Source organism: Sphingomonas populi, assembly GCF_004208535.1.
In the GTDB taxonomy this organism is placed as follows: domain Bacteria; phylum Pseudomonadota; class Alphaproteobacteria; order Sphingomonadales; family Sphingomonadaceae; genus Sphingomonas; species Sphingomonas populi.
Genome location: NZ_SGIS01000013.1, coordinates 53,022 through 108,022, shown reverse-complemented (window position 1 = coordinate 108,022; position 55,001 = coordinate 53,022). Strand labels below are relative to the sequence as shown.

Sequence of the window (55,001 nt, the reverse complement as noted above, 5' to 3'; positions counted from 1 at the left end):
GCCGTGCGATGGCGATGCTGCCGCCAGACCAGCGCGAGGCGGTCGCGCTCGTGCTGGTCGAAGGTCTCGCGTACAAGGAGGCGGCGATGGTGCTGGAGATACCGATGGGTACGCTCACGTCGCGGCTGGTGCGCGGGCGCGAAGCCTTGATGCGAACGCTGGGAGAGGCGGCATGAGCGGCGAAATCGACCCCGAGATGCTGATGGCCTATGCCGATGGCGAACTCGACCCGCTATCGGCCAAGCGGGTCGAGCGTGCCATCGCCGGCGACCCGCAAGCCGCCGCGACGGTGGCGCGGCATCGCGCGTTGCGTGCCACGCTGGCGCGGGCGTTCGATCCAGTCGCGGCGGAACCCGTGCCCAAGCCGCTGCTGGCGGCGGTGGAAACCCCGAAGGTGGTAGACCTCGCCTCGGTGCGAGCCGCGCGGCGGCGCACGCGCGGGTGGAGCGGCTGGCCGGTCGGCGGTGCGATCGCGGCGAGTCTGGCGTTGGGGCTGTTCCTCGGTGGGCAGCTTGACGGCGGCGCGCCGGTGACGAGCCGGGGCGGCGCCCTCATCGCATCGGGCAGCCTCGACCACGCGCTCAACACGCAACTCGCCGCGACTCAGGACAGCGCCGCGACGACGCGCGTGCGCGTCACCTTTCGCGACCGATCGGGCACGATCTGCCGGACGTTCGCGACGCCCGCGCTTGGCGGCATCGCGTGTCGCGACGGGGATGCCTGGGTGTTGCGCGAGACGCGGGGCCGAACCCAGACGGCGGCGACCGAATATCGTCAGGCGGGGTCCGATGACGCAGCGATCATGGCCGATGCGGAAGCCGCCATGTCGGGCGAACCGCTCGACGCCGCCGCAGAGGCGCGCGCGCGGGCAATCGGCTGGCGGTCGCGGTAAGCGGCGCGCGGTCTCAGCGCCGGTCGATCCGGGCCGCGAAGCAGCCGCGCTTGGCGTTGTGCGCGTGGAGATACGCGACCGCCGGGTCGGCGAGCATCCGTGCGATCAGGGGCGCGAGATCCATGCCGTCGATCACGTCGGCATCGGTCATCATGCCTGCTGCGTCGAACGCGCGTACCGAGAGCAGCCGGCGGGCAAGGACATCGGGCACGACATCCTCGAAAACGGCCGGCGCGTCGGCACCCTCGCGCACGAAGATGGCGTGGCGGGATCGGTACGGCGTCGCCACCGGCAGATGCTCGAAGTTGAGCAGCAGCACATCCGCGCCGGGCGCGACATCCTCGAGTGTCACGCGGCAGGGAAAGCCAGGGGTGGCATCGACCCGCATCCGCACCACGCCCCGCTCGGCCAAGGCGGCATCGCTTTGGCCGTAGAAGCCGAGGAATGGCGCGGGATCGAGGCCCCGGATCACGAAGCCGCTCATGCCACGCCCTCGCGCTTGCGCAGCGCCGCCGCGATCAGCGCGTCGGCGACACGATCGCGGGTGGCATCGCGGCCTGCGCGGCCGCCAGCAGCCGCTTGGCGCGGGTGTACATCTCCACGCGTTGCACCGCGAACAGACCGAGCGCGAACACCACAAGGATATCGGTCACCATGCCGAGATTGAGGTGCATCGCCTGCCCCTCGATCCGCGCGCCAGAGCGAACCGCGATCAGCACCAGCAGAAATGCCATGCCGGCGAGCGACGCTTTCTGGTTGAGCTGATGCGTCACGGGATCGACGCTGATCCGCATCGTCTTGCCGCGCTGCCAGCCCAATGCTCCGCCCGCCACCAGCGCGAGCGCGCAATACAGCCAGCCGAACGACGTCGGCGGGAATTCGGCCAGCAGATAGACGGTGATCGCGAGATACACCGCCGGGAAGATCCACAATCGTTCGACCAGCAACGGGCGCGACTGCGCGAGGCGCCGCATTCGGAACCCGACCACCAGCACGAGCGCAACGGCGGCGACGAGATATTGCAGCAACTGGCTGGGCGGAATGGCATGTACCGGCATCGTCAAACCTCGCGAGCGTGGACCGCACGGAGCCATACCCGATGCCGACGAGGTGTACTAGTCGAATACCGCAGTTAAGATCGCTCATTCCACGCCCTCGCGTTTGCGCAGCGCGACCTTGCGGTCGATCCCCCAGGCGTACCCCGCCATCGATCCGTCGGCACGCTGCGCGCGGTGGCAAGGAATGACGATCGAGACCGGGTTGGCGCCGCACGCCGTCCCGGCCGCCCGCACCGCCTGCGGGTGGCCGGTCGCGGCCGCGAGCTCTCGGTAGCTGCGCGTTTCGCCGAGCGGGATGTCGCGCAAAGCCTGCCACACTGCCTCTTGGAAAGCGGTGCCGCGCACGTCGAGCGGCAGGTCCATGTCGCGATCGGGCGATTCGACCGCCGCGACCACGCGCGCGGCGAGATCGGCGAGCGCCGCGCCGCCGGGGACGATCTCCGCCTTGGGGAAGCGCGCGCGCAAGGTCGCCTCGCCCTCGTCGAACGAGACCCGGCACAGCCCCTTGTCGGTGGCGGCGACCAGCATCGGCCCGAGGCTGGTGTCGGCGATGGTCCAGCGGATCACCACCCCCGCACCGCCCTTCGCCCAGGCGCTCGGGCTCATGCCGAGCCGTGGTGCGCCCTGTTCGTAGAAGCGGCTCGGCGCGGAATAGCCAGCCTCGTAGATCGCTTCTGTCACGCTGTCCTCCTCGGTGAGCGCCTGTGCGGCACGGGTGGCGCGCAAGCCGCGCGCATACGCGGCGGGCGTGACGCCGGTCGCGCGCTTGAACAGGCGGTGGAAATGGTGCGGCGCGTAGCCGACCGCCGCCGCCAGCGCGTCGAGGCCGGTCGCAGCGTCGGCCTCGATCAGCGCGATCGCCTGCGCGACGGCGACACGGTCGCGCGCGGCATCGTCGGGCTTGCAGCGCAGGCAGGCGCGATAGCCGGCCGCCTGCGCTTCGGCGCCATCGTGATAGAATGACACGTTCTCGCGCTTGGGGCGCCGCGCCGGGCAGCTCGGCTTGCAATAGATGCGGGTGGTGTGGACCGCGACGACGAAGCGCCCGTCGCGGCGGCGGTCGCGCGCGTCGAAGGCGGTCCAGGCGGCGTCGGTGTCGATCGGGAGAGTCTCGGGCATGGCGCCGGTATAGGCGCGTCGCCCCGCGCATCACATCCCGCCGCTTGCGGTCAAAGCCGGGTTGCGGGTAGCGGGGGGCTTATGCCCGCCCTGCCCCCCATGCCGGTTGCGACCGCCGCCGATGCCGCCTGGCCCGATACTCGCGTCGCCCGGCTGGCGGCGCTGGCGATGGTGCAGGACCTCGAACTCGCGCTGCTGACGCACGACAGCGCGACTCTGGTGCTGGACGACTGGTGCGTTCGCCACGGCCTTGCGCCGGCCGGCACCCAAATCGTCGCGGATCGGCAGCCGGGGGCGGAGCGCCCCGCCCCGCCCGAGGTGCGCGCCGCGCTTCACGTCGGCGCGGACGAGCCGGTGCGATACCGTCTCGTGCATCTGCGCTGCGGCGCGCGCGTGCTGTCGGTGGCGGAGAACTGGTATGTGCCGGCACGGCTGACGCCTGAGATGAACCGCGCGCTCGATTCGACCGACGTGTCATTCGGGCGAATCGTCCGGCCGCTCGGCTTTCATCGCGTGGCACTCGGCTCGCGCATCCTGTGGGCGCCGCTCGGCGAGGATTGGGATATTCACGAACCTGATAGCGCTATCAAAGATCGCTCGACCAAAAGCCTCGCGATCCCGGCGCGGCTAATCGAGAACCGCGCGGTGCTGGTGCTGCCCGATGGTACGCCGTTCTCGCAAGTCATCGAGAACTACACGGCTGCGGTGCTGGGTACGCAACCACCCGCGATACGCCGCTGAATTCATCGCGGACGCGCACAGATTGCCTCGCTGACCGAACCGTGACTATCCACAGGTCTTGACCGCTTCGCCCGGCTTGCGCATTGCGGAACCCGATGCTAACCGCCCGCCAACCCATCGGCAGGCGCGTCTGCGCCAGCCTTGTTATTGCATGGGGCCATCTTCTGTTCGCCCTTACCTGAGGAACCTGATCGCGTGGAGACATCCGGCGGTATTCAAGCCAGTTTAAGCGGTCGCTACGCGACGGCTTTGTTCGAACTGGCACGCGAGACCAAGGCGATCGACACCGTCGAGGCGAGCCTCGCCACGGTGCGCGCCGCGCTCGACCAGTCGGACGATTTCAAGCGCCTGACGCAAAGCCCGCTGGTGTCGCGCAAGGACGCCGCCAACGCGACCGCCGCCGTCGCCGATGAACTCGGCCTCGACGCGACCACCAGGAAGTTCCTCGGCGTGCTCGCCGACAACCGCCGGCTGTCGCAGCTTCCCGCCGTGATCCGCGCCTTCCGCGAACTCGCCGCCAACTTCCGCGGCGAGACGACCGCCGAAGTCGCCTCGGCACACCCGCTGAGCGACGATCAGGTCGATGCGCTCAAGCAGCAGCTCCGCACGCGGGTTGGCCGCGATGTTTCCGTCGATCTCACGGTCGATCCCTCGCTCCTCGGTGGGCTGGTCGTCAGGATCGGCAGCCAAATGATCGATTCGTCGATCAAGACCCGTCTCAATACGCTCGCGCACGCAATGAAAGGCTGACAGCCGAGGCTGTCAGTGGGAAAGGCTGAAAAATGGATATCCGCGCCGCAGAAATCTCGAAGGTCATCAAGGACCAGATCGCCAGCTTCGGCACCGAGGCGGAAGTCTCCGAAACCGGCCAGGTGCTGTCGGTCGGTGACGGCATCGCGCGCATTCACGGGCTCGACAACGTCCAGGCGGGCGAGATGGTCGAATTCTCGAACGGCGTGCAGGGCATGGCGCTCAACCTCGAGGCCGACAACGTCGGCGTCGTGATCTTCGGGTCGGACTCGGAGATCAAGGAAGGTGACGTCGTCAAGCGCACCGGCACGATCGTCGACGTTCCGATCGGCAAGGGCCTGCTCGGGCGCGTCGTCGATGGCCTCGGCAACCCGATCGACGGCAAAGGCCCGATCGTGACCGACCAGCGCAGCCGCGTCGAAGTCAAGGCACCGGGCATCATCCCGCGCACCTCGGTCCACGAGCCGGTGCAGACCGGCCTCAAGGCGATCGACGCGCTCGTTCCCGTCGGCCGTGGCCAGCGCGAGCTCATCATCGGCGATCGTCAGACCGGCAAGTCGGCCGTCGCGATCGACACGTTCATCAACCAGAAGACCGCCAACGCCGGCGATGACGAGAGCAAGAAGCTCTACTGCATCTACGTCGCGGTCGGCCAGAAGCGCTCGACCGTCGCGCAACTCGTCCGCACGCTGACCGAGAATGGCGCGATGGACTATTCGATCGTGGTCGCCGCGACCGCATCGGACCCTGCCCCGCTCCAGTTCCTCGCGCCCTACACCGGCACCGCGATGGGCGAGTATTTCCGCGACAACGGCATGCACGCGCTGATCGTGTTCGACGATCTCTCCAAGCAGGCGGTCGCTTATCGCCAGATGTCGCTGCTGCTGCGCCGCCCGCCGGGCCGCGAAGCCTATCCGGGCGACGTGTTCTATCTCCACAGCCGCCTGCTTGAGCGCGCAGCGAAGATGAACAAGGCCAATGGCTCGGGCTCGCTGACCGCGCTGCCGATCATCGAGACTCAGGCCGGCGACGTGTCGGCCTACATCCCGACCAACGTGATCTCGATCACCGACGGCCAGATCTTCCTCGAAACCGACCTGTTCTTCGCGGGCATCCGCCCGGCGATCAACGTCGGCCTGTCGGTGAGCCGCGTCGGCTCGGCCGCGCAGACCAAGGCGATGAAGAAGGTGTCGGGCTCGATCAAGCTCGAGCTGGCGCAGTATCGCGAGATGGCGGCGTTCGCGCAGTTCGGCTCGGACCTCGATGCCTCGACCCAGAAGCTGCTCAACCGCGGCGCGCGCCTGACCGAGCTGCTCAAGCAGCCGCAGTTCAGCCCGCTGCCGTTCGAGGAGCAGACCGCGTCGATCTTCGCTGGTACGCAAGGCTATCTCGACACGGTGTCGGTCGGCGACGTGGTGCGGTACGAAGCGGCGATGCTTGCCGATCTGCGCGCGAACCATGCCGACGTGCTCGGCCTGATCCGCGACACCAAGGATCTCGGCGACGAGGCCAAGGGCAAGCTCAAGGCTGCACTCGACGCGTTCGCGAAGACGTTTGCGTAAGAAAACATAGCCCTCTCCCCTCCGGGGAGAGGGTTGGGAGAGGGGCAGTCACAAACGTTATGCGTGCGGACAGCCCCTCTCCCCGACCCTCTCCCCAGAGGGGAGAGGGAGAAGAAGGACTAAGATGGCGAGCTTAAAGGCCCTCAAGATCCGCATCGGCTCGGTGAAGTCGACGCAGAAGATCACCAAGGCGATGAAGATGGTCGCCGCCGCCAAGCTGCGCCGTGCGCAGGAAGCGGCGGTCGCCGCACGCCCTTACGCCAGCCGACTGGAGCGCGTGATGGCGAGCCTCGCGTCGAAGGTCACGGTCGGCGAAAGCGGCCCCAAGCTGCTCGCCGGCACCGGCAGCGACCAGGTCCACCTGCTGATCGTCGCGACCTCCGAGCGTGGCCTCGCGGGTGCGTTCAACTCGAACATCGTCCGCGCCGCGCGCCGCAAGGCAGAGGAACTGGAAAAGGCCGGCAAGACCGTCAAGATCTACGTCGCCGGCAAGAAGGGCCGTGTCATCAAGCGCTTCTATCCGACGCAGGTCGTGGTCGATCATGAGATGAGCCACATCAAGACGGTCGCCTTCGCCGACGCCAAGGCGATCACCGACGACGTGATCGCGCGCTACGAAGCGGGCGAGTTCGACGTCGCGCACCTGTTCTACGCGCGCTTCCAGTCGGCGCTGGTACAGGAGCCGATCGGCCGTCAGATCATCCCGGTCGCTTTGCCCGCCAACGACGATGCGGTGGCGAGCGATGGCGGTGCAGCGGTCGAATACGAGCCCGATGAGGAATCGATCCTCGCCGACCTGCTGCCGCGCAACATCGCGATCCAGATCTTCGGCGCACTGCTGGAGAACGCCGCGTCTGAGCAGGGCAGCCGCATGACCGCGATGGAAAACGCCACGCGCAACGCCGGCGACATGATCAAGCGTCTCAGCATCCAGTACAACCGAGCCCGCCAGGCCGCGATCACGACCGAACTGGTGGAAATCATTTCCGGCGCGGAAGCGCTGTAAAAATCGCAAGAAGGTAGGACGAGCAATGGCAACCGCCCCCGATACGATCGCTCCCGTGGCGACCACCAACAACGTAGGCCGCATCAGCCAGGTGATCGGCGCGGTCGTCGACGTTGCGTTCGAGCAGGGCAACCTGCCCGCGATTCTGAACGCGCTCGAGACCAGCAACAACGGCGCCAAGCTGGTGCTCGAAGTCGCGCAGCATCTCGGCGAGAACACCGTCCGCACGATCGCAATGGACGCGACCGAGGGCCTGATGCGCGGCCAGACCGTGACCGACACCGGCAACCAGATTCAGGTGCCGGTCGGCCCCGCCACGCTCGGCCGCATCCTCAACGTGATCGGTGAGCCGATCGACGAGCGCGGCCCGGTCAACACCGATCTGCGCGCACCGATCCATGCCAAGGCGCCGCTGTTTGTCGATCAGTCGACCGAGAATGCGATCCTCGTCACCGGCATCAAGGTGATCGATCTGCTCGCGCCTTACGCCAAGGGCGGCAAGATCGGCCTGTTCGGCGGCGCCGGCGTCGGCAAGACCGTGCTGATCCAGGAACTCATCAACAACATCGCCAAGGGCCACGGCGGCACCTCGGTGTTCGCCGGCGTCGGCGAGCGCACCCGCGAGGGCAACGATCTCTATCACGAGTTCCTCGACGCCAACGTCATCGCCAAGGATGCCGACGGCAACGCGATCTCGGAAGGCTCGAAGGTCGCGCTGGTATACGGCCAGATGAACGAGCCGCCCGGCGCGCGCGCCCGCGTCGCGCTGTCGGGTCTGACCATCGCCGAATATTTCCGCGACGTCGAAGGCCAGGACGTTTTGTTCTTCGTCGACAACATCTTCCGCTTCACCCAAGCGGGCGCGGAAGTGTCGGCTTTGCTCGGCCGTATCCCGTCGGCGGTGGGCTATCAGCCGACGCTGTCGACCGACATGGGCGCACTGCAGGAGCGCATCACTTCGACCAACAAGGGTTCGATCACCTCGGTGCAGGCCGTGTACGTGCCGGCCGACGATTTGACCGATCCGGCGCCGGCGACGTCGTTCGCCCACTTGGACGCGACGACCGTGCTCAACCGCGCGATCTCGGAACTCGGTATCTACCCGGCGGTCGATCCGCTCGATTCGACCAGCCGCGTTCTCGAACCGCGCGTCGTCGGCCAGGAGCATTATGATACCGCGCGTGCGGTTCAGTCGACGCTCCAGAAGTACAAGTCGCTGCAGGACATCATCGCGATCCTCGGCATGGACGAGCTTTCCGAAGAGGATAAGCTGACCGTGTCGCGTGCGCGCAAAATCCAGCGCTTCCTGTCGCAGCCGTTCCACGTCGCCGAGGTCTTCACCGGCATTCCGGGCAAGTTCGTCCAGATCGAGGACACGGTGAAGTCGTTCAAGGCAGTCGTCGAAGGTGAGTATGATCACCTGCCGGAAGCCGCTTTCTACATGGTCGGCGGCATCGAGGAAGCGATCGCCAAGGCCGAGAAGATGGCGCAGGAGGCGTAAAGCCACCTCTACTCCCTCCCGCTCGCGGGAGAGGCTGGGGGAGGGCCTGTGGGCAAGGTTCTTCCGACTGACACGCCCTCCCCCGACCCCTCCCGCGAGCGGGAGGGGAGTAGGAAACCAAAATGCTGCACTTCGAACTCGTCACGCCTGAAAAGCTCGTCCGCTCGGAAGAGGTCTATATGGTCGTCGTGCCCGGCACCGAGGGCGATTTCGGCGTGCTCGAGGGCCATGCGCCGGTGATGTCGACGATCCGCGACGGCGCTCTCCAGATCTACCGCACCGAAAAGGGCGACCCCGAGCTGCTCACGATCGAGGGCGGTTTCGCCGAGGTCAATGCGAGCGGGCTGACCGTATTGGCCGAGCGCGCCGCCTGATCTCCTCGCTGCGGTACTTTACCGGGCGTTAACCACGCTCTGCGACACGGCCGGTCATGGATATTGTCCCCGGCCCGCCCACACTATCCTTTGCCCGCGACTATACCGCGCGGTTTCCGCGCGCCGCGTGGGTGGCGCTTGGCGCCCTCGCCTGCGCGGCCGTGTTGCTCCGCTTCGGCCTTTTCGGCGACCCGATCGCCGGAGTGGATGAGCAATTCTACCTGCTCGTCGGCGATCGGATGTGGCACGGCGAACTGCCGTATCTCGACATTTGGGACCGCAAGCCGGTCGGCCTGTTCGTGCTGTTCGCGGCAATCCGCCTGCTACCTGGCAATGGCGTACTGGCGGCGCAGTTGGTCGCCACCGCTTTCGCCGCCGCGACCGCGCTGCTGATAGCCGTGTTCACGCGGAAGCGGGTTGGCTGGATACCGGCGACAATGGCCGGCATCTTCTATCTCGCCGCGCTGAACACTTTATGGGGTGACACCACCCAGACGCCGGTCTTCTACGATCTGTTCGTCATGGCGGCGGCGTGTCTGACCGTGCGCGCCGCTGGAACGATGGATGATCGCGCATTCGAGCTGGACCGATCGTAACCCGGCGATGGAGCGCTTGCTCGCGGCGACGCTTGCGCGCGACTATCATCCGATCGCGCAACTGCCGCACCGCGTCTACACGGGCGGCCACGATCGCCTCGTGATCTGGCGTCGCGACCCCGAAGCGCACGCCCGGTCGCACATGGGCTTAGGAAATTATCAAACCCTCGCCTCTATCCCCCGTGCTCATGGATGAGGGATCACGCGGAATGAGTGCTTTTGGGCGGCGACCGGGAACAACCGGAACGGGCACGCGCCCCGCCTTCGGCGTTGCGCGACCGATGCAGGGCGCGCCACGTCCGGCATCCGACGCCGACACCTATGCCGAGCAATTCCCGCCATTGGTCGACCTGCCGATGCCCGGTGAGATCGACGGGATGGCGATGGGCGTCATGCCCGGCGCCTCGCACGATGCGATGCAGCGGCTTGCCGAGCGGCAGGCCGCGTCGGGCGAGGCCGGCAACAGCCGGGTTGAGGGGTTCGAGGCGTCGATCCACAAGATCAAGGAGCAGGTGCTGCCGCGTCTGCTCGAACGCGTCGATCCCGAAGCTGCCGCGACGCTCGACAAGGACGAGCTTGCCGAGGAATTCCGCCCGATCATCGGCGAGGTGCTCGCCGAGCTGAAGCTGACGCTCAACCGCCGCGAGCAGTTCGCACTGGAGAAGGTGCTGGTCGACGAGTTGCTCGGGCTCGGGCCGCTCGAGGAATTGCTGTCCGATCCGAACGTCACCGACATCATGGTCAACGGCCCCAACCAGACCTTCGTCGAACGCAAGGGCAAGCTCGAACTCGCGCAAATCCAGTTCCGCGACGAGGAACATCTGTTCCAGATCGCGCAGCGAATCTGCAACTCGGTCGGCCGCCGCGTTGACCAGACCACGCCGCTCGCCGACGCGCGCTTGAAAGATGGCTCCCGCGTCAACGTGATCGTGCCGCCGCTCTCGCTGCGCGGCACCGCGATCTCGATTCGTAAGTTCTCCGACAAGCCGATCACGCTCGACATGATGGCGGGGTTCGGTTCGATGAGCGTCAAGATGGCGACCGCGCTCAAGATCGCGGGGGCGTGCCGGTTCAACGTCGTCATCTCGGGCGGCACCGGCTCCGGCAAGACGACGATGCTCAACGCGCTGTCGAAGATGATCGACCCCGGCGAGCGCGTGCTGACGATCGAGGACGCCGCCGAACTGCGCTTGCAGCAGCCGCACTGGCTGCCGCTCGAAACACGGCCGGCCAACCTCGAAGGTCAGGGCGAGATCAGCATCCGCGATCTCGTCAAGAACTCGCTGCGTATGCGGCCGGACCGCATCATTCTCGGCGAAATCCGCGGCGCTGAATGTTTCGATCTGCTCGCCGCGATGAACACCGGGCACGATGGCTCGATGTGTACGCTCCACTCCAACTCCCCGCGCGAATGCCTCGGGCGTATGGAGAACATGGTGATGATGGGCGACATCAAGATGCCCAAGGAAGCGATCAGCCGCCAGATCGCCGATTCGGTCGACATGATCGTGCAGGTGAAGCGCCTGCGCGACGGTTCGCGCCGGGTCACCAACATCACCGAGGTGATCGGCATGGAAGGCCCGGTGATCGTCACGCAGGAGCTGTTCAAGTTCGAATATCTGGAGGAGAGCGCCGACGGCAAGATCGTCGGCGAATATCGCTCGATGGGGCTGCGGCCGTATACGCTGGAAAAAGCGCGGCAGTTCGGGTTCGATCAGGCGTATCTGGAGGCGTGTCTGTAAGGGCGAAGTAGGGACAAGCCCTATACCGTCGCCCCGGCGCAGGCCGGGGCCGCTGCGCGTCGGGGCGCCTGCTTCTCCAAATGACACAACTGCCCCGGCCTTCGCCGGGGCGACGCGTTTTTATTCGCCGAGTTTGTCGATCTTCTCGACGAGCTTGCCCAGTTCCGCCTTCAGCGCGGCGATTTCCTCGTCCTTGCTGAGCGGGGTGGCATCCTCCGCCGGTTTGGCGGGCGCGGCGCCGACTGCGCCGGGCTTGAACGCCTGAGTCGCCGCTTCGAACATCGCCATGTTCTGCTTGGCGAGTTCGGCGAACGGCGAGTTGGCGAACGCGCCCTCGACCGCCGACTTGAACTGGAGCTGGTTGCGGCGGAAGCTGTCCATCGACGCTTCGAGATAGCCCGGCACCATCGCCTGCATCGAATCGCCGTACATCGAGATCAACTGACGCAGGAAGTTGACCGGAAGCATCGTCTCGCCGCGCGACTCCTCCTCCATGATGATCTGCGTGAGGATGTTATGCGTGATGTCCTCGTCGCTCTTGGCGTCGACCACCTTGAAGTCGCGCCCCTCGCGCGTCATCGCAGCGAGATGTTCGAGCGTGATGTACGACGAGGTTTCGGTATTATAGAGCCGGCGGTTGGCGTATTTCTTGATGATCGCCGGGCCATCGCCCGCAGTATGCTTTTTCATGAAGAAAGGCCCTGACCCCCAGTGGTTGTCTCACGTCTAACACCTTTTGATGCCGCATCGCAACACGGTCCACGACCACTGCCGTTATTCCTTGAAATGCTGCAAAGCGAGACTGCGGAATCACCCGAACGTCGCACCGCAGCACTTGCCGGGTTGCGCGCGTTTCAGGAGGCGCCGCGTGGGCGACCGCGCAAACTTGCGCCAATACGGTTCCGCAAAGGCCGGGTGCGGCTGCGCGATTACGGCGTGAAGGGCGAGACGGGGCGGCCGGTGATTGTGGTGCCGTCGCTCATCAACGGGCCAAACATCCTTGATCTCACCCCCGACGTATCGCTGCTGCGCTGGCTGGCCGGCACCGGCGTTCGCCCGCTGCTGGTCGATTGGGGCAATCCGCCGCCGCGCGACCGCGGCATGGACCTGGCCGGGCATGTCGAGCAGCTCCTGCTGCCGCTGATCGCCAAGGTGGCCGAGCGGCTCGGCGAGCCGCCGGTGCTGGCGGGCTATTGCCTTGGCGGAACGATGGCGCTCGGCGCGGCCTGCGCCGCGAAGGTGGCGGGGCTGGCGCTGATCGCGGCGCCGTGGCGATTCGCCGGGTTCGGTCTCGGCCGTGCCGACATCGGATCACTGTGGGCCACCGCCAAGCCGAGTTGCGAAGCCATGGGTCTGGTGCCGGTCGAAGTGTTGCAAAGCGGCTTCTGGCGGCTCGATCCGGCCAAGACGATCGCGAAATACGAGGCGTTCGCGCGAATGCAGCCGGGCAGCCCCGCGTGGAAAGCCTTCATCGCGGTGGAGGATTGGGCGAACGGCGGCGCGCCCCTGCCCTATGGTGCCGGGCGGCAGTTGATGGAGGATTTCATCGCGCGCGACCTGCCCGGCAGCGGCGCGTGGCGAGTCGCCGGCGCCGTCGCCGGCCCGGCGCGGCTGGATTGCCCCGCGATCGACTTCGTCTCGCGTCACGACCGGATCGTGCCCGCCGCCAGCGCAGCCGATCTGCCCGACCGGCGCGATGTCGTCGCCGGGCATGTCGGCATGATCGTCGGCAGCCGCCGCCGCGTCGAGCTGTGGGAGCCGCTTGCGGACTGGCTAAGCGCCCTGCCGCGCCCTAGATAACCGCACACAGACATTCCACCTGTCGGAGACACACCAGACATGACCGATATCGTCATCACCGCCGCAAAGCGCACTCCCGTCGGCAGCTTCCTCGGCGCCTTTGCTGGCGTGCCCGCGCATGAGCTCGGCCGTCAGGCGATCGTCGCCGCGCTCGCGCAGGCGGGCGTGTCGGGCGAGGAGGTGTCGGAGGTGATTCTCGGGCAGGTGCTGACTGCGGCGCAGGGCCAGAACCCCGCGCGGCAGGCGTCGATGGCGGCGGGCGTGCCCAAGGAGGTTCCGGCCTGGGGCGTCAATCAGGTGTGCGGCTCGGGGCTGCGCGCGGTCGCGCTCGCGGCACAGGCGATCGCGACCGGCGATGCCAGCATCGTCGTTGCGGGCGGGCAGGAATCGATGTCGATGTCGGCGCACGCGCAGGCGCTGCGCGCGGGTCAGAAGATGGGAGACCTCGCGCTGATCGACACGATGATCAAGGACGGGCTGACCGACGCGTTCAACCACTATCACATGGGCATCACTGCCGAGAACGTCGCCGAGCAATATCAGGTGACGCGTGGCGAGCAGGACGCGTTCGCGGTGCGCTCGCAGAATCTGGCCGAGGCCGCGCGCGGCAGCGGCCGCTTCAAGGACGAGATCGTGCCGGTCACGATCAAGGGCCGCAAAGGCGACACGATCGTCGATGCCGATGAATATATCCGCGCCGGCGCGACGATCGAATCGGTGTCGGGCCTGCGCCCCGCCTTCAAGAAGGACGGCACCGTCACTGCCGCGAACGCCTCTGGCCTCAACGACGGCGCCGCCGCGCTGGTGCTGATGAGCCGTGAGGAAGCAGAGAAGCGCGGAAGCCCGATCCTCGCGCGCATCGTGAGTTGGGCCTCGGCTGGTGTCGATCCGTCTGTCATGGGCATCGGCCCCGTCCCCGCCACGCGCCGCGCGCTGGAGAAGGCTGGCTGGACGATCGCCGATCTCGACCTGATCGAAGCGAACGAAGCGTTCGCCGCGCAGGCGCTGTCGGTCGGCAAGGAACTCGGCTGGGACGCCGAGAAGGTCAACGTCAACGGCGGCGCAATCGCGATCGGCCATCCGATCGGCGCGAGCGGCGCGCGCGTGCTGACCACCCTTCTCTACGAGATGGCGAAGCGCGACGCGAAGAAGGGTCTGGCGACGTTGTGCATCGGCGGCGGCATGGGCATCGCCATGTGCGTCGAGCGCTGATGTGAGCTTAGGGTAGCGGCGCGAGGCGCGTCCGCTACCCGACCCACACCCGGTCGAACCGCTTGCCCAGCCCGGTGAGCAGTTCGTACTGCGACATGCCCGACAACGCCGCCGCCTCCGGCAGCGCATAGTCGATCGCGACCCAGTCGCCCTCGGCAAGATCGGGCGCGGCATCGACCGCGATGGCGGTGAGGTCCATCGAGACTCGGCCCAGCACCGGCAGGCGCGCATCGCCGTGACGCGCCGCGCCACGCTGCGAGAAGCCGCGCCAATAGCCGTCGGCATAGCCCAGGTTGAGGATCGCCACTTCGGTCGGGCGTTCGGCGGTGAACAAGGCGTTATAGCCGATTACGTCGCCGGGCTGGAGGCGGCGGCGCTGGAGGATTTGTGCCTCGGGCGTCACCACTTGCCGCACTGTACCGGCAAGCTCGGCGCGCGGCACGCCGCCGTAGAGCGCGAGGCCGGGCCGGACCAGATCGAACGCATAGTCCCGGCCTATGCCGATCGCGGCGGAATTGGCGAGGCTCATCCGCTTGGCGGAATGGTGGCCCTTGAGCGCGGTGAACGCGGCGAGCTGGCGCGCGTTGAGCGGCGAATCCTCGTCGGCGCTGGCGAGGTGGCTCATCAGCGTGCCGATCTCCAGCCCGTCGAGCGTGCTATCCGACACCGCAGCGGCCGAGACGCCGAGCCGGCTCATGCCGGTATCGACCATCACGTCGCACCGCCCGCCGCCGGCGGCGCGCCAGCGCGCGACCTGTAGCTCGGTATTCAGCACCGGCCACGCGAAGCCCTCGCGCGCGGCGGCCATGTCTTCCTCGCGAACGCCGTGCAGGACCGCGACCGGCAGGCCGAGCGGGGCGAGTGCCTCGGCTTCGGCCCAGGTGGCGACGAAAAAGTCGTGGCAGCCGGCGTGCGCGAGGCGACGGGCGACCTCGACCGCGCCGAGGCCATAGCCATCGGCCTTGATCGCCGCACCGCAGGCGGCGGGTCCGCTCAGCGCGGCGAGTGCGCGCCAGTTGGTGACGAGCGCGGCGCTATCTAGCCGCAAACGATGGGGTGCGTTCATGCTTCCCGATTAGCGCCGTGACGCCAGCGGTGCCAGTGTTGCGCGGTCACGTCCGGCGCGAAGATGATCAGGGGCGGCGACCGCCGCCGCCGCCACGATGGCCACCGCCACCGTGCCAATTGCCACCACTGGGTCGGCCACCGCCGTTGCCATGCCACGCTCCGCCGCCCGGTTGACCGCCGCCGTTACCCTGCCAGTTGCCGCCGCCGGGGCGGCCTGCGCCTTGCGGGGTGCCGCCGGGGCGGCCACCGTTGCCATGCCAATCGCCGCCGCGCGGGCGTCCGCCCTGCCAGGTGTTACCGCCACGCTGGCCGCCGAAATCGCGCCACATCGGGCGAATGTCGCGGTGTGCGTTGTTCCAATGCTGCGAGCGACCGCGCCAGTAATTTTGTTGAGCGCCGTTCCAGCGGTAGCGGCGGTTGTCGCGGCCATAGACGTAATAGCCAGTGCCCGGATAATAATAGTCGCCGTACCAGCCCCAATAGGGATCGCCGCTAAAGCCGCCGTAATAGGGGTCCCACCCGGCGCTGGCATAGCCGATACCGCCACCGCCATAGCCGTACCCGTCATCGACGCAGGCCGAGAGGCCAAAGGCTGCAGTGAGGCCGAGACCGGCGATCAAGAGTTTTCTGGGGATCATGCTGCGTACTCCGACAGGATGCGGAGCCGCAATCTGGCGCGTCGCATCGTGTAGAACAAACGATGAAGCGCGGCTGCGGTTCCGTTTTCGACCCATCGCAGACACATGCCGATCGGTCCCGCCGGCGCGCCGGCGGGGCCGTGGCCGATCAATGTCCCTCGAACGCCATCAGCGAATCGACCGCCAGCCCGTCGGCGCGGAGCGCATCGGCGCCGCCGAGATCGGGCAGGTCGAGCAGGAACTGCGCCTGCTCCACCACCGCGCCGGCCTTGCGCAGCAGCCGCACTGCCGCGCGGGCGGTGCCGCCGGTGGCGATCAGATCGTCGACGAGCAGCACGCGCTGGCCGGGCACGAGCGCATCCTCGTGCATCGCGATCCGATCGGTGCCGTATTCGAGCGCGTAATCCTCGGCGATCGTCACGCCGGGCAGCTTGCCGTCCTTGCGGATCAACAGCACGCCCGCGCCGAGCGGAGCCGCCATTGCAGCCGCGAAGATGAAGCCGCGCGCCTCGATCCCGGCAACGAGATCGACCGGGCCGACCGTGGCCGCCGCCATGCGGGCGATCGCGTCGGCGAAACCCTTGGCATCGAGCAGCAGCGTCGTGATGTCGCGGAACTGGATGCCGGGCTTGGGGAAATCGGGAATGGTGCGGATCAGCGCCTTCAAATCGTCGTTGCGCTGATCCTGGCGGGCCTCGGTCTCGACTGCGATCATTCTCAATGTTTCATGTTGCGCCAGACATTCTGATACGCGCCGTATGCGAGGAAACAGAACACCAGCAGGAACCCGAGCACGGCAAAGCCGGCGCCGTGGCGGGTATCGAGATTGGGTTCGGCTGTCCACGTCAGAAACGCCGCGACGTCCTTCGCCATCTGGTCGACGGTCGGCTTGGTGCCGTCGAGATACTGGACCTGCCCGTCCTGCGTCAGCGGCGGCGGCATCGCGATGTTGAGGTTGGCGAAATACTGGTTGTAGTGAAGCCCGTTCGGCGTCTTCGCGTCGGGGAACTTGGTCAGCAGATCGGCGGGCTGGGTCACATAGCCGTGCCCGACCAGCGAATAGACGTAATCCGGCCCTTCGTGGCGCGCCTTGGTCATCAGCGACAGATCGGGCGGAACCGCATTGTTGTTGGCGGCGCGCGCCGCCACGTCGTTGGCGAACACCAGCGGGAAGTGATCCGACGGCAGGTTCTTGCGCGTCGCGACTTCACCCGTGTCGGGATTGATGCTCGGCTGTTCGATCTGCCAGCCAGTGGCGAGCGCCTTGACCTGACCGTCGTCATAGCCGAGCTGCTTCAGGTCGCGGAACGAGACGAGCCGGATCGAATGGCACGCCGCGCACACTTCCTTGTACACTTGGAAGCCACGCTGGAGCTGGCGCACGTCGTATTTGCCGAACAGCCCCTCGGAGGGGAGCTCGGCGCTGAGCAACGGGTGGTGCGCGTGCACATAATGCTCGGCGGTCGGCGCGGGCGGATCGGTGACGACCCCCACCACCGACCAGAGCAGCGACCAGGCGAGCACGGCGACGATGCCAGCGCCGATGAAACCGGAAATCCAGCGGATCATGGTCGTGTCCCCTTATTCGGCCGCGAGCACGGAACCGCTGACGGCGGACTCCGCCGGGCTGGTGCCGCCATGCTTCGCCAGCACCGCCTCGGTGATCGAATTGGGCAGCGGGCGCGGACGCTCCATCCGCGAGACGATCGGCAGAATGACGAGGAAGTGCGCGAAATAATATGCTGCCGCGATCTGGCTGATGATCACATAAGCCGGCTCGGCGGGCGATCCGCCACAATAGCCGAGTACCAGCACGTCGGCGACCAGCACCCAGAAGAAGATGCGGTACAGCGGCCGGTAATTGGTCGAGCGGACCGGCGAACTGTCCAGCCACGGCAGGAAGAACAGCAGCACGATCGACCCGAACATCGCCAGCACGCCCCACAATTTCGCGGGCAGGATGAAGTCCGAGGTGAACGCGCGCAGGATCGCGTAGAAAGGCCAGAAATACCATTCGGGCACGATATGCGCGGGCGTCGCCAGCGGGTTGGCGGGAATGTAATTGTCCGGGTGGCCGAGATAGTTCGGCGCGAAGAAGATCAGGAACGCGAACAGCACCAGGAAGACGCCCAGCCCGAACCCGTCCTTGGCGGTGTAGTACGGATGGAACGGCACGGTATCCTGCTCGCCCTTCACGTCGACGCCGGTCGGGTTGTTAGAGCCCGGAATGTGCAGCGCCCAGATGTGCAGCACGATGACCGCAGCGATCACGAACGGCAGCAGATAGTGCAGCGAGAAGAAGCGGTTGAGCGCGGCATCGTCAGGCGCATAGCCGCCGAGCAGCCACACGCGGATCGTGTCGCCGACGATCGGTATCGCCGAGAAGAAGCCGGTGATGACCTGCGCGCCCCAGAAGCTCATCTGCCCCCACGGCAGCACATAGCCCATGAACGCGGTCGCCATCATCAGCAGGAAGATGACGACGCCGAGCAGCCACACCATCTCGCGCGGCGCCTTGTACGATCCGTAATAAAGGCCCCGGAAAATGTGGATGTAGACGACGATGAAGAACATCGACGCGCCGTTGGCGTGGGCATAGCGCAGGAACCAGCCGGCGTTGACGTCACGCATGATGTGCTCGACCGAATCGAACGCGACCCCGCCGTTCGCGGCATAATGCATCGCCAGCACGATGCCGGTGACGATCTGCGCGGCGAGCGCGGCGCCGGCGAGCACGCCGAAGTTCCAGAAATAGTTGAGGTTGCGCGGCACCGGATAGCCGGCGCCGACCGCGCTGTAGACGAGGCGCGGCAACGGCAGCCGTTCGTCGACCCACTTGGTCAGCGCGAATTTCGGTTCGTAATGTTTCGCCCAGGGAAAGCTCATCTCTGTGACATCCTCAACCGACGGTTACCGTCGTGTCCGACGAAAAAGTGTACGGCGGCACGGCCAGGTTCTTTGGCGCGGGGCCTTTGCGGATGCGCGCGGCGGTATCGTATTGCGACCCGTGGCACGGGCAGAAATAGCCGCCGAACTGGCCGCGATTCTCGCCTTCGTGGATGCCGAGCGGGATGCAGCCGAGATGGGTGCAGACGCCGAGCGTGATGAGCCAGTTTTCCTTGCCGGGCTTGGTCCGCTGCGCCAGCGTCTGCGGGTCGCGCAGCTCGCCGAGCGGCACGGCATCGGCCTCGGTGATTTCCTTCGGCGTCAGGTGGCGCACGAACAGAGGCTGTTTGCGGAACGACGTGACGATGCCCTGCCCGGCTTCGATCTTGGAAAGGTCGACCTCGGTGGTGGACAGCGCCAGCACGTCGGCGGACGGACTCATCTGATTGATGAGCGGCAGCACGACGATCGCGCCGCCAACGCCCGCCCAGGCGACCGCCGCGATATTGATGAAATCGCGCCGGCGCGGATCATCGACCGCCTCGTGGAAGGGTGCCGGATCCTCTCCAGGTGGCACGGCATTATCGACTGTTGCCATTTCTCTGCCCTTGTCTTCGCCGTGTCGACGATGGGATTTTCCTGAGGCGACGATGACGATATCGCCGCCCTGACCTTCTCCGTCCCCACGGGAAGCCTCGACCTGATAGACGGAGGCAGCGGGCTTTGCCAACAGCATTTTACCTCTGGTAACGCAGCTTCATGCGCATCGCCCTTCACCAACCCGAAATCGCCGGCAATGTCGGCACGATCCTGCGCATGGCCGCGTGCTTCGGCGTCGCGGTCGATCTGATCGAGCCGATGGGCTTCGCGTTCAGCGACCGTGCGCTCGCGCGCGCCGGCATGGACTATGCGCGCGCCGCCGAGGTGCGGCGCCATATCGACTGGGCGGCGTTCGAAGCGGGCGTAACCGGGCGGCTGGTGTTGCTGACCACAAGCGGCGGTGTCCGGCTCGACGCCGCGACGTTCCGCAGCGGCGATATCCTGCTGTTCGGCTCCGAAGGCAGCGGCGTGCCGGCGGCGGTGCATGATCGGGCCGATCTGCGCGTGCGAATCCCGCTCGCGGCCGGGATGCGCTCGCTCAATCTCGCGGTCGCGTGCGGGATCGCACTCGGCGAGGCGTTGCGCCAGACCGGCGGCTGGCCCGCCGACGTCTCGACTTAACCGCCGGAGGGAGGCAAAGGGCGCGACCATGCAGCCACTCGACGAACAGCAATCCGCCGCCCGCACCTGGTTCGAGCATCTGCGCGACCTGATCTGCGCCGAATTCGAGGCGATCGAGGCCGAGGCGGGATCGGACGCGCGCTTCGTCTATACGCCGTGGGACCGTACCGATCCGTCGGGCGAGCCGGGTGGCGGCGGCGTGCGCGGGGTGATGAAGGGCAAGGTTTTCGAGAAGGTCGGCGTCAACGTCTCGACCGTCGGCGGCATGCTCGACGGCGATTTCGGCAAAACCATCCACGGCGCGGGGGAAGACCCGCGCTTCTGCGCGACCGGCATCAGCCTCGTCGCGCACATGGCCAATCCGCATGTTCCCGCCGTTCATATGAACACGCGGATGCTGACGACGACGAAGCGCTGGTTCGGTGGCGGCGCCGATCTCAACCCGCCGCTCCCGATCGCGGAGGACACCGCCGATTTCCATGCCGTGCTGCAAGCGGCATGCGACGCGCACGATCCGGCGCATTATCCGCGCTTCAAGCAATGGGCGGACGACTATTTCTACATCCCGCACCGGCAGGTTCATCGCGGCGTCGGCGGGATTTTCTACGATCATCTCGAAGGCGATTTCGCGCGCGATTTTGCGTTCACGCAGGATGTCGGCCGCGCCTTCCTCGACATCTATCCCCGAATCGTGCGGCGGCGAATGGATACCGCCTTCACCGCCGCCCATGTGGCGCAGCAGCGCGCATGGCGCGGGCGCTATGCCGAGTTCAACCTCGTCTATGATCGCGGCACGTTATTTGGCCTCAAGACCGGCGGCAACATTGATGCGATCCTGATGAGCCTGCCGCCGGTCGCGACATGGGACTGATCGGCGTCCGCGCCGACGAGGTGGCGACGATCGTCACCACGCTGGAGATGCGCGCGCGGCCCGAGCTGGCGCCAGTGCCCGACGCGCCGCTGCGGCTGGTCGCGCTGGAGCGCCCTGCCCCCGATCGCTACCGCGCGCTGTTCCGCCGCGTCGGCGCGCCGTGGCTGTGGTTCTCGCGGCTGGTGATGGACGAGGCCGCGCTGACCGCGATCCTCCACGATCCCGGCGTGGCGATCTTCGCGGCGGTCGATGACGGCGGGCGCGACGCCGGCATGCTCGAACTCGATTTTCGCAGCCCGCGCGAATGCGAGCTGTCGTATTTCGGGCTGGTGCCCGATCTTGCCGGTCAGGGTCTCGGGCGCTGGTTGATGGCGGAGGCGCTGCGGCGCGCGTGGGCGCCGGGGATCGAGCGGGTGTGGGTCCACACCTGCACGCTCGACCATCCCGCCGCGCTCAGCTTCTATCGCCGGTCTGGCTTCACCGCGATCCGGCGCACGATCGAGACGTTCGCTGACCCACGGCTGATCGGCGCGCTGCCGCCCGACGCCGCGCCGCAGATCCCGTGCCTCAAGCCTCGCGGTTAAGCACCAAAGCCTCGCGGTAGAGCGCGACGCGCACCAGCACCGTCGCGATCAGCGCCGCCGTCAGCGCCGCCGAAGCCGCGCCGTCGAGCAACGCCGCCGTCACCGGGTTCGCCAACGGCGCGCCACCCAGCGCATGCCCCGCCGCCACAAACGGCCACGCGGCAAGCTGGCCGCCGAACAGCAGCAGGCCGGCGACGCCCATCATCACCATGCCGTTGCCGCGTGTCAGCCGCGCGCTGCGCTGGAGCGCGGGGATCGCGCCGATCGGCTGTTCGGCAGCGATCACCGCGCCGGTCAACAGCAGCCGCCCGAACAGGTACATCGCCGGCAGCACCATCACGAAACCGATCACCGGCACCAGAAACAGCCCGACCGGCAGCGACACGATCAGCGCCGCGAGCAGATAGCGCGGAAACAGCCGCAGCGACCCCGCCAGCGCCGCGCCGAGCGGCGGGCGGTTCGTGCCGAGATACAGCGACAGCATCACGAGACTGCCGAACAAGGTCAGCATTTCCGCGCCGAACAGCCACGGGCCGTTAGCGCTGAACCAAGTGGTGAACGCCTCAACCCAGACGCGCACTGCGGCCTCGCTGGTGTCGCCCTCGGGCAGAGCGGGCATCTGCGGCACCAGTAACAGCGCCGCGAATTGCGGCAGGAACACGAACAGCCCCGCCACGCGCAGCAGCAGATCCCAGTCGGTCTTCCACATGGACCACGCGGTTTGGAACGCGCGGGCAATATTCAATTTCATATCGGGCTTTTCATACGAGTTCGACGATCGTCTCGCGCACGTCGCGCACCGCGAGGAACAGGCGTGCGGTGAACACCGTCGCCAATGTGGTGAAGCCGGTCTGGACGAGCGCGACGAGCGTCGTTGTGATGACGGTGGCGAGGGTGGCATTGTCGTTGCCGAGGGTGAGCAGGCCGAGGATCGCGCCGAACACCGTCTTGGTGGCGAGTCCTGCGACCTGCGAAACGATGATGTAGAGCAGCACGAGGCCGACCAATTTGAGCGTCATGCCGCGCGTCAGCGCGAGCGAGCGGATCAGCGCGGAGACACCGCGCCGCTCGCCGACCAGTGCCGCGTTGACGAGGAGCAGGCGTGCAAGCAGCACCAGCCCGACAATCGCGACGACCACGCCGTAGACCAGGATGAACACCGCCGGTTCGAGGCCCATCGTTGGCACCGACCCCGCCGGCGTCGCGTCGGACATGATCCCGCTCATCGCGAAAACGACGAAGATCGGTGCGACGGCCAGCACCAGCACCGCCATCTCGATCAGCGAGATCAGCACCGCGACCGGCAACCGCTCAGCCCCGGTGCGAACCGCAGTCTTCCAGCCGCCAGCCTTCAGCACGAGCGCGGTCAGCGCGAGATGCCCCCAGATCGTAACGATACCGAGCGCCACCGCCGCCAAGGCAAGCGCGATGTTGCGCACGCTTGGCTGGCGTCCGATCAGCGGCATCAGATTGCTCATCAGACCGATCGGCACGAACAGAAGCAGCAGCGCGATCGGGATCACGTCCGCGCGGCGTTCTCCGACGAACTCGGATGTCCTGTCCCAAACGGCTTCAAGATTGACCATTGGTGCCCCCGATCCGCGACGCGCGTGAACCCGCGTTAGCCCAACGCGGCGGGCCTTGCCACTGATCCCGTCCAATCTTGCGCTCGGGCGCGCATCGGCGCAATCGAACGCGCGTATGAACGATCCCAACCCAATCGAATGGCGCGTCGAGCCAGAGCAAATCGGCTATGAGGATGCCCTCGCCATCATGGAAGCGCGCGCCGCCGCCGTCGCTGCGGGCGAGGCGCGCGAACTGGTGTGGCTGCTCGAACATCCGCCGGTCTATACCGGCGGCACCAGCGCCGACCCGGCCGAACTGCTCGATCCGCGCTTTCCGGTGGTGAAGACCGGGCGCGGCGGGCGCTTCACCTATCATGGCCCCGGCCAGCGCGTCGGCTATCTGGTGCTCGATCTCAACGTGCGCGGGCGCGACATCCGCCATTTCATCTGCTCGCTCGAAGGCTGGCTGATCGATGCGCTGGGCACGCTCGGCATCACCGCTTTCCGCGCGCCGGGCCGGATCGGCATCTGGACTCGCGACGGCGGCGAGGAGGCCAAGATCGGCGCGATCGGGGTGCGCGTGCGGCGCTGGGTGACGCTGCACGGCTTCGCGGTGAACCTCGCGCCCGACCTCGGCCATTTCGCGGGCATCGTGCCGTGCGGCATCGCCGAATATCCCGTCACCAGCGCGCAGGCGCTTGGCCGTCCGAGCGATTTCGCGCGCTTCGATGCTGCGCTGAACGACGCTTTTCCGCCGTTTTTGGAGCGTTTGCGCCGCGGCGCGGAAAACTGTGCTTGAGGGCAAGTACGTATCAGACTAATGTCCCCCTCGATGCGGGTAAATAAGGTCAACCAGACCACCTAAATCGATTTCTAGGGAGCTTTTCCATGCGTACTATCCTTTCCAAGATCGCTGCTGTTTCGCTCGTCGCAGCCGCTGCCGTTTCGCTGTCGGCTTGCGGCAAGACCGAAGCACCCGTCGACAACACCACCGTCACGGATCTGAACTCGACCGAGAGCACCGACACGATGTCGGACAACATGACCGCAGTCGACGGCACGATGGCCGACAACGGCGCGATGATGTCGAACGAATCGTCGAACGCGATGTAATCACCCGTAAAACGGTGATGCCAGAGGGGCCGCCCGGATCGTCCGGGCGGCCCTTTTGATTCGCGCACCGCTTCGCGCCCAATTCGACGGACGTTGGCCGCATGCTTAAAAAAGCATTTGGGCTGAAACGCAAAACGCCGTAATCATCACGCCGCGAGTGCCATTCAGTGAGAAAAAGATGAAATTGTCCCGTGCGTTATGCGGATGTGCTGCCCTGTATGCAGCGGCGCTTTCTCTGCCTGCCCAGGCGCAGTTCTTTTTCACTCCGCATGACATGACCGCCCCGCCCGTCACCGGCAGCGAACCGCGCTACGCGGCCGATTTCCCCGGCGCGACACCACTCGAAGTGCGATCGGCGCTGGTCTGGCAGATGCGCGCGGCGCTCAACGTGGCCGCGCTGCAATGCCAGTTCGAGCCGACCCTGATGTCCGTGCCCAATTACAACGCAATCCTGTTCAACCATAAGGACGAGATCAAGAAGTCCTATGACGCGGTGAGCAAATATTTCATCCGCACCAACAAGACGCTCCGCGCCGGACAGAACGCACTCGACCATTTCGACACGCGCAATTATTCGAGCTTCACCACGGTCAATGCGCAATATGGCTTCTGCCAGACCGCCGCGCGGGTCGCGCTCCGCGCCGCGATCGCGCCACGCGGACAGTTCGGCAAGATCGCGCTCGAAGAGACCGCCACGCTGCGCAACGCGCTGGTCTATTGGGGCGAAGAACGCTTCCCGCGCCATCCCTCGGTCGTCGCCATGTCGCGCGTGCCCAACCTCGATCCGCGATGCTGGGGCAAAAGGGGCGAATGGGTCGAGAAGACATGCGGCCCGATGGATACCGCCCTCGCCAGCAACACGGTTCGCTGATCGGTTACGCGCCCCGTTCGTCCTGCGGTCTCCGGCGGGGCGAGCGGTGAAGCGGCTCAATTACCGCAACATCGCCCAGGTCGGCGCGTGGTCGCTGGCCTTTTCACGGCCACGATAGTCCTTGTCGACGCCGGCATCGGCGAGCCGGTCGGCGGCGATCGGCGAGAGCAGCAGATGGTCGATGCGGAAGCCAGCGTCGCGCGGCCATGCCCCCGCCTGATAATCCCAGAAGGTCCACACGCCGCCCTTGGGGTGCCGCGTGCGCAGCGCATCGGTCCAGCCCTGTGCGACCAACGCGCGGAAACCGGCGCGGCTTTCGGGCTGCATCAGCGCGTCGCTCGCCATCGCCCGCACGGAATAGGTGTCGTCGTCGTTGGGGATGACGTTGTAATCACCCGCCAGCACCACCGCGCGCTCCTCGGCGAGCAGCGCACGCGCGCGCGCCGCGAGCCGGTCGATCCAGCGGAGCTTATAGTCGAACTTGGGGCCGGGCAGCGGATTGCCGTTGGGCAGATAGAGCGAGGCGATCACCACGCCCCCAAAATCCGTGGCCACTTCGGCTTCGAGATAGCGGCTGTGGTCATCCTCGGTCTCGCCCGCGAGGCCCCGCTGGCGCTCGACCGGGTCCGCGCCTTTGGCCAGTACCGCGACGCCGTTCCAGCTCTTCTGGCCGTGCCACACGGCGCCGTAGCCGGCGGCGCGGATGTCGGCGATCGGGAAGGTCTCGTCGCTCGCCTTCAACTCTTGAAGGCAGACCACATCCGGTTGCTGCTCATCGAGATATTCGAGCAAGCGCGGCAGGCGCGCCTTGATGCCGTTGACGTTGTAAGTGACGATCTTCACGGGTGCGGGCGCGTCAGATCGAGAAGCTGGCGCCGCAGCCGCAGCCCGATGCCGCCTGCGGGTTGGTCACGCGGAAGGCAGCACCACCGAGTTCCTCGACATAATCGACCGCCGCGCCGCGCACGAGATCGAGGCTGACCGAATCGACCACCAGCCGAACGTCGCCATTCTCGGCAATGGTGTCGTCGCTTTCGACCGCGTCGGCGAAACCGAACTTGTACTGGAAGCCCGAACAGCCGCCGCCATCGACCGACAGCCGCAGGATCGCGGGCTTGCCCTGTTTGGCGGCGATCGCCGCGACGCGGGCGGCGGCGGAATCGGTCAGGGCGATTTCGGGAGCGAGTGTGGCCATGCGCTTCAGATAAGCGGTGGCCGGGCCATCGGCAACCGCCCGCGACCGCAAAGCAAAGGGCGCCGGTCTCGCGACCGACGCCCTTTGCGAAATCAAAAGCAGGCTGGTCGCCTCAGTCGGCGGACTCATCCGCAGCGGAGCCGACACCGACCGGGATGGTCTTGATCGAACGGTCCTGCGCGGCGAGCAGATAATCGGCGTTCTGGAGGAACGGCACCGGATTGACCGCATGGCCATCGATGCGGACTTCATAATGGAGATGCGGGCCGGTCGAGCGCCCGGTCGAGCCGATCAGCGCGATCAACTGGCCGCGATGGACGCGGGTGTTGGCGGGGACGAGGATCTTCGAGAGGTGGCCGTAGCGGGTCTGGATGCCCTTGCCATGATCGATCTCGACCATGTTGCCGTAGCCGCCGGCGCGCTCGGCGCGATCGACATAGCCATCGGCGGTGGCATAGACCGGCGTGCCGATCGGGCCGGGGATATCGACGCCGGCGTGCATCGCGGCGGTGCCGCGGAACGGATCGGAGCGGATACCGAAATTGCTGGTGTAGGCGAGATGTTCGACCGGCTGGACCGAGGGGATGGCGATCAGGCCATGATCGAGCGTGTCGAGCTTCTTCCAGGTCTGGAACAGCGAGCGGAACTGGACGTCGGCGCGCATGTCGGCAGCGGCATCGGCGCTATCGGCCGCGCGGGCGACGCCGCAGGCGGAGAAGCACATCGCAACGCCGGCGACACCCGCCAGCATCGTGAACGCCTTATCTGCGACAGCCTTCCGGGTGGAGAAGAAAGATCGGAGGCGCGCCATGCAATGCGCGCCAGACATGGTGGTAAATGTGTTCATCTGTCCCCAGCGACCGTTATGCGTATGCCTGAAGACGACGGCACCCGCCCCTTGTGTCCGGCTCGCAGCCCCTCCACGTCCCGGACGCACAATACCTGCCCTGCTTTGTCATGCAGGGGCAAGCGCCTGATAGTAATCGCGCGTCAGACCGGCTGCTTGGCGCGCCGAGTCGTTGAACGGTGGTTTTAGTTCCCCGCGAAAATGGCGTGAAAGCAGATTCTTCCAGTATTTTTGCGGCGCGATGCCGAGCGCGGTGCAACCGGATTCGAACCATTTGGTTCCCATCGCCACATGCCGAATCTCATCGCTGAGGATTCGGCGCAGAATCGCGGCGGTGGCGCTATCGCCGGCGGCATCGGCACGCGCGATCATGGCGGGCGTGACATCGAGCCCGCGCGCTTCCAGCACCATCGGCACGATCGCGAGCCGCGCGAGCGGATCGGCGGCGGTTTCGATCGCGGCTTCCCACAAACCATCATGCGCGGGGAGCGCGCCGTAGCGGCTGCCGAGCACGCGCAGCCGGCGGTCGACCAGCGCGAAGTGCATCGCTTCGTCGGCGCCGACCGCGAGCCAGTCGGTGGTGAAGTCGGGCGCGAACCCGGCACCGAACCGACCGGCCATATCGAAGGCGAGGTCGATCGCGACGAACTCGATATGCGCGAGCGCGTGCAGCAACGCGATTCGCCCGTGCAGCGAACCCTTGCCGCGCCGCGGCATCTGGTTGGGGGCGCGCAGCTCGGGCTCGGCCGGGCGCGCCGGGCGGTCGGGCATCGCGCTGCCATCGGCGGCCGCGAAATCGCCACGCCGCCAGCCACGCGCGGCGGCGCGGGCGCGCTTCACCTTGGTCGCGGGATCGGCGGTTTCCAGCACCGCTCGAATCGCGACCGAGACACTCGGCAGCGTCACCCCAGCGCCTTGGCCGCCGCCAGCACCTGATCGGCATGACCAGCGACGCGGACCTTGCGCCACGCCTGCGCGAGCGTGCCGTCGGCCGCGAACAGGAAGGTCGCGCGTTCGACGCCCATGTAGGTGCGGCCGTACATGCTCTTTTCGACCCAAACGCCAAACGCCTCCATCACGGCATGCGCCTCGTCGCTGGCGAGCGGCACGGTGAGATCATATTTGGCGGTGAACTTGGCGTGCTTGGCAGGCGTGTCGGGCGAGACGCCGAGCAGGTCTACGCCGGCCGCGCGGAACTCCGGGTAGAGCGCGCTGAAATCCTGCGCTTCGCGGGTACAGCCGGTGGTGTCGTCCTTGGGGTAGAAATACAGCACGAACGGCGCGCCGACCTTGTCGCGCAGCCGAAGGGGCGCGCCATCCGCGCCGGCCAGTTCGAGATCGGGAAGCGGATCACCCTGTTCAATCGCCATCATCATCTCCTGTCGCCACGCTGGCGAGACATGCGGCGACCTCCTGCCGGGTCGCAGCGAAGCTGGCAACCACCGCCTCCCAGTCGGCCATGCCGAGCGCACGCGCGATCAGCGCCTGCGTCGGCGGAGGTGGAATCTCAGCATCGGGCGCGACCAGCCGCAGCGTGATGAGCAGGCGGGTGAGGAACTGTTCCGCCGCGATCAGCCCGGCCGGGGCCACCCCCTGCCCTACCAGCGCGGCGATGGCGCGGCCAAGATCGGTATCGAAGCCGGTTCGCCGGGTGAGTTGCAGGGTGTGGACCGCGAATTCGAGATCGACCAGTCCGCCGGCCAGCAATTTGGCGTCGAGCGGGCCGCTCGGCGGCTTATGCTTCGCCATCTCGGCGCGCATGCCCGCCGCTTCTGCCGCCACGTCGCGCTCGGGCCGCTCGCCGCGCAGCACCGCGTCGATCACCGTCGTCACGTCGGCGCGCGCTTGCGCCGAGCCGAACACAGGCCGCGCGCGGGTGAGCGCCATATGCTCCCACGTCCATGCGCTTTCGCGCTGATAGCGCGCGAAGCCGTCGAGCGAGACGCTGAGCGGCCCCTGCGTGCCCGAGGGGCGCAGCCGCGTATCGATCTCATAGAGTGGCCCGAACGCGGTCGCCGCCGACAGCGCGCCGGTCACGCGTTGCGCGAGGCGATTGTAATAGAGCACCGCGCCGAGCGGCTTGGCGCCATCGGATTCGGCGCGGTAATCGCCCGTGAAGAGATAGACGAGATCGAGATCGGAGGCGTGGGTGAGCACGCCGCCGCCGAGCCGACCGAAGGCGAGGATCACCAGCTCGCTTGCCGGCACGACGCCATGCGCCGCGACGAATTCGGCGATCGTCGCCGCCGCGAGCACCTCGATCGCGGCTTCGGCGACGCGCGCATAGCCCGCGCCGACCTCCAGCGGATCACTCACGCCCGCGACGATCTGCGTACCGAGCGCGAACCGCTTCTCGCCGACGATGCGGCGGACGTGATCGAGCCGCGCCTGATAGTCGCTGCCACCGCGCATCTCGGCGGCGAGTGCGGCGACGTCGCCGACCGGGCCGAGCGCGCTGGCGTCGATCAGCCCGTCGATCAACTCGGGCCGCCGCGCGAGCGACTCCGCCAACGTCGCGGCGTGGCTGAGGATCAGCGCGAGCAGCCGCGCGAGCGCCGGGCGCGCCTCCAGCAAGCGGAAGAAGTTGATCGCGCTCGACAGATGCGCGAGCGTCGCATCGAGCCGGACGATCGCGACGCCGGGATCGGGCGCGCGGCCGAGCGCTTCGATCAGACCGGGTAGAACCGCCTCCAGCGCCGAGCGCGCCGCCTCGCTGCGCAGCGCCGGGTAGGTGCCCGCGCGCCACTGGCCAATCGCACGCGCCGCCGCCACCGGATCGGCGAACCCCGCCGCCGTCAGTTGCGCGGCGAGATGCTCGGCATCGAACGACATCGTATCGCCCTCGGCCGAATCGAGCGCATCGTAGGTGGCGCCAACCCGCGCGACATGCGGGCGCAGCAGATCGAGCAACGCCGCGCCGTCGCCGAGGCCGTGCAGGTGCGCGAGCGACTCCAGCGCGGCGCCGTTCGGCAGGAAATGCGTCTGGCGGTCCTCGACCATCTGGACGCGGTGCTCGATGGTGCGCAGCACTGTGTACGCCTCGGTCAGTGCGGCGGCTTCGCCCGGATCGACCCAGCCCGCGTCCGCCAGCGCCGCCAGCGCATCACGCGTCGCCGGCGTGCGCAGCGCCGCATCGCGGCCGCCGTGGATCAGTTGGTGGATCTGCGCGAAGAATTCGATCTCGCGGATGCCACCGCGCCCGCGCTTGAGATCATAGCCCGGCCCGAACGCCTGCCCCCGCGCATGATGATCGCGGATGCGGCGCGAGATGCCGCGAATCTCGCCGATCGTGCCGAAATCGAGCGCGCGCCGCCAGATGAACGGCTGGATCGCGCCGAGGAAGCGTTCGCCCAGCGCGATGTCCCCCGCCGCCGCGCGCGCACGGATGAAGGCAGCGCGCTCCCACGGCAGCGCGAGCGATTCGTAATAGGAGATCGCGGCATCGACCGACAGCGCGATCGGCGTCGCCTCGGGCGAGGGACGCAGCCGCAGATCAACGCGCAGCACATAGCCGTCGCCGTCGCGGGTCTGGAGCAGGTCGACAACCCGGCGCGCGATCCGTACCGCCGCCTCGCCGACATCCTCGCGCGGGCGGCAGGGCAGCGTGGCGGGGTCGAAAATCAGGATCGGATCGATATCCGAGGAGTAATTGAGTTCGCGGCTGCCCTGCTTGCCGAGCGCGATCGCGGCGAAGCCGCGCGGCTCGGCATCGGGGGTGCGCTCGGCGATGGCGGCGCGGATCGCGGCATCGAGCGCGTGGTCCGCGAAGTCGCTGAGCGCGTGCGTCACGCCGGTCAGATCATAGGCGCCCGCCAGATCGGCGACCGCGACGATCAGCGCGAGCCGCCGCCGTTCGCGCCGCAACCGCGTCGCGGTCGGCAGCGCGATGTCTGCCACCGCGACCGCGTCGAGCGACGGCAGCGTGCCCTGCGCGAAACTACCGGCAAGATCGGGTTCGCGCTGGAGCGACAGCGCCAGATACGGCGCATTTGCACGCGCGCGGCCAAGCGCATCGATGATGTCGGAGGTTTTAGGCGTGTGCTGCATAGTACCAAATCAGGTCATGCAGTTGTTTCGTAACCGAAAGCAACAAATCCGATGGTGATTTGTTCTATCTTTATGTCGATCAAGTCAAACCCAACTACGGAGGCTGCGATGCCCGCGCGCTATGCGATCCCGGTGCCGCGCCGCAGCGACGCGATCAGCGGGGCGCTCCAGTGCGCGTTCGAAGCGCCCGCCGACGATGGCGACATGATCATGCTGCTGCGGAAAATCGACCAAGCCGATCAGGCGCCGCGCCGCGCCTGAAGGGTCAGGCGTCGCGGTCGCGGCTGAGCTCGTCGACTTCGCCCATGATCGTGTCGAGCGCGGTCATGCCCGGTTCGTTGCTGTGGGTGCGACGTGACGGCAAGGTATTGTCGCTCATCAGCGCCTCCAGCGCGACCCGGCCGCGCGCAACGCGGCTCTTGATCGTGCCGACCGCGACGCCGCAAATCTCTGCGGCTTCCTCATAAGCGAACCCGCCCGCACCGACCAGAATCAACGCTTCACGCTGCGGCTGCGGCAGATGCAGCAACGCGCGCTGCATGTCCCCCAGTTCGACATGCCGATCCTGACTCGCCGGCGCGGCGAGAATCCGGTCGGCGACGAGATCGTCCCACTCACCCTTGAAGCGCGCACGGCGCATCTGCGAAAGGTAGAGGTTGCGCAGGATGATGAAGGTCCAGGCGCGCATGTTGGTGCCGGCCTGAAAGCGCAGGCGCGCGGCCCATGCCTTCATCAAGGTTTCCTGCACGAGATCGTCGGCGAGGTCGCGACTGCCCGAAAGCGAGCGGCCGAACGCGCGCAGATGCGGGATCACCTGGGCAAGCTGCGCCTTGAAGTCCTTGTCGGAAAGCGCGACGTGCTCCACCGCGGCGGGGGCTTCCTCGTCATCGGTATCGCGAGCGTCTGTCATCAACATCCGTTTCCATTCCCGGTACACAACATGGTGATGGGGGTGTGCAAAGTCCATCCACTGTCCAAGACCCGATCCGTGGGAGCGAGCCTTTAACGGCCGCCCCATAGCAGAACGGCAGCGAACAATACGATGATGAGTATCAGGGAGATACCAAGAACATAGCGCGTGACATGGGGGGTCGCCCCGCCGCGTGCCTCGGTGCCACTGATCTCGGTGGGGTCTTCGTCCTGGGCCATACGGGTTTCAACCGACGAGAACCGTTTTGGCTCCGTACCGGTTGGAACCCGCATAAAAAAATCAGGCCGGAACGGTCGCGGAATCGAAGAACAAGGCCTGGCTGATCGCCGCCTTCACCGTGGACCGCTGGAACGGCTTGGTGATGAGGAAGGTCGGCTCGGGCCGCTCGCCGGTCAGCAGACGCTCGGGGAAGGCGGTGATGAAGATCACCGGAACGGCGAATTCGGCGAGGATGTCCTTTACGGCATCGATGCCCGAACTGTCGTCGGCGAGCTGGATGTCGGCGAGCACGAGGCCGGGACGATCCTCCATCGCCAGCGCGACGGCTTCGTCGCGCGTCACGGCGACGCCAGTCACGTCATGGCCGAGATCGCGCACGATCGTCTCGATATCCATCGCGATGATCGGCTCGTCCTCGATGATGAGGACGCGGCTGCGCGTCTGCTTCTCAATTTCGGTGAGCGCTTCGGCAACGAGGGATTCGACTTCGTTGGCATCGACGTCGATCAGATAGGCCGCATCCTCGGGGGTGAAGCCTTCCATCGCGGTGAGCAGCAGCGCCTGACGCGACAAGGGCGTCATCCGCGCCAGGCGGGCACGGGCGATCGCCTCGGCATCAGCTTGCGGATCGACACTCGCCTCATCGGCGATCTCGTCGTAATTCGCCGAGCTCCAGATCGCCTGGAACATGCGGTACAGCCCGAGCCGCGGATCGACATCGCGCGGAAACTCGGCCGGCGCGGCGACGATCGCCTCGAGCGTGGCGCGGACATAGCGGTCACCCTGCGTCTGGCTGCCGGTCAGTGCGCGCCCATAACGCCGGAGGAAAGGAAGATGGGGTGCGAGCTGTTGTCCTAGCGACATGACTGTCGTTGTCCTCCGTGAGATAACGCCGTCCCTTCTGGAAGCGCGGGGTCGGCAATGCAACGCGAAACGGCCGGAAACGTCGCTCCGGCTTTTTCGCGCCGCATGTGGAACAATCAAAGCGCTCTTTGGTTTCATTGCCGCGACACGACGTGTAACAACCACCGCTTCCAACCGGAAAACCGGTTGGCCATGTTTTTCGAAATCCCGGCGCTGCCGGAATGCCAAAGGGGACGACATTGCGTTCGGGCGACGAGTCTTCAAAAAAGCCGCCGGCCGCGCGTGCGAAGGTACAAAGCAAGGATCGCGACATGGGCGCGGCCCTTCGCACCGTTTATGAAAAGACGGTCGAAGAGGCGATACCGCCCGAGATGCTCGATCTTCTAGGCAAGCTCGACTGACGTCATGACCCTGGAAGCCGGCGCGTCCGCGGCCAGTCCGACGGAGCAGCGCAGCCTCGCAGCGCGTCTGCCGACGGGCGCCAAAGTCTTTTTGATCCTCAGCGCGGCGTTGCTGCCGCTCGCGATCATTGCCGTCTTCGCATCGCTGCGCACCACGCAGATCGCCGACGACAGCACGCGTGCGGCGTTGCGAATCGCATCGGCGGAAAGCGCGCGCAAGATCGGCATCGAACTGATCGGCGATATGACCGCACTCCGCGTCGCGCTCGGCGCGCTCGATACCGACGCCGCCGACGCGCCGAGTTGCGCGCGCGCGCAAGGGGTGTTCGCACCGCAAGCCGCGAGCGGGTCGCGCTTCGCGATCTCGGACGCGAACGGCCGCCCGATCTGCGGGGCGGCGCTCCCCGCCGACATCGCCGTAACGCCGTCCGCCGCCGAGCCGATCGCCGCCCGCGTGATTCCCGGCCGCGGCGTGACGCTCGCGATCAAGGGCACCAGCGGCCGCACGCACGCCCAAGCCTTCTTCCCCGCCGCATTCCTCGCGCGTACCGCCAAGCCGAGCGCCTTCGCGCCCGATTACGAGGCCCAGATCCTCGGCGGCAACAAAGCGTTGACGCTGTTCGACCTGCCGCCGCGCGAAGCGCTTGAACGGCGCGGCACGCTGCGGATTGATCTCGGCATCGGCGGCCTCACCTTGCAGACGCGCGCGCGCAGTGCGCCGATCACCTCGCCGGTGCTGATCGCGATGCTGCTGCCGATCGTGATGTGGGCCGCCGCCGCCGGCATCGCGTGGCTGGTGGTCGATCGGCTGCTGATCCGTCCGCTACGCAGCCTGCGCGCCAGCGTCGCCTCGTTCACGCCGGGCGAGGAGATCAACCCCGACGCGGTCAGGCTGCTGCCCGCGCAGGAGATTCGCGAACTCGGCGACACGTTCCGCGCGATCAGCCGCACCGTCGCCGAGCACGAGGCGGGGCTTGCCGAAGGGCTGGTGCGGCAGACCAAGCTGACGCGCGAAGTGCATCACCGCGTCAAGAACAACCTTCAGGTCATCTCCAGCCTCATCAACTTCCATGCTCGCGGCGCGCGCAGTGCCGAAGCGACCGCCGCTTATGCCTCGATCCAGCGCCGCGTCGATGCGCTGGCGGTGGTGCATCGCCACCATTTCGCCGAGCTGGAAGTCAATCGCGGCCTGTCGCTGCGCTCGGTGATCGGCGAGCTCGCCTCGAACATCCGCGCGACCGCGCCCGAGGGATCGGCCAAGCTCAGCATCGCGATCGAGATCGCGCCGGTGCTGGCGACGCAGGATATCGCGATCGCGGTGTCCTTCCTCGTCACCGAGATCGTCGAACTGTCGATGACGTCGAACGCGGCGGCGCCGATCCGAATCTCGGTGCGCGACGGCGAGACGCCCGACCGTGCGATCCTGCGGGTGGTGTCGCCCGGACTGATCGATAGCGACGACCTGCAGATTCTGGTCGCCGAGCGCTACGGCAGGGTGATGGAAGGGCTGTCGCGGCAATTGCGGTCGAAACTCCACTATGACCCGTTCGTCGGCGCCTATGAGATCGTGATCGCGATCACCGGCCACGACTGAGCGGTTTGCGAAGAGCGCGCGGAAAGCGGCTTTAAAGAATCACTTTTTTTATCGCTGTGACCGGAACCCGATTGGACAAGCGACGTTCTACACTTCGGATAGCGACTTTATGCCCCCCCGCTTTCGCTATCCAAGACACGGGTCTGGAAGCGCCACCCTCCCCCCCCCGGGTTGCGCTTTCAGACCCACAGTCGTTTTGGGCCATGGCTTTTCCGACATCGATAGCGCGCTGGCCAAATCGTTCTTCCCACGGAACGGACGGTGCCGCCGATCATTATCCGAACGGAAGGCGTTTTCTTCCACAGTTCAGGAGATACACAGATGCGTAAGCTCGTCGGATTGGCGCTGGTCGCCGGTGCATTGCTCGTCAGCGCGTGCAACACGGTCGAAGGCGCAGGCAAGGATGTCAGCTCGGCGGGCGACGCCGTCGCCAAGACCGCGCACGATACGAAATAAGATTCGCCAGTACGCCCGGACGGTTCCGCGATCGAGCATCGGCGGAACCGGTCCGGGATCGGCATACCCTACGTATAAGCGGGCTCAGAAGCCCTCGGGCAAATCGATCTGCCCGACGCATTCGCGATACCGCGAAACAGCGTAACGATCGGTCATCCCCGCGATGAAATCGGCGATGTGGCGGCTGCGCCACGGCTCTTCCGCCGGTAGCCGGGTCGCCCATTCCGCCGGCATCAGGTCCGGCGCGTCGCGATAGGCGGCGAACAGCGCGGCGACGATCGTCTCGGCCGCGTCCGCCGCTTCGAGCTGGCGCGGGTGATAATAGAGATTGGCGTACATGAAGCGTTTGAGGTCGCGTTCCTCCTCGCGCAGCCGAGGCGAGAACGCCGCGAGGGAGCGCCCGGCCGCGCGGACATCGTCGGCGCTCTCGATGCGATGTTCGGCGACGAGCCGCTGAGTCTCGGCGATCAGATCGTTGACCATCACGCCGATCTGGCTGCGGATCAGCTCGCCGGTCAGCCGCGCCGGCGCGACATCTTCGAACCGCGCGCAGGCCCCCGCCCAGTTGCGCGCGACCAGCGGCACCTCGAGCAATTGATCGAGCGTGAGCAACCCGGCCCGCAGACCGTCATCGATATCGTGATTGTCATAAGCGATATCGTCGGCGATCGCGGCGACCTGCGCCTCCAGCGACGACCAGTGCGTCAGATCGAGCGGAAACATCGCATCGGCTTCGCTGAGCGCCCAGCCCGCTCTGGTGATCGGCCCGTTATGCTTGGCCAGCCCTTCCAGCGTTTCCCACGACAGATTGAGGCCCCGCCAGCGCGGATAGGGGCTGTCGATCCACATCAGCGCGCGCAACGTGTTGCCGTTATGGTCGAACCCGCCCGCCTCGGCGAGCGCGGCACTCAACGCCTTTTCGCCGGCATGGCCGAACGGCGGATGGCCGATATCGTGCGCGAGCGCGAGCGCCTCGGTAAGATCCTCGTTGAGACCGAGCACCCGCGCGATCGTCCGGGCGATCTGCGCCACTTCGAGGCTGTGGGTCAGCCGCACGCGAAAATGATCGCCGTCGGGCGCCATGAACACCTGGGTCTTGTGGCGTAGCCGACGGAAGCTGATCGAGTGGATGATGCGGTCGCGGTCGCGCTGGAACGCGTCACGCGGGCCGCGCAAATCGCCGCCCGGCTCGGCATGGAGCCGGCCACGGCTGGCGGCCGGATCGGACGCGAGGAAAGCGAGCGGTTGCGCCCCGGCGCGCGTGGTCATTTGGCGGGCAGCTTGCTGATCTTCTGGCCCGCTTCGCTGGTGAAGAGAAAGCCCGACAGGCCCTCCTTGGCGAGCTTGTTGACGTACGCCTGCGCCTCTGCCTCCGACGCGAACGGCCCGGTCAGGATGCGGTTGGTCGCGCGCAGCGGAGTCGACCAGCCCTGCCGGCCCTTGAACACCGCCGGCTGGTCGGCGCGCAGCTTGTTCCACTGTTTGGGCAAATCCCGCTCGTTGGCGCCGCCCGACACCTGCACCCAGACCCGCGACGGTTCGAGGAACTTGGGGTCTTTCTTCTTCGCCTCGGCGAGCTTTTTGGCCTCCGCCGCCTTTTTCGCGTCGGCGGCTTTCTTGGCGTCGGCGAGCTTCTTCGCGTCCGCCGCCTTCTTGGTCTCGGCGGCGAGCTTCGCCGCAGCGGCCTTGGCGTCGGCTTTCTTCTTCGCTTCGGCCTTTTCGTCGATCAGCGGCGTTTCGGGCTTCTTGCGCACCGGCTCGACCCTGGCCACCTCGACCGGCGCGACCCTGACGGGTTCGGTGGCGACGATCGGCGCGGGCGCGGGCGTCACGACTGGCGCGACACCGAGTTCGGCGCCGGGCACCCCGACCTTGGCGATGATGCCGGACAGGATCGCATCCTCGCCTTGCGCCCTGACGGCGTTGGCCGGGGCTGCGGGGATCGGCGCTGGCGGGATCGGCGTCGTGGGCGTTGGCTGGACAGCGGCGGGAGCGGGCGTGGTCATGACCGGCGCGCTCGCGACCGGGGCCGGCTCGTAGCGCGTCGGCGCGGTTTCGACGCGCGTCGTTGCCTCGGCGGGCGGCGTCGCTGGCGCATATGTCGGCGCGGGGGTGCGCGACGGCACTGTCACGCTCGGGAGCGGCTGGGGTTGGAGCGGTGCGAGCGGCATCACACGGCCACCCGTCGGTTGAACCGGTTGATAGGATTGCGTTTGGGGCGCGCGCATCGGCAGGGCTGTGACCGCGCGGGTTTCGGTGGCCGTTGCGGTCGGGTTCGCGGTCGCGGTCGCAGCGGCGGACGCGCGGTTGGCCTGTGCGACTGCGGTGTTGCCCGGCGTATAGCCATTCCGCGCGTACGTATTCTGCGTGTAGGTGTTCGGCCGGTACGGGCTCGGCGTATACGGGGTGGGCGTGTACGGGCGCGGCGTCGGCAGCGGCTGGACGTAATAGCCATTTTGCGCAGGCGCGGTGCCGCGCACCGCCGTGCCCGGATCGACATAGGCGGGCGGCGCGGGCAGCGCCAGCGCCACGGGTGGCGCAGCGGCCTGCACCGCGAGTTGGACCGGCTCGCGGCGGCCGCGCTTGCGCTTGACCGGCTTGAGCTGTTTGGCCTCTTCGACGCGCGCCGGCTTCTCGCGCGCCTTGGCGGCGGCGGCGAGTTCGACCGCATCGGGGTCCGGGCCGAGCGGCGGCAGCGCGGGGACGAGGCGCGCGTCGGCGATCCGCACCGGCGACGGTCGGATTTCCCCGAAATGCACCGCGAAGGCGCGATCGACCGGCGACAGCGCGGCGAGCCGATCGAAGAACGGTTGCAGCCCTTGCGACAGGCCGGCGGGCATCATCGTCGTCGCGATCTTCTCGGCATCGGCCTTCTCGCCGCTCATCGCGAGGATGAAGGCACGCGCGCGCCACGCGCCACGATCGCTCTTGCGCAGCAGCGGATCGAGCAGGGCGAGCGCCTCGTCACGCTTGCCCGAGATGCCGAGCGACAGCGCGTAGCGGCGGGTCGTCTCGTCGTTCGGGCCGTTCTTGAGCGCGAGACGGTAATCGCGCTGCGCCCGCTCCTGCTCGCCGATCAGATCGAACGCGAGGCCGCGATCGGCGGCGAAAGTGCTTACGCGACCGCCATAGCCTTCGGCTTCGGAGAAGCGGCGCAGGGCTTCGCCGGGCCGCTCAGCCTGCACCAGCAGCACGCCCAGCCCGGCTTTGATGCGGGCGTTACGCGGATCGATCCGTTCGGCGCGCGCGAAGAAGCTGGCGGCGGCGGTGGCATCGTCGAGCTTGAGCGTAAGTTCGCCGGCGCGGATCAGCGCATTGAGATCCTGCGGGTTCGCCGCAAGCGCGCGCACCTGATCGGCGAGCGCATCGGCGTCGCCCGGCGCGGGCAGCGGCTGGATGAATTGCGCGGCGAGCGGCGAGGTTGACGCAAGCGCGACCGCCAGCGCGAGGGAACGGAAGGGTCGCTTACCGGCGATGCCTGAACTCATTTTCACGCGAATTGCACCATCTGCTCCGTTCGTCCCGAGCGACGTCGAGGGACATGCCCCAAGCGCTATGCCCGGTGTCTCGACTTCGCTCGACACGAACAGCTAGCAAAGCGCAATCGGAAAGGAGCCGCACCTAAACGCAAATGCGGCTGAACAGGAGCTGTATTGCGACGATCCGGTATGCGCGAACGACGCGGCACGCCCCTTGGGGCGCGCCGCGCGTCAGATCACTGGTTGTTCTGGCGGTGCAGGAAGCGCGGGATTTCGACGGCGTCCTTGTCGGCGCCGTCCTCTTCGCGCGCGGCGCCGCGCGACACGCTCGACATGCGCTCAAACAGGGTGCCGCCGAGCTTCACGCGTGGCGCCGGCGGGGTCGGTTCGGTCGCGGCGACCTCGGGCGCGTTGCCCGATGACAGCCAGCGGCGGCGGCCCGGAGCGTCCGCAGGCTCGACCGCGTCGTCGCCGAACACCTTCGGCGCGGCGGGGGCCGGCGCGGGTGCAGGCGTCGGCGGGACTTGCGTGTCGCTGCCGAGGATCAGTTCGTCGGCTTCAGCCGGCTCGGGTTCGGGCGCCGGTGCTTCGGCGCGCGGTGCCGGCTCTGCGGGCGCGGGCGCGGGCTCGGGTGCGGCGGCAGCCTGCTCGGACGCGCGGGTCGAGCCGAAGCTGAACGAACGCGACGACGGCACGGGCGGCGCGGTCTGCGCCTCGGCCTCGATGCCGGTCGCGACGACCGACACGCGGATCTTGCCTTCGAGATCGGGGTTGAACGCCGAACCCCAGATGATGTTGGCGTCTTCGTCGACCAGTTCGCGGATATGGTTCGCGGCCTCGTCGACTTCGAGCAGGCGCATGTCGTCGCCGCCGGTGATCGAGACGATCACGCCCTTGGCGCCCTTCATGCTGACGCCGTCGAGCAAAGGATTGGCGATTGCCTTCGACGCGGCTTCGATGGCGCGGTTGTCGCCCTCGGCCTCGCCGGTGCCCATCATCGCCTTGCCCATCTCCTGCATCACCGAACGCACGTCGGCGAAGTCGAGGTTGATGAGGCCGGGCATGACCATCAGATCGGTGATGCCGCGCACGCCCTGCTGGAGCACTTCGTCGGCCATCTCGAACGCCTGCTTGAACGTGGTGTTCGCGTTGGCGACGAGGAACAGATTCTGGTTGGGGATGACGATCAGCGTATCGACGTACTTCTGGAGTTCCTCGATGCCCGCATCGGCGGCCTTGGCGCGGCGGCTGCCCTCGAACGAGAACGGCTTGGTGACGACGCCGACCGTTAGGATGCCCATGTCGCGCGCCGCCTTGGCGATGACGGGGGCAGCGCCGGTGCCGGTGCCGCCACCCATGCCCGCGGCGATGAAGCACATGTGCGCGCCCTGGAGCATCTTGGCGACCTGGTCGATCGTCTCCTCGGCGGCGGCACGGCCGATCTCAGGCCGCGAACCCGCGCCGAGACCCTGCGTGATCTTCGCGCCGAGCTGAATCTTGGTTTCCGCGTTCGACTGTTTCAGCGCCTGCGAATCCGTGTTGGCGACGAAGAAGTCGACGCCCTGCACATCGGCACGCATCATGTTGGCGATGGCATTGCCACCCGCCCCGCCGACGCCGATCACGGCGATCCGCGGCGTCAGTTCATCCACTTCGGGCGCAAGAAATTCGATACTCATTTTACGGTCTCCTGCGCGCCTCCCCACAACACTCGGCACGCTATACGCTTAACTATCCTGCACCATCGAATGCTGCGGTTCCAGCCCCGAATGCTGCGCGGCGTCGCAATTCTTTAATAATTCGCCCGCGCCGCCGCCATCATCCGGCGGAAGATCGCGAACCCCTTGGGCCGATGCACCGTCTGGTGCCCGCGCGGCAACGCGCGCAGGTCGATCGGATCGGACGCGGCATAGAAAGCGAGGCCCGCGAGCGTCGCGAACGCCGGCCCGGAATGCGCCTCGGGCAACGCCGACAGGCCACGCGGGCGACCGACTCTAACCGAGCGGCCAAGCGCCGCCTGCGCATAATCGGCGATTCCGTTCAGTTCCGCCCCACCGCCGGTCAGCACGACCTGCCGCCCGACCGGACCTTCGAACTTCAACTCGACCAGCGCCTTGCGGACTTCGCCGATGAGATGGTCGAGCCGCTGGCGGATCACGCCGATAAGCTGCGCGCGGGTGATGCGCGCGCCGTCGCCCTGCCCGTCCTCGGCCGAGATCGGCGCGACGTCGATCATCTCGTGATTGTCGCGCGGCGATGCGTTGGCCGAGCCGTGGACACACTTCATCCGCTCGGCGTGGGTGCGGCGCGTGCCGAACGCGGAGGCGATATCGTCGGTGATGTCGGCGGCACCGATCGGGATCGAGGTCAGCCCGACCAGCATCCCGCCCGCGAACAAAGAGACGTTGGTGATACCAGCGCCCAGCTCGACCAACGCGACGCCAAGCTCGCGCTCTTCTTCAGACAGGCAGGCGAGGCCCGTCGCGACCGGCGAGGCGATGATCGACTTCACTTCGAGATGCGCGTTGGCGACGCACAACCCGAGGTTGCGCACCGGCGAACCATCCGCCGCGACGACATGGATATGCACGCCAAGCCGGTCGGCATGAAGCCCGAGCGGACGCTTGACGCCGGTCAGCCCGTCGAGCGTGTAGAGCGCTGGCTGTGCATGGAGCACGATCCGCCCGGCAGGATCGATCGAATCGCGGCCCGCTTGCAACAACGCATCGATATCGGCCTGCTCGACCCGGTGGCCGCCCAGCTCGAACTCGACCGAGGCGACATCGGAGACGAGCCCGCCCGCCGAGAAGCTGACCCAGACGTTCTCGATATTGGTGCCGGCGATCCGCTCGGCCTGCTCGACCGCCTCGCGCACCGCCGCCTCGGTCGCGGCAGCGTCGGCGATATAGCCGCGCTTGACGCCACGGCTCTCGCGCTGGCCGGTGCCAAGCACGATCAGCTCGCCGCCATCGCCTTTCTGCGCGATCATCGCCGAGACCTTCGACGAGCCGATATCGAGGGCGGTAATCAGTCCTTCCGGTGCGATCTTCGCCATACGCTGTACCCCTGCTTGCCCAACTAGCCTTGCGCCAACGGTAGTGCGGTCGTCTTCGCTTCGGTAGCATTCGTTTTCGGCTTGGCCGGCTGTGCGATGGCGGGCGTCGGCAGCGCGCCGCCGGCGGTGTCGCCAGGCTTGCGCGCGACCAGCCGCGCCGGATCGCGCATGTCGAAGCCGACCCAGCCCTTGCCGAGCAGCGGCTGTACACCATCCATCTGCGCGAACTTGACCAGCGCGCGCGCGGCAGCATCGTCGCCCTCGGGCAGTTCCAGCGTCTCGCCGCTGTCGAAGGTCAGGTTCCAGCGCCGGTTGCCGACCCAGGTCGCCGCCTTGACCTGCGGGCGCAGCGCGGGCGCGGCGGCGAGCAGGTGATCGTAGGATTGCTGCTGCTCATTGGCGTGATTGCCGACCACCAACGGCAGATCGGGCATCTGATCGGGCTGGACCGGCTCGAGAAACGTGCCGTTCGCGGCGATCAGCGCGAGCTGGCCGTTGTTCTGCCAGATCGCGGCGGGGGTGCGCTCGACGATCTGGACTAGCAATGTATCGGGCAACCGGCGCGAGACATGCGCGTCCTCGATCCAGCCGCTATGCGCGACGAGGCGCTCGCGGGTCTTTTCGAGATCGACCAACGGCATTGCCAGCGAGGGCTGTTCGAGCGCGATCTTGTAGATCGTGTTCTGGTCCATGCGCGCAAGGCCGGTGATCTGGACATTGTTGACGCGGAACCCCGCCTCGCCGATCCCCTCGCCCACCGCCGTGCCGACCGCACCGGGGATGCCCATCCACACGCCCATCGCCAGCACGCCGCCGCACACGATGCCGACGATCGTCCACGTCGCGATGCGGGTGAGCGTTGCCTCGCTGACCGGCAGCGCCGCGATCATCCGGTCGATGACCGAGACCTTCTGCGCCTTGCGACGCTTCTGCTGGACCGGGCGGCGCGGGGTGCCGCGCTTGATCGTCTTGCTGGTCATGGCGCGGCGCCTGCCCCCACGCCTTCCAGCGCTTCGTCGACGATCGCCTGAACGAGATCGGCATAGCTCATGCCGAGGTGGCGCGCCTGTTCGGGGACGAGGCTGAGCGGCGTCATGCCGGGCTGGGTGTTGACTTCGAGCAGGAACAGCCCGTCGATGCCACGCTCGTCATCCCACCGGAAATCGGAGCGCGACGCGCCCTTGCAGCCGAGCAGGCGATGCGCGTCGAGGGCGATGCGTTTGCAGGCATCGGCGACGTCGTCGGGGATCTGCGCGGGGCAGATGTGTTCGGTCAGGCCCTCGGTGTATTTCGCGTCGAAATCATACCAGCCGTTCTTGGGCTTCAACTCGGTGACGCCGAGCGCCTGCCCGCCCAGCACCGCCGTGGTCAGTTCGCGACCACGGATGTACGGCTCGGCGAGCAACTCGTCGAATTCGGTCCACGGGCCGGCGACGTCGCGGCCGATCGGGTTGCCGTAATTGCCCTCCGCCGTGACGATCGCCACGCCGACCGACGAGCCCTCGTTGACCGGCTTGAGCACATAGGGGCGCGGCAGCGGATCGGCGTCGTAGAGCGTCTCGGACTTGACGATCCGGCCGCCGGGCATCGGGATGCCGGCGGGGACGAGCAGCAATTTGGTGAGTTGCTTGTCGATCGCGATCACCGAGGTGGCGAGGCCGCTATGCGTGTAGGTGAGGCCCATCAGATCGAGCAGGCCCTGCACGCTGCCGTCTTCGCCCGGGGTGCCGTGGAGCGCGTTGAAGACGACATCGGGCTTTGCGGCGGCGAGCTTCGCCGCCACGTCGCGGTCCATGTCGATGCGCGTGACGCGGTGGCCGCGCGATTCAAGCGCGTCGGCGACGCCGGTGCCGGACATGAGGGAAACCTCACGCTCGGCCGACCAGCCGCCCATAAGCACGGCGATGTGAAGAGACTTGCTCATAGCCCTCTCCCCTCCGGGGAGAGGGTTGGAAGAGGGGCAGTCGCGGGCGCAGCGCTGCTGGACTGCCCCTCTCCCCGGAGGGGAGAGGGAGATTTGATACCCACCCGCTGTATCTCCCATTCCAGCGTCACGCCCGAATGCGCTTTCACCCGTTCGATCACGTCGTCTCCCAAGGCTTCGATATCGCTGCTCGTCGCTTCACCAAGGTTGAGCAGGAAGTTGCAATGTTTCTCGCTGACCTGCGCGTCGCCACGGGTGAGACCGCGACAGCCGGCAGCATCGATCAGCGCCCAGGCCTTGTGGCCATGGGGGTTCTTGAAGGTCGAGCCGCCGGTCTTCGAGCGCAGCGGCTGCGAGGCCTCGCGCGCGGCGGCGATGCGGAGCATCTCGCCCTGGATCACGGCGGTTTGCTCAGGGTAGCCACGGAAGGTTGCGCTCACCACGATCGCGCCTTCGGGCAGCGCACTGTGGCGATAGGTGTAGCCGAGATCGCCGAGCGCCAGCGTGACGCGCTCGCCCGAGCGCAGCACGACGTCGCAGTCGACGAGGATGTCCTTGACCTCACGGCCATAAGCGCCGCCGTTCATCCGCACGAACCCGCCGACCGTGCCGGGGATCGAACGCAGGAATTCGATACCCCCGATGCCGGCGTCGCGCGCCTTGGAGGAAACGAGGATGCCCGACGCGCCGCCGCCGCACCGCAAGGCCGTCGCATCGACCTGCTCGACAGTCGCGAACGCCTTGCCGAGCCGCACCACCACGCCGGGCCAGCCGCCGTCGCGCACGATCAGGTTCGAGCCGAGGCCGAGCGCCATCACCGGCACCGACGGGTCGAGGTTGGCGAGGAAGGCAGCGAGATCGGCGGCGTCCTGCGGTTCGAACAGCCAATCGGCCGGCCCGCCGGTCTTGAACCAGACGAGCGGCGCGAGCGGCGCGCCGGGGGTGAGACGGCCGCGCGTTTCGGGGAGGACGGGAGCGACAGTCACGACGAGACCATCCCCCATCCGTTCGTCCCGAGCGAAGTCGAGGGACATGCCCCTCGCGGCGCGCTTTGTGCCTCGACTTCGCTCGGCACGAACGGGTGATGGGGCATCGCGGGGATGGCCGCACACACACCCGTTCCCCCGCGCACGCGGGGGTCCAGAGCCGCGAACGCTGCGCTGCTTGGCTCTGGGCTCCCGCTTTCGCGGGAGAACAAGACCGCGCGCGACATCACAGCCACACGTTCCACACCCGCGCCCACGCCTTCATCGCCTCAAGGTTCGCCTCGGCGATGTCGCGACTGGCCTGTTCCAGCGTCGCGCGCGTGTCCGCGATCGACGCCTTCTGCGCGTCGAGCATCTGCTGCTGAAGCTTGATCGCGTCGGCGAAGGCGTCACTCATGCGCGGGCCGCCTCGATCGCCGGGGCGAGACCCGCCGCCCATTTGGTGATGTCGCCCGCACCGAGGCACACCACCATATCGCCCGGCTGCACCACGCCGGCGAGCGTCGCGGCGAGCGCGTCGGCATCGGCGATCGTCGCGGCGGAGCGGTGGCCACGACGCTTCAGGCCCTCCACCAACGCCTCGGCATCGACACCCTCGACCGGCGCTTCGCCAGCCGCATAGACCGGCGTCACATAGACCATGTCAGCGTCGTTGAACGCGCCCTGGAACTCCTCCATCAGCGCGCCGAGCCGCGAATAGCGATGCGGCTGCACCACCGCGATGACGCGATTCTCGACACCCTCGCGCGCCGCCGCCAGCACCGCGCGGATTTCGACCGGGTGGTGGCCGTAATCGTCGATCACGGTCACACCGCCGGTCTCGCCGACCTTGGTGAAGCGCCGCTTGACGCCGTGGAACTTGGCGAAACCCTGCTGGATCGTCGCGTCGTCGATGCCCAGTTCGAGCGCCACGCCGATCGCGGCGAGCGCGTTCTGGACGTTGTGGCGCCCCGGCATCGGCAGTTCGATCCCCTCGATCGAGCGGGTCGTGCCGTCGCGCTGGCGCACGATCGTCTCGAAGCGGTTGCCGCCGGGGATCGGCACGACGTTGACGCCGCGCACATCGGCCTGGGTCGAGAAGCCGTAGGTGACGATGCGCCGGTCGCGCACGCGCGGCAGGATGCCCTGCACCTCGGGGTGATCGAGGCACAGCAAGGCCGCGCCGTAGAACGGCACGTTCTCGACGAACTCGACGAACGCGTCCTTGACCCGGTCGAACGAGCCATAATGATCGAGATGCTCGGGATCGATGTTGGTGACCACCGCGATCGTGCCGTCGAGGCGCAGGAAGCTGCCGTCGCTCTCGTCGGCTTCGACCACCATCCAGTCGCTCGCGCCCAAACGCGCGTTCGAGCCGTAGCTGTTGATGATGCCCCCGTTGATGACGGTCGGATCGACCCCACCGGCATCGAGCAACGCCGCGACCATCGAGGTGGTGGTGGTCTTGCCGTGCGTGCCGGCGACCGCGACGGTCGATTTCAGTCGCATCAGTTCGGCGAGCATTTCGGCCCGGCGCACCACCGGCACGCGGTTGGCGAGCGCCGCCTCGACTTCCGGGTTGCCGCGCTTGATCGCGGTCGAGGTGACGATCACCGCCGCATCGCCGAGATTCTCGGCCTTGTGGCCGATCGCAACGGGGATGCCCTTGGCGCGCAAGCCCTCGACGACATAGCTCTCGGCCACGTCGGAACCCTGCACGTTGTAGCCGAGGTTCTTCATCACCTCGGCGATGCCGGACATGCCGATGCCGCCGATGCCGACGAAATGGATCGTGCCGATGTCGGTCGCGACGCCCCTCATGCGAACGCCGCCTTGTCGCGGAACGCGGCGGGGAGCGGCACACCGATCGGCAGGTCGCCCTTGGTCTCGCCGAGGCTCTCGACCAGATCGGCGAGGTCGCGCGCGGCATCGGGACGGCCGCAACCGCGCGCGCGCACCGCAGCGTTCTGGAGCGCTGCCGGATCGAGCCCGAGCCGCTGCATCTGCTTGGCGAGTTCGACTGGCGTGAACGCGCGCTGGTCGATCGTGCGTGCGCCGCCGGCCAGAGTCATCTCGCGCGCGTTGACGGTCTGGTGGTCGTCGGTCGCGCTCGGCAGCGGCACGAGGATGGCGGGGCGGCCCGCGCAGGTCAGTTCCGACAAAGTCGAGGCGCCCGCCCGCGCGATCACCAGATGCGACCACGCCAGATGCTCGGGCAAATCGGGCAGATACGTCGCGAGATCGGCAGCGATGTCGAGTTCCTTATATTTGGCGCGGCACGCCTCGATATCCTCAACGCGCGCCTGATGCGTCACCTGCAAGCGACGGCGGAACGCGACCGGGAGCATCGCCAGCCCCTCGGGCACGACCTTGCTCAGCACGCTCGCGCCCTGGCTGCCGCCGGTCACCAGCACGCGGAAGATGCCGTCCTCCTCCAGCAACGGATAGGGTTTGGCGCGGATCGCGATCACCGAATCGCGCACCGGATTGCCGACGAGATGGGTCTTGTCGTTGAGACTCGGCTTGAGCCGCTCGACCTTGGCGTAGGAGGTGGCGATCGCATCGACCTTGCCCGCCACCAGCCGGTTGACGCGGCCGAGCACGGCGTTCTGCTCGTGGATCGCGGTCGGGATCTTCTGGTTGAACGCTGCCAGCAGCGCGGGCAGCGCCGGATAGCCGCCGAAGCCGATCACCGCCGCCGGGCGGAAGGTCTTGTACAGCTCGATCGCCATCGCGCGACCGCGCCACATCTCACGCGCGGCGCGGTAATAGCCGAGCGGACCACCGCTGAGCCGGCCAGCCGGCAGGATATGCGTCTGGATGCCCTCGAACAGATCGGGGAAGCGCACGCCGCGCTCGTCGCTGACCAAGGCGACATAATGGCCGCGCCGGATCAACTCGGCGGCGAGCGCCGCTGCCGGGACCATGTGGCCGCCCGTCCCGCCGGCGGCGAGGACGAAGTGACGGGGTTTGCTCATACGCCGCTCCATTTGGCGATATAGGGGGATCGCAACACGAACGGATTGCGCCGGGTGAACGCCAGCAGCAAGCCCATTCCCGCCGACAGTGCGACGAGCGACGATCCGCCGTAGCTGATGAACGGCAAGGTCATGCCCTTCGACGGCGCGAGGCCGGTGTTGACCGCCATCGAGATCAACGCCTGCACGCCGAACTGCGTGGCAAGGCCAGCGGCGGCGAACAGGCGGAATTCGTCGAGTTCGTCGAGCAGTTTGACGAACACGCGCACCACGATCGCGAAGAACAGCAAAGCGATGATCATGCACGCGATCAGCCCGAATTCCTCGCCGATCACCGAGAAGATATAGTCGGTATGCCCCTCGGGCAGCCGGAACTTCATCGTTCCGCCGGCCGGGCCAGTTCCGCGCCAGCCGCCGTGGGTGATCGTCGCGTGCGCGGCGTTGGTCTGGAAATGGTCCTGCGCGCCCTCCCCTTCGGCATCGGGAAACAGGAAAGCGTTGATGCGCTTCTGCGCGGTGGAATAGAAGAAATAGGCCGAAACGAGGCCTGCCGGCGCGAGCGCGATCAGCCCGAGGATCACCTTGGTCGATGTGCCCGAGATCATCAGCAGCGCGAACCATACCGAGATGAACACGATCGTCTGGCCGAAATCGGGCTGGAGCATCAGCAGCACGCCGACCAAAGCGGTGAACGCGCCGGTGATGAACACCACCGGCAGCGCATCATCCTGCGCGCGCATCGACAGCACCCACGCCACCGTAACGATGAAGAACGGCTTGAGGAACTCTGAGGGCTGGAGCAGCGACACGCCGAGGTTAAGCCAGCGCGTCGCGCCGTTCTTCGACACGCCGACGAACGGCACCGCCGCCAGCGCGATCAGGAACGCGACCGCACCGAACAGCGCCAGCCGCCGCGCCACCGCGACCGGCAGCATCGAGATCAACAGCATCACCGGGATCGACACGCTCACCCATGCAAGCTGCCACCACAGATAATAGAGCGGTGCGATATGGTGTTTCTCGTCCGAATAGCGCGACGCCGCCGAGGGCGAGGCCGAACCGACCGCGATCACCCCGACGCCGATCAGCAGCAGCACGAGCAGCAGCAGCACCCGGTCGATGTCCCAGAACCACATGCCCAGCCACGACCGGTCCGATCGACCGCCGCTGCCCTGCATCCGCTTCCACAAGGAGGTCTTCTTCTCGCTCACCTGAGCGCCTCGACGGCGGCGCGAAAGACATCGCCGCGCTGTTCGAAGTCGCGGAACTGGTCGAATGACGCGCAGGCGGGGGAGAGCAGCACGGTATCGCCGGGCTGTGCCTGCGCGGCGGCGCTGGCGACGGCGGCGGCGAGCGTGCCGGCCTCTTCGACCGGCATCGTGTCGCGCAGGAGTGCGGCGAACACGGGTCCGGCCTCGCCGATCGTATAGGCGCGCGCGACATGGCCGAAGTGCGGGCGGCAGGCGTCGAGATCGGCGCCCTTGGCCTTGCCGCCGACGATCCAATGGATGCGATCGAACGCAGCGAGCGCTGGCGCGGTGCTTTCGGGGTTGGTGGCCTTGCTGTCGTTGACGAAGGTGACGCCGGCGTGGGTGGCGACCCGCTCCATGCGGTGCGGGAGGCCGGTGAAGGTCTCCATCGCAGCAAGAATGAAGTCAGTCTTCAGGCCAAGCTCGAAACACGCAGCATAGGCGGCAGCGGCGTTTTCGGCATTATGCGGGCCTTGCAGGGAAGGCCATTTGCCTTGCAGATTTGTGCCCCATCCTATTGCGGGCAAATGCCAGCTTCCCGGTCCGTTCTTCCACTCCATTGAAGGTACGGATGCGATCGGATCATCGCGGCGCATCACACCAACGTGGTCGTGGGATTGCATATGAAAGAGGCGAAATTTCGAGGCGGCATAGCCCGCGAACCCATCGTAACGGTCGAGATGGTCAGGGGTGATGTTGAGCAGCACCGCGACATCGCAATCGAGGGTGTAGGTCAGATCGATCTGGTAGCTCGACAGTTCGAGCACGTACACGCCACCTTCTGGCAGCGGTTCCTGCGCCAGAATGGGCAGGCCGATGTTGCCGCCCATCAGGCTCGGCACGCCCGCCGTCTGTAGGATGTGGTGGATCAGCGCGGTGGTGGTCGATTTGCCGTTGGTGCCGGTGATGCCGACGACCTTGTGGGCCGGCAGCGTCGCGCGCGCCTGCGCGAACAGCTCGATGTCGCCGAGGATCGGCACGCCAGCCGCGCGTGCCTTCGCGGCGACGGGGTGACGGTTAAGCGGCACGCCCGGCGACACGATCAGGCCGTCGAACCCGGTGAGGTCGATCGATTCAGGATCGGCAAACGACAAAAGGCCTCTCCCCTCCGGGGAGAGGGTTGGGAGAGGGGCAGTCACGGGCGACACCGCTTCGGACAGCCCCTCTCCCCGACCCTCTCCCCGGAGGGGAGAGGGAGAAAGAGCGTCCCGCTTCGCCGCATCGCTATCCCACGCGACCACCTCAGCCCCACCCGCCAGCAGAGCGCGCACGGTCGCCGCGCCGGACCTTGCCAGCCCCAGCACCGCGAAGCGTTTGCCGCGCCAGGCGGGGCTTGCGATCACCTGAGCTTGAGCGTCGAAAGGCCGGCCAGCGCCAGCACCAGCGCGACGATCCAGAAGCGCACCACAACCGTCGACTCCGCCCAGCCGAGCTGCTCGAAATGATGGTGGATCGGCGCCATGCGGAACACGCGCTTGCCGGTGCGCTTGTACCAGAACACCTGGATGATGACCGACAGCGCCTCGACCACGAACAGCCCGCCGATGATGCCAAGCACGATCTCGTGATGCGCCGTCACCGCGATCGCGCCGAGTGCGCCACCGAGCGCGAGGCTGCCGGTGTCGCCCATGAACACCGCCGCCGGCGGCGCGTTGAACCACAGGAACGCCAGTCCGGCCCCGACGATACCGCCGCAGAAGATCGCCAGTTCGCCCGCGCCGAACACATGCGGGATGCCTAGATAGGTCGCGAATTTGGCGTTACCCGCGAGATACGCGATCAGCATGAACGCCACCGCCGCGATGATGACCGGCATGGTGGCGAGGCCGTCGAGCCCGTCGGTCAGGTTCACCGCATTGCCGAACGCGACGATCGTGAACGCGGCGAACAGGATGTAGAAATAGCCGAGATCGATCGAAATGCCGGTAATGAACGGCAGGTACAGATGCGTGCCGTTCTGATGGACGATCATCGCGCTCGCCGCGATGGCGATGGCGAATTCGCCGAACAGCCGCACCCGGCCCGACACGCCCGCCGTGCTCGCCTTGCGCACCTTGTCGTAATCGTCGAGGAAACCGATCGCGCCGAAGCCAAGCGTCACGAACGTGCAGGCCCAGACGAACGGATTCGACAGGTCCATCCACAGCAGCACCGAGACGACGAGGCTGGTGAGGATCATCAGCCCGCCCATCGTCGGCGTGCCGCGCTTGGCGAAATGCGATTGCGGGCCATCGAGCCGGATCGGCTGGCCCTTCCCCTGCCGCACGCGCAGCCAGCCGATGAAGCGCGGGCCGATCAGCAGCCCGAGGAACAGCGCCGTCGCCACCGCCGCGCCGGTGCGGAAGCTGAGGTAGCGGAACAGATTCCAACCGCCGTGGAAGTGGAACAGCTCGGCGATGAAATAGAACATTTACCCAATCCCGCTCCGCAAGGCCGCGACCACCGCCGACAACCCCACGCCGTTCGAACCCTTGATGAGAACCGCGTCGCCCGGCGCAAGCAGCGCCCGGAGGCGCTCGCGCGCGGCTGCGGCGTCGGGCACATGGACGAAATCGCCCTGCCCCTCAAGCGCGTTCGAAAGCGCGCGCATGGATTCACCGACCAATATGCCCGTCTCGACGCCTGCGCCGCGGATCGGCCCGGCGAGCGCGGCGTGATAGGCGTCGCTATCCGCGCCAAGCTCGCGCATCTCGCCGAGCACGACGACTTTGCGCGTAGCGTCCTGCTGCCCCAGCACCGCCAGCGTGGCGCGCATCGACGAGGGATTGGCGTTGTAGCTTTCGTCGATCACCAGCGCTTCGCCCGCACCGACGGGAACGGTAAAGCGCGCACCGCGCCCGGCCAGCCCCTCCATCTCGGCAAGCGCGAGGCCGGCGAGCGCGAGGTCGCCGCCCGCCGCGCGCACCGCCGCCAGCACCGCGAGCGTGTTCGATACCCAATGCGCGCCGGGCTGGCTGATCGTGTAATTGAGTTCGCTGTCGCCGAGCCGCGCGGTGACGAAGGTGCCGCCCGATGCGACGGGCATGGCCTCGATCGCGCGGACATCGGCGCCCGCGCCCGAGCCGAAGGTGACGATGTGGGCGGCGTAAGGCGCGGCGGCGGCGATCAGCCGGTCGCGGTGCGGGCTGTCGAAGGGGATGATCGCGGTGCCGCCGGGTTCGAGGCCCTGGAAGATCTCGCCCTTGGCATCGGCAATCGCGGCCTCGCCCGAGAAGAAGGCGGTGTGCGCGGGGGCGATCGCCGTCACCAAAGCGATATGCGGGCGGACGATGCGGGTGAGCGCGGCGAGTTCGCCCGCGTGGTTCATGCCCATTTCGAACACGCCGAAGCGGCTTTCCGCCGGCATCCGCGCGAGGCTTAACGGCACGCCGGTATGGTTGTTGTAGCTTTTGACCGAGCGGTGCGCCTGCCCGCGCGCGCCGCGATCGAGCGCGGCGAACAGCGCCTCCTTGGTGCCGGTCTTGCCGACCGAGCCGGTGACGCCGATGATCTTCGCGTGCGTGCGGGCACGCGATGCGCGGGCGAGCGCTTCGAGCGCGGTGGTCGTATCGGCGACGCGGACGTGGGGGTGCTGGGTGTCCGTGCTGACGATCGCGCCGGCGGCGCCTTGCGCGAAGCACTGGTCGAGAAAGCGATGGCCGTCGGTTGCCTCGCCCTTCAACGCGATGAACAGGTCGCCGGGGCCGACCTCGCGCGAATCGAACGCGACGCCCGAGACGGTGAAGTCGGCGGAAGGCGTGCCGCCGGTCGCGGCGGCTATTTCGGCTGAGGTCCAGAGACTCACTTCTCCCCTCCCACTTCTGGGAGGGGTCGGGGGAGGGCCTGTTCAGAGGAAGCGCGTTTTGACATGCCCTCCCCTAACCCCTCCCGCGAGCGGGAGGGGGATTTTGTTGCGTGTTGAGCCAGCCTCACGCCGTCATCTCGCGCGCGACGCTGACGTCGTCGAACGGCAGGACGAGATCGCCGACGATCTGGCCTTGCTCGTGGCCCTTGCCGGCGATCAGCACGATATCCTGCGGCCCCGCGCCAGCGATGGCCGCGCCGATCGCCTCGCGCCGCGACCCGATCTCGATCGCGTCCGGCGCGCCCGCGAGCACCATCGCGCGGATCGCGGCGGGGTCTTCGCTGCGCGGATTGTCGTCGGTGACGATGACGTGATCGGCCTTGGCGGCGGCGACGCGGCCCATCTCGATGCGCTTACCGGTATCACGGTCACCGCCCGCGCCGAACACGACGATCAGCCGCCCGCCGACATGCGGGCGCAGCGCGGCGATGGCGGCGTCGAGCGCGTCGGGGGTATGCGCGTAATCGACATAGACCGGCGCGCCACTCCGAGCGATCACCGCGCGCTCCAACCGCCCGCGCACCGGCTGGAGCCTTGCCAGCGCCGCCAGCGTCGCCGCCGCATCGCCGCCGGTCGCGATCACCAGCCCGGCCGAGACCAGCGCGTTCGCCGCCTGATAGGCGCCGATCAGCGGCAGCGTGACTCGGTGGGCCTTGCCATCGTGCTCTACCGTCAGCGTCTGGCCGAGCAAAGTCGGTTCGCGCGACACCAGCCGCAAGGTTTCGCCCTGCGTGCCAACCGACACCACAGCGATCCCGCGCGCCTGCGCCACGCGCGCGACCTCAGCCGACGCGGCATCGTCAGCCCACACCACCGCCGTCGTGCCGGGCGTCAGCACCTCACCGAACAGCCGCAGCTTGGCGGCGAGATACGCCTCCATCGTGCCGTGGTAATCGAGATGATCGCGGCTGAGGTTGGTGAACGCCGCCGCCGCCAAGGGCACGCCCTCGGTACGATATTGGTCGAGGCCGTGGCTCGACGCCTCGAACGCGAGGTGCGTCACGCCTTCGCGCGCGAGGCCCGCGACGTTGGACAGGAAGGTGACGATGTCAGGCGTGGTCAGCCCGGTCGAGACGCGCTCGTCGGCGGTGGTCACGCCAAGCGTGCCGATCGACGCGGCGTGGAACCCCGCCATCCGCCAAAGCTGGCGCACCATCTCGACGGTCGAGGTCTTGCCGTTGGTGCCAGTCACCGCCACCGCCGTCGTCGGGAACGGCGCGAAATAGCGCGCGGCGAGTTGGGCGAAGCGGCGGCGCGGCTCGGCATCGACGACATGCACCGCCCCCTCGACCCTCGCCTCCGGGCGCGCGACGACGGCGACCGCGCCACTGGCGATCGCCGCCTCGATATAATCCTCGCCGTTGAAGCGCGCGCCAGGAAAGGCGCCGAACACCGTGCCGGGCGCGACCTTGCGATGGTCGATCGCGAAGCCCGTCACCGGCACGTCGGACGCACCGGAAATCAACGCCGAAAGCCTCACTGCTCCTCCTCGCCGGTCGGGGCCTGAGCGCCTGCGACGAGGGTCAGCATCGGCCGGAGATCGGCGAGATCGACCTCACGCCGCGCGTCGGGCATCACGCCGAGCATCGCCCCCGTCCGGGCGATGACGCGGCCCACCACCGGCGCCGCGTTCCATGCGGCGGTCTTCCAGCCGAACGTCTCCTTGGTGCCGAGCGGCGAATCGAGCATCGCAAGCACGACATAGCGCGGCGCATCCATCGGGAATGCGGCGACGAAGGTCGCGACGTTGCGCGAGTGATCGTAGCCACCGTTAGAGGCCGC

59 protein-coding genes (2 of these 59 cut by a window edge) are annotated in these 55,001 nt (G+C 67.3%); 23 read left to right on the top strand and 36 right to left on the bottom strand.

The window, feature by feature from the left end; all coding sequences use genetic code 11:
- Together EWE75_RS10610 and EWE75_RS10605 are read left to right on the top strand one after the other, a co-directional pair.
- Window positions 1-176, top strand: partial view of a sigma-70 family RNA polymerase sigma factor gene (locus tag EWE75_RS10610; protein WP_130157197.1) — the 3' end only. 313 nt of this gene lie to the left of the window's left edge; 176 of the gene's 489 nt are visible here — the last part of the coding sequence; the start codon falls outside the window, past its left edge; the stop codon is at window positions 174-176.
- Window positions 173-892, top strand: a complete 720-nt coding sequence (locus tag EWE75_RS10605; protein ID WP_130157195.1) for an anti-sigma factor family protein — start codon at window positions 173-175, stop codon at window positions 890-892. The genes EWE75_RS10610 and EWE75_RS10605 overlap by 4 nt, the downstream gene beginning before the upstream one ends.
- Window positions 893-905: 13 nt before the next feature.
- Here the strand turns inward: EWE75_RS10605 and EWE75_RS10600 are convergent, their stop codons facing one another.
- The 3 genes from EWE75_RS10600 to ada all read right to left on the bottom strand — a co-directional run bounded on the left by EWE75_RS10600 (window position 906) and on the right by ada (window position 3,069).
- Complete coding sequence (locus EWE75_RS10600) at window positions 906-1,376, bottom strand: DUF1203 domain-containing protein (RefSeq protein WP_130157193.1); 471 nt, start codon at window positions 1,374-1,376, stop codon at window positions 906-908.
- A gap of 34 nt (window positions 1,377-1,410) precedes the next feature.
- Window positions 1,411-1,950 (bottom strand): CcdC protein domain-containing protein, encoded by a 540-nt coding sequence (locus EWE75_RS10595; protein ID WP_130157191.1) that lies wholly within the window; start codon window positions 1,948-1,950, stop codon window positions 1,411-1,413.
- Between the two features lie 84 nt (window positions 1,951-2,034).
- The gene (gene ada / locus EWE75_RS10590; protein WP_130157189.1) at window positions 2,035-3,069 is read right to left on the bottom strand and encodes a bifunctional DNA-binding transcriptional regulator/O6-methylguanine-DNA methyltransferase Ada; all 1,035 of its coding nucleotides are present in this window, start codon (window positions 3,067-3,069) and stop codon (window positions 2,035-2,037) included.
- An 81-nt stretch (window positions 3,070-3,150) separates the two neighbouring features.
- On the opposite strand from ada, the gene EWE75_RS10585 reads away from it, so the two are divergent.
- The 9 genes from EWE75_RS10585 to EWE75_RS10545 all read left to right on the top strand — a co-directional run bounded on the left by EWE75_RS10585 (window position 3,151) and on the right by EWE75_RS10545 (window position 11,341).
- Entirely contained in the window at window positions 3,151-3,810 is a 660-nt protein-coding gene (locus EWE75_RS10585) for a hypothetical protein (protein WP_130157187.1), read from the top strand.
- A gap of 195 nt (window positions 3,811-4,005) precedes the next feature.
- Window positions 4,006-4,560 carry a F0F1 ATP synthase subunit delta gene (locus EWE75_RS10580; RefSeq protein WP_130157185.1) on the top strand — a complete coding sequence of 185 codons (555 nt, stop codon included), beginning with the start codon at window positions 4,006-4,008 and terminating at the stop codon, window positions 4,558-4,560.
- A 32-nt stretch (window positions 4,561-4,592) separates the two neighbouring features.
- On the top strand, window positions 4,593-6,122 hold the full coding sequence (gene atpA / locus EWE75_RS10575) for a F0F1 ATP synthase subunit alpha (RefSeq protein ID WP_069205145.1): 1,530 nt from the start codon (window positions 4,593-4,595) through the stop codon (window positions 6,120-6,122).
- Between the two features lie 124 nt (window positions 6,123-6,246).
- Complete coding sequence (locus EWE75_RS10570; protein WP_130157183.1) at window positions 6,247-7,128, top strand: F0F1 ATP synthase subunit gamma; 882 nt, start codon at window positions 6,247-6,249, stop codon at window positions 7,126-7,128.
- Window positions 7,129-7,174: 46 nt separating this feature from the next.
- Window positions 7,175-8,629 carry a F0F1 ATP synthase subunit beta gene (gene atpD / locus EWE75_RS10565; protein ID WP_206364741.1) on the top strand — a complete coding sequence of 485 codons (1,455 nt, stop codon included), beginning with the start codon at window positions 7,175-7,177 and terminating at the stop codon, window positions 8,627-8,629.
- Window positions 8,630-8,751: 122 nt separating this feature from the next.
- Window positions 8,752-9,003 carry an ATP synthase F1 subunit epsilon gene (locus EWE75_RS10560; protein ID WP_130157179.1) on the top strand — a complete coding sequence of 84 codons (252 nt, stop codon included), beginning with the start codon at window positions 8,752-8,754 and terminating at the stop codon, window positions 9,001-9,003.
- A gap of 56 nt (window positions 9,004-9,059) precedes the next feature.
- Complete coding sequence (locus EWE75_RS10555; RefSeq protein WP_130157177.1) at window positions 9,060-9,599, top strand: hypothetical protein; 540 nt, start codon at window positions 9,060-9,062, stop codon at window positions 9,597-9,599.
- Window positions 9,568-9,795: a hypothetical protein gene (locus tag EWE75_RS10550; protein ID WP_130157175.1), complete on the top strand. Its 228-nt coding sequence runs from the start codon at window positions 9,568-9,570 to the stop codon at window positions 9,793-9,795. Before EWE75_RS10555 ends, EWE75_RS10550 begins: the two co-directional genes overlap by 32 nt.
- Before the next feature lie 13 nt (window positions 9,796-9,808).
- Window positions 9,809-11,341, top strand: a complete 1,533-nt coding sequence (locus EWE75_RS10545; RefSeq protein ID WP_130157173.1) for a TadA family conjugal transfer-associated ATPase — start codon at window positions 9,809-9,811, stop codon at window positions 11,339-11,341.
- 120 nt (window positions 11,342-11,461) lie between these two features.
- On the opposite strand, the gene phaR is transcribed toward EWE75_RS10545, so the two are convergent.
- Window positions 11,462-12,031, bottom strand: a complete 570-nt coding sequence (phaR, locus tag EWE75_RS10540) for a polyhydroxyalkanoate synthesis repressor PhaR (RefSeq protein ID WP_130157171.1) — start codon at window positions 12,029-12,031, stop codon at window positions 11,462-11,464.
- A 96-nt stretch (window positions 12,032-12,127) separates the two neighbouring features.
- Here phaR and EWE75_RS10535 point away from each other — a divergent pair, with 96 nt between their 5' ends.
- Together EWE75_RS10535 and EWE75_RS10530 are read left to right on the top strand one after the other, a co-directional pair.
- Entirely contained in the window at window positions 12,128-13,141 is a 1,014-nt protein-coding gene (locus tag EWE75_RS10535) for an alpha/beta fold hydrolase (RefSeq protein WP_206364738.1), read from the top strand.
- Between the two features lie 39 nt (window positions 13,142-13,180).
- The gene (locus EWE75_RS10530) at window positions 13,181-14,353 is read left to right on the top strand and encodes an acetyl-CoA C-acetyltransferase (protein ID WP_130157167.1); all 1,173 of its coding nucleotides are present in this window, start codon (window positions 13,181-13,183) and stop codon (window positions 14,351-14,353) included.
- 34 nt (window positions 14,354-14,387) lie between these two features.
- Here EWE75_RS10530 and alr read toward each other — a convergent pair whose 3' ends face one another.
- The 6 genes from alr to petA form a co-directional block, all read right to left on the bottom strand.
- Window positions 14,388-15,419: an alanine racemase gene (alr, locus tag EWE75_RS10525; protein ID WP_130157165.1), complete on the bottom strand. Its 1,032-nt coding sequence runs from the start codon at window positions 15,417-15,419 to the stop codon at window positions 14,388-14,390.
- A gap of 67 nt (window positions 15,420-15,486) precedes the next feature.
- Complete coding sequence (locus EWE75_RS10515) at window positions 15,487-16,059, bottom strand: hypothetical protein (RefSeq protein WP_206364737.1); 573 nt, start codon at window positions 16,057-16,059, stop codon at window positions 15,487-15,489.
- 148 nt (window positions 16,060-16,207) lie between these two features.
- Window positions 16,208-16,774, bottom strand: a complete 567-nt coding sequence (locus EWE75_RS10510) for an adenine phosphoribosyltransferase (protein WP_130157163.1) — start codon at window positions 16,772-16,774, stop codon at window positions 16,208-16,210.
- A gap of 2 nt (window positions 16,775-16,776) precedes the next feature.
- Window positions 16,777-17,628, bottom strand: a complete 852-nt coding sequence (locus EWE75_RS10505) for a cytochrome c1 (protein ID WP_130157161.1) — start codon at window positions 17,626-17,628, stop codon at window positions 16,777-16,779.
- Between the two features lie 12 nt (window positions 17,629-17,640).
- Complete coding sequence (locus EWE75_RS10500; protein WP_130157159.1) at window positions 17,641-18,945, bottom strand: cytochrome b; 1,305 nt, start codon at window positions 18,943-18,945, stop codon at window positions 17,641-17,643.
- Between the two features lie 13 nt (window positions 18,946-18,958).
- The gene (gene petA / locus EWE75_RS10495; protein WP_130157157.1) at window positions 18,959-19,543 is read right to left on the bottom strand and encodes a ubiquinol-cytochrome c reductase iron-sulfur subunit; all 585 of its coding nucleotides are present in this window, start codon (window positions 19,541-19,543) and stop codon (window positions 18,959-18,961) included.
- Window positions 19,544-19,704: 161 nt separating this feature from the next.
- Here petA and EWE75_RS10490 point away from each other — a divergent pair, with 161 nt between their 5' ends.
- The 3 genes from EWE75_RS10490 to EWE75_RS10480 are packed head-to-tail and all read left to right on the top strand — an operon-like array spanning window position 19,705 to window position 21,621.
- On the top strand, window positions 19,705-20,166 hold the full coding sequence (locus tag EWE75_RS10490) for a tRNA (cytidine(34)-2'-O)-methyltransferase (protein WP_130157155.1): 462 nt from the start codon (window positions 19,705-19,707) through the stop codon (window positions 20,164-20,166).
- 28 nt (window positions 20,167-20,194) lie between these two features.
- Window positions 20,195-21,037 (top strand): oxygen-dependent coproporphyrinogen oxidase, encoded by an 843-nt coding sequence (hemF, locus tag EWE75_RS10485; protein WP_130157153.1) that lies wholly within the window; start codon window positions 20,195-20,197, stop codon window positions 21,035-21,037.
- The gene (locus EWE75_RS10480; protein ID WP_130157151.1) at window positions 21,028-21,621 is read left to right on the top strand and encodes a GNAT family N-acetyltransferase; all 594 of its coding nucleotides are present in this window, start codon (window positions 21,028-21,030) and stop codon (window positions 21,619-21,621) included. The genes hemF and EWE75_RS10480 overlap by 10 nt, the downstream gene beginning before the upstream one ends.
- Here EWE75_RS10480 and EWE75_RS10475 read toward each other — a convergent pair.
- A complete protein-coding gene (locus EWE75_RS10475; protein WP_130157149.1) occupies window positions 21,605-22,372 on the bottom strand; it encodes a hypothetical protein in 768 nt (255 codons plus the stop codon). The genes EWE75_RS10480 and EWE75_RS10475 overlap by 17 nt on opposite strands.
- Before the next feature lie 10 nt (window positions 22,373-22,382).
- Window positions 22,383-23,207 carry a hypothetical protein gene (locus EWE75_RS10470; RefSeq protein ID WP_130157147.1) on the bottom strand — a complete coding sequence of 275 codons (825 nt, stop codon included), beginning with the start codon at window positions 23,205-23,207 and terminating at the stop codon, window positions 22,383-22,385.
- Window positions 23,208-23,322: 115 nt separating this feature from the next.
- On the opposite strand from EWE75_RS10470, the gene lipB reads away from it, so the two are divergent.
- The 3 genes from lipB to EWE75_RS10455 all read left to right on the top strand — a co-directional run bounded on the left by lipB (window position 23,323) and on the right by EWE75_RS10455 (window position 25,170).
- On the top strand, window positions 23,323-23,985 hold the full coding sequence (gene lipB / locus EWE75_RS10465) for a lipoyl(octanoyl) transferase LipB (RefSeq protein ID WP_130157145.1): 663 nt from the start codon (window positions 23,323-23,325) through the stop codon (window positions 23,983-23,985).
- Between the two features lie 89 nt (window positions 23,986-24,074).
- A complete protein-coding gene (locus EWE75_RS10460) occupies window positions 24,075-24,299 on the top strand; it encodes a hypothetical protein (RefSeq protein WP_130157143.1) in 225 nt (74 codons plus the stop codon).
- Window positions 24,300-24,573: 274 nt separating this feature from the next.
- On the top strand, window positions 24,574-25,170 hold the full coding sequence (locus EWE75_RS10455) for a hypothetical protein (protein WP_231708305.1): 597 nt from the start codon (window positions 24,574-24,576) through the stop codon (window positions 25,168-25,170).
- Between the two features lie 60 nt (window positions 25,171-25,230).
- On the opposite strand, the gene xth is transcribed toward EWE75_RS10455, so the two are convergent.
- The 6 genes from xth to EWE75_RS10425 all read right to left on the bottom strand — a co-directional run bounded on the left by xth (window position 25,231) and on the right by EWE75_RS10425 (window position 31,259).
- Entirely contained in the window at window positions 25,231-26,013 is a 783-nt protein-coding gene (xth, locus tag EWE75_RS10450) for an exodeoxyribonuclease III (protein ID WP_130157139.1), read from the bottom strand.
- 13 nt (window positions 26,014-26,026) lie between these two features.
- Window positions 26,027-26,365 (bottom strand): iron-sulfur cluster insertion protein ErpA, encoded by a 339-nt coding sequence (gene erpA, locus EWE75_RS10445; RefSeq protein ID WP_130157137.1) that lies wholly within the window; start codon window positions 26,363-26,365, stop codon window positions 26,027-26,029.
- Between the two features lie 112 nt (window positions 26,366-26,477).
- The gene (locus tag EWE75_RS10440) at window positions 26,478-27,116 is read right to left on the bottom strand and encodes a M23 family metallopeptidase (RefSeq protein WP_231708304.1); all 639 of its coding nucleotides are present in this window, start codon (window positions 27,114-27,116) and stop codon (window positions 26,478-26,480) included.
- Window positions 27,117-27,320: 204 nt separating this feature from the next.
- Window positions 27,321-28,118 (bottom strand): ferritin-like domain-containing protein, encoded by a 798-nt coding sequence (locus tag EWE75_RS10435; protein WP_427915781.1) that lies wholly within the window; start codon window positions 28,116-28,118, stop codon window positions 27,321-27,323.
- Window positions 28,115-28,585 (bottom strand): peroxiredoxin, encoded by a 471-nt coding sequence (locus tag EWE75_RS10430; RefSeq protein WP_130157216.1) that lies wholly within the window; start codon window positions 28,583-28,585, stop codon window positions 28,115-28,117. Before EWE75_RS10430 ends, EWE75_RS10435 begins: the two co-directional genes overlap by 4 nt.
- Window positions 28,572-31,259 carry a bifunctional [glutamine synthetase] adenylyltransferase/[glutamine synthetase]-adenylyl-L-tyrosine phosphorylase gene (locus tag EWE75_RS10425; protein WP_130157133.1) on the bottom strand — a complete coding sequence of 896 codons (2,688 nt, stop codon included), beginning with the start codon at window positions 31,257-31,259 and terminating at the stop codon, window positions 28,572-28,574. The genes EWE75_RS10430 and EWE75_RS10425 overlap by 14 nt, the downstream gene beginning before the upstream one ends.
- Before the next feature lie 108 nt (window positions 31,260-31,367).
- Here EWE75_RS10425 and EWE75_RS25005 point away from each other — a divergent pair, with 108 nt between their 5' ends.
- Window positions 31,368-31,520 carry a hypothetical protein gene (locus EWE75_RS25005; RefSeq protein WP_165388343.1) on the top strand — a complete coding sequence of 51 codons (153 nt, stop codon included), beginning with the start codon at window positions 31,368-31,370 and terminating at the stop codon, window positions 31,518-31,520.
- 4 nt (window positions 31,521-31,524) lie between these two features.
- On the opposite strand, the gene EWE75_RS10420 is transcribed toward EWE75_RS25005, so the two are convergent.
- Both EWE75_RS10420 and EWE75_RS10415 read right to left on the bottom strand, forming a co-directional pair.
- Window positions 31,525-32,169, bottom strand: a complete 645-nt coding sequence (locus EWE75_RS10420; RefSeq protein ID WP_130157130.1) for a sigma-70 family RNA polymerase sigma factor — start codon at window positions 32,167-32,169, stop codon at window positions 31,525-31,527.
- Window positions 32,170-32,469: 300 nt separating this feature from the next.
- Complete coding sequence (locus EWE75_RS10415; RefSeq protein WP_130157128.1) at window positions 32,470-33,273, bottom strand: response regulator; 804 nt, start codon at window positions 33,271-33,273, stop codon at window positions 32,470-32,472.
- 239 nt (window positions 33,274-33,512) lie between these two features.
- Here EWE75_RS10415 and EWE75_RS10410 point away from each other — a divergent pair, with 239 nt between their 5' ends.
- The 3 genes from EWE75_RS10410 (at window position 33,513) to EWE75_RS10400 (ending at window position 35,724) form a co-directional block, all read left to right on the top strand.
- Window positions 33,513-33,674, top strand: coding sequence for a NepR family anti-sigma factor (locus EWE75_RS10410; protein ID WP_231708303.1), 162 nt, complete (start codon window positions 33,513-33,515; stop codon window positions 33,672-33,674).
- Between the two features lie 4 nt (window positions 33,675-33,678).
- A complete protein-coding gene (locus tag EWE75_RS10405) occupies window positions 33,679-35,268 on the top strand; it encodes a sensor histidine kinase (protein WP_130157124.1) in 1,590 nt (529 codons plus the stop codon).
- Window positions 35,269-35,589: 321 nt separating this feature from the next.
- Entirely contained in the window at window positions 35,590-35,724 is a 135-nt protein-coding gene (locus EWE75_RS10400) for an entericidin A/B family lipoprotein (protein WP_069205119.1), read from the top strand.
- An 84-nt stretch (window positions 35,725-35,808) separates the two neighbouring features.
- On the opposite strand, the gene EWE75_RS10395 is transcribed toward EWE75_RS10400, so the two are convergent.
- The 16 genes from EWE75_RS10395 to EWE75_RS10325 all read right to left on the bottom strand — a co-directional run.
- On the bottom strand, window positions 35,809-36,993 hold the full coding sequence (locus tag EWE75_RS10395) for a deoxyguanosinetriphosphate triphosphohydrolase (RefSeq protein ID WP_130157122.1): 1,185 nt from the start codon (window positions 36,991-36,993) through the stop codon (window positions 35,809-35,811).
- Entirely contained in the window at window positions 36,990-39,212 is a 2,223-nt protein-coding gene (locus EWE75_RS10390; RefSeq protein ID WP_130157120.1) for an SPOR domain-containing protein, read from the bottom strand. The genes EWE75_RS10395 and EWE75_RS10390 overlap by 4 nt, the downstream gene beginning before the upstream one ends.
- A 227-nt stretch (window positions 39,213-39,439) precedes the next feature.
- Window positions 39,440-40,882, bottom strand: coding sequence for a cell division protein FtsZ (ftsZ, locus tag EWE75_RS10385; RefSeq protein ID WP_130157118.1), 1,443 nt, complete (start codon window positions 40,880-40,882; stop codon window positions 39,440-39,442).
- A 113-nt stretch (window positions 40,883-40,995) separates the two neighbouring features.
- Window positions 40,996-42,258 carry a cell division protein FtsA gene (gene ftsA, locus EWE75_RS10380; protein WP_130157116.1) on the bottom strand — a complete coding sequence of 421 codons (1,263 nt, stop codon included), beginning with the start codon at window positions 42,256-42,258 and terminating at the stop codon, window positions 40,996-40,998.
- Window positions 42,259-42,281: 23 nt separating this feature from the next.
- Window positions 42,282-43,238 carry a cell division protein FtsQ/DivIB gene (locus tag EWE75_RS10375; protein WP_130157114.1) on the bottom strand — a complete coding sequence of 319 codons (957 nt, stop codon included), beginning with the start codon at window positions 43,236-43,238 and terminating at the stop codon, window positions 42,282-42,284.
- Window positions 43,235-44,182 (bottom strand): D-alanine--D-alanine ligase, encoded by a 948-nt coding sequence (locus tag EWE75_RS10370; RefSeq protein WP_130157112.1) that lies wholly within the window; start codon window positions 44,180-44,182, stop codon window positions 43,235-43,237. The genes EWE75_RS10375 and EWE75_RS10370 overlap by 4 nt, the downstream gene beginning before the upstream one ends.
- On the bottom strand, window positions 44,179-45,186 hold the full coding sequence (gene murB, locus EWE75_RS10365; RefSeq protein ID WP_130157214.1) for a UDP-N-acetylmuramate dehydrogenase: 1,008 nt from the start codon (window positions 45,184-45,186) through the stop codon (window positions 44,179-44,181). The genes EWE75_RS10370 and murB overlap by 4 nt, the downstream gene beginning before the upstream one ends.
- Before the next feature lie 208 nt (window positions 45,187-45,394).
- Window positions 45,395-45,565, bottom strand: coding sequence for a hypothetical protein (locus EWE75_RS25000; protein ID WP_165388342.1), 171 nt, complete (start codon window positions 45,563-45,565; stop codon window positions 45,395-45,397).
- A complete protein-coding gene (gene murC / locus EWE75_RS10360; protein WP_130157110.1) occupies window positions 45,562-46,968 on the bottom strand; it encodes a UDP-N-acetylmuramate--L-alanine ligase in 1,407 nt (468 codons plus the stop codon). The genes EWE75_RS25000 and murC overlap by 4 nt, the downstream gene beginning before the upstream one ends.
- A complete protein-coding gene (gene murG / locus EWE75_RS10355) occupies window positions 46,965-48,125 on the bottom strand; it encodes an undecaprenyldiphospho-muramoylpentapeptide beta-N-acetylglucosaminyltransferase (protein ID WP_130157108.1) in 1,161 nt (386 codons plus the stop codon). Before murG ends, murC begins: the two co-directional genes overlap by 4 nt.
- The gene (locus tag EWE75_RS10350) at window positions 48,122-49,303 is read right to left on the bottom strand and encodes an FtsW/RodA/SpoVE family cell cycle protein (RefSeq protein WP_130157212.1); all 1,182 of its coding nucleotides are present in this window, start codon (window positions 49,301-49,303) and stop codon (window positions 48,122-48,124) included. The genes murG and EWE75_RS10350 overlap by 4 nt, the downstream gene beginning before the upstream one ends.
- Before the next feature lie 29 nt (window positions 49,304-49,332).
- Window positions 49,333-50,718 (bottom strand): UDP-N-acetylmuramoyl-L-alanine--D-glutamate ligase, encoded by a 1,386-nt coding sequence (gene murD / locus EWE75_RS10345; protein WP_130157106.1) that lies wholly within the window; start codon window positions 50,716-50,718, stop codon window positions 49,333-49,335.
- Window positions 50,715-51,785 carry a phospho-N-acetylmuramoyl-pentapeptide-transferase gene (gene mraY, locus EWE75_RS10340; RefSeq protein ID WP_130157105.1) on the bottom strand — a complete coding sequence of 357 codons (1,071 nt, stop codon included), beginning with the start codon at window positions 51,783-51,785 and terminating at the stop codon, window positions 50,715-50,717. The genes murD and mraY overlap by 4 nt, the downstream gene beginning before the upstream one ends.
- On the bottom strand, window positions 51,786-53,159 hold the full coding sequence (locus EWE75_RS10335; protein ID WP_130157104.1) for a UDP-N-acetylmuramoyl-tripeptide--D-alanyl-D-alanine ligase: 1,374 nt from the start codon (window positions 53,157-53,159) through the stop codon (window positions 51,786-51,788).
- A 124-nt stretch (window positions 53,160-53,283) separates the two neighbouring features.
- Window positions 53,284-54,699 carry a UDP-N-acetylmuramoyl-L-alanyl-D-glutamate--2,6-diaminopimelate ligase gene (locus tag EWE75_RS10330; protein ID WP_130157103.1) on the bottom strand — a complete coding sequence of 472 codons (1,416 nt, stop codon included), beginning with the start codon at window positions 54,697-54,699 and terminating at the stop codon, window positions 53,284-53,286.
- A protein-coding gene (locus EWE75_RS10325; protein WP_130157101.1) for a peptidoglycan D,D-transpeptidase FtsI family protein crosses the window boundary here: on the bottom strand, window positions 54,696-55,001 show its 3' end. It continues 1,434 nt past the right edge of the window; only the last 306 of its 1,740 coding nucleotides appear in the window; its start codon lies off the right edge, out of view — the gene reads right to left on this strand; the stop codon is at window positions 54,696-54,698. The genes EWE75_RS10330 and EWE75_RS10325 overlap by 4 nt, the downstream gene beginning before the upstream one ends.

Bases quoted from the DNA above. Each gene is read 5' to 3' on its own strand.
- EWE75_RS10430 (WP_130157216.1), bottom strand. From the start codon at position 28,585: ATGATGGCGATTGAACAGGGTGATCCGCTTCCCGATCTCGAACTGGCC.
- petA (WP_130157157.1), bottom strand. From the start codon at position 19,543: ATGGCAACAGTCGATAATGCCGTGCCACCTGGAGAGGATCCGGCACCC.
- ftsA (WP_130157116.1), bottom strand. From the start codon at position 42,258: ATGGCGAAGATCGCACCGGAAGGACTGATTACCGCCCTCGATATCGGC.
- murB (WP_130157214.1), bottom strand. From the start codon at position 45,186: ATGGGGGATGGTCTCGTCGTGACTGTCGCTCCCGTCCTCCCCGAAACG.
- ada (WP_130157189.1), bottom strand. From the start codon at position 3,069: ATGCCCGAGACTCTCCCGATCGACACCGACGCCGCCTGGACCGCCTTC.
- EWE75_RS10350 (WP_130157212.1), bottom strand. From the start codon at position 49,303: ATGCAGGGCAGCGGCGGTCGATCGGACCGGTCGTGGCTGGGCATGTGG.
- EWE75_RS10475 (WP_130157149.1), bottom strand. From the start codon at position 22,372: ATGAAATTGAATATTGCCCGCGCGTTCCAAACCGCGTGGTCCATGTGG.
- EWE75_RS10505 (WP_130157161.1), bottom strand. From the start codon at position 17,628: ATGATCCGCTGGATTTCCGGTTTCATCGGCGCTGGCATCGTCGCCGTG.
- EWE75_RS10415 (WP_130157128.1), bottom strand. From the start codon at position 33,273: ATGTCGCTAGGACAACAGCTCGCACCCCATCTTCCTTTCCTCCGGCGT.
- EWE75_RS10585 (WP_130157187.1), top strand. From the start codon at position 3,151: ATGCCCGCCCTGCCCCCCATGCCGGTTGCGACCGCCGCCGATGCCGCC.
- EWE75_RS10550 (WP_130157175.1), top strand. From the start codon at position 9,568: ATGATCGCGCATTCGAGCTGGACCGATCGTAACCCGGCGATGGAGCGC.
- ftsZ (WP_130157118.1), bottom strand. From the start codon at position 40,882: ATGAGTATCGAATTTCTTGCGCCCGAAGTGGATGAACTGACGCCGCGG.
- EWE75_RS10425 (WP_130157133.1), bottom strand. From the start codon at position 31,259: ATGCAGCACACGCCTAAAACCTCCGACATCATCGATGCGCTTGGCCGC.
- EWE75_RS10545 (WP_130157173.1), top strand. From the start codon at position 9,809: ATGAGTGCTTTTGGGCGGCGACCGGGAACAACCGGAACGGGCACGCGC.
- hemF (WP_130157153.1), top strand. From the start codon at position 20,195: ATGCAGCCACTCGACGAACAGCAATCCGCCGCCCGCACCTGGTTCGAG.
- lipB (WP_130157145.1), top strand. From the start codon at position 23,323: ATGAACGATCCCAACCCAATCGAATGGCGCGTCGAGCCAGAGCAAATC.
- alr (WP_130157165.1), bottom strand. From the start codon at position 15,419: ATGAACGCACCCCATCGTTTGCGGCTAGATAGCGCCGCGCTCGTCACC.
- EWE75_RS10560 (WP_130157179.1), top strand. From the start codon at position 8,752: ATGCTGCACTTCGAACTCGTCACGCCTGAAAAGCTCGTCCGCTCGGAA.
- EWE75_RS10535 (WP_206364738.1), top strand. From the start codon at position 12,128: ATGCTGCAAAGCGAGACTGCGGAATCACCCGAACGTCGCACCGCAGCA.
- EWE75_RS10595 (WP_130157191.1), bottom strand. From the start codon at position 1,950: ATGCCGGTACATGCCATTCCGCCCAGCCAGTTGCTGCAATATCTCGTC.
- EWE75_RS10460 (WP_130157143.1), top strand. From the start codon at position 24,075: ATGCGTACTATCCTTTCCAAGATCGCTGCTGTTTCGCTCGTCGCAGCC.
- EWE75_RS10375 (WP_130157114.1), bottom strand. From the start codon at position 43,238: ATGACCAGCAAGACGATCAAGCGCGGCACCCCGCGCCGCCCGGTCCAG.
- EWE75_RS10400 (WP_069205119.1), top strand. From the start codon at position 35,590: ATGCGTAAGCTCGTCGGATTGGCGCTGGTCGCCGGTGCATTGCTCGTC.
- EWE75_RS10555 (WP_130157177.1), top strand. From the start codon at position 9,060: ATGGATATTGTCCCCGGCCCGCCCACACTATCCTTTGCCCGCGACTAT.
- mraY (WP_130157105.1), bottom strand. From the start codon at position 51,785: ATGTTCTATTTCATCGCCGAGCTGTTCCACTTCCACGGCGGTTGGAAT.
- erpA (WP_130157137.1), bottom strand. From the start codon at position 26,365: ATGGCCACACTCGCTCCCGAAATCGCCCTGACCGATTCCGCCGCCGCC.
- EWE75_RS10470 (WP_130157147.1), bottom strand. From the start codon at position 23,207: ATGGTCAATCTTGAAGCCGTTTGGGACAGGACATCCGAGTTCGTCGGA.
- atpA (WP_069205145.1), top strand. From the start codon at position 4,593: ATGGATATCCGCGCCGCAGAAATCTCGAAGGTCATCAAGGACCAGATC.
- murC (WP_130157110.1), bottom strand. From the start codon at position 46,968: ATGAGGGGCGTCGCGACCGACATCGGCACGATCCATTTCGTCGGCATC.
- EWE75_RS25000 (WP_165388342.1), bottom strand. From the start codon at position 45,565: ATGAGTGACGCCTTCGCCGACGCGATCAAGCTTCAGCAGCAGATGCTC.
- EWE75_RS10455 (WP_231708305.1), top strand. From the start codon at position 24,574: ATGACCGCCCCGCCCGTCACCGGCAGCGAACCGCGCTACGCGGCCGAT.
- murG (WP_130157108.1), bottom strand. From the start codon at position 48,125: ATGAGCAAACCCCGTCACTTCGTCCTCGCCGCCGGCGGGACGGGCGGC.
- EWE75_RS10605 (WP_130157195.1), top strand. From the start codon at position 173: ATGAGCGGCGAAATCGACCCCGAGATGCTGATGGCCTATGCCGATGGC.
- EWE75_RS10370 (WP_130157112.1), bottom strand. From the start codon at position 44,182: ATGAGCAAGTCTCTTCACATCGCCGTGCTTATGGGCGGCTGGTCGGCC.
- EWE75_RS10600 (WP_130157193.1), bottom strand. From the start codon at position 1,376: ATGAGCGGCTTCGTGATCCGGGGCCTCGATCCCGCGCCATTCCTCGGC.
- EWE75_RS10515 (WP_206364737.1), bottom strand. From the start codon at position 16,059: ATGATCCCCAGAAAACTCTTGATCGCCGGTCTCGGCCTCACTGCAGCC.
- EWE75_RS25005 (WP_165388343.1), top strand. From the start codon at position 31,368: ATGCCCGCGCGCTATGCGATCCCGGTGCCGCGCCGCAGCGACGCGATC.
- phaR (WP_130157171.1), bottom strand. From the start codon at position 12,031: ATGAAAAAGCATACTGCGGGCGATGGCCCGGCGATCATCAAGAAATAC.
- EWE75_RS10490 (WP_130157155.1), top strand. From the start codon at position 19,705: ATGCGCATCGCCCTTCACCAACCCGAAATCGCCGGCAATGTCGGCACG.
- EWE75_RS10420 (WP_130157130.1), bottom strand. From the start codon at position 32,169: ATGACAGACGCTCGCGATACCGATGACGAGGAAGCCCCCGCCGCGGTG.
- EWE75_RS10440 (WP_231708304.1), bottom strand. From the start codon at position 27,116: ATGCTGGCGGGTGTCGCCGGCGTTGCGATGTGCTTCTCCGCCTGCGGC.
- EWE75_RS10480 (WP_130157151.1), top strand. From the start codon at position 21,028: ATGGGACTGATCGGCGTCCGCGCCGACGAGGTGGCGACGATCGTCACC.
- EWE75_RS10390 (WP_130157120.1), bottom strand. From the start codon at position 39,212: ATGAGTTCAGGCATCGCCGGTAAGCGACCCTTCCGTTCCCTCGCGCTG.
- EWE75_RS10570 (WP_130157183.1), top strand. From the start codon at position 6,247: ATGGCGAGCTTAAAGGCCCTCAAGATCCGCATCGGCTCGGTGAAGTCG.
- EWE75_RS10395 (WP_130157122.1), bottom strand. From the start codon at position 36,993: ATGACCACGCGCGCCGGGGCGCAACCGCTCGCTTTCCTCGCGTCCGAT.
- EWE75_RS10405 (WP_130157124.1), top strand. From the start codon at position 33,679: ATGACCCTGGAAGCCGGCGCGTCCGCGGCCAGTCCGACGGAGCAGCGC.
- EWE75_RS10500 (WP_130157159.1), bottom strand. From the start codon at position 18,945: ATGAGCTTTCCCTGGGCGAAACATTACGAACCGAAATTCGCGCTGACC.
- EWE75_RS10530 (WP_130157167.1), top strand. From the start codon at position 13,181: ATGACCGATATCGTCATCACCGCCGCAAAGCGCACTCCCGTCGGCAGC.
- EWE75_RS10510 (WP_130157163.1), bottom strand. From the start codon at position 16,774: ATGATCGCAGTCGAGACCGAGGCCCGCCAGGATCAGCGCAACGACGAT.